Source organism: Streptomyces sp. NPDC001832, from assembly GCF_040297265.1.
Taxonomy (GTDB): domain Bacteria; phylum Actinomycetota; class Actinomycetes; order Streptomycetales; family Streptomycetaceae; genus Streptomyces.
The window spans coordinates 49,618-107,288 of the sequence record NZ_JBEOYU010000011.1 but is presented as its reverse complement, the minus strand read 5'-3'; the positions used below and the strand labels follow the sequence as shown (position 1 = coordinate 107,288).

General features: G+C 69.8%; 42 protein-coding genes, 1 tRNA gene and 2 pseudogenes (1 of these 45 running past the window's edge). 13 read left to right on the top strand and 32 right to left on the bottom strand.

The annotated features are described in order from the left end of the window. Both ABT115_RS12175 and ABT115_RS12170 read left to right on the top strand, forming a co-directional pair. Window positions 1-906: the 3' portion of a cytochrome P450 gene (locus ABT115_RS12175; RefSeq protein WP_351787346.1), read on the top strand. 300 nt of this gene lie to the left of the window's left edge; the window shows 906 of its 1,206 coding nt (coding positions 301-1,206); the start codon falls outside the window, past its left edge; the stop codon is at window positions 904-906. 419 nt (window positions 907-1,325) lie between these two features. Continuing rightward, window positions 1,326-2,381 (top strand): type III polyketide synthase, encoded by a 1,056-nt coding sequence (locus ABT115_RS12170; RefSeq protein WP_351787344.1) that lies wholly within the window; start codon window positions 1,326-1,328, stop codon window positions 2,379-2,381. A 184-nt stretch (window positions 2,382-2,565) separates the two neighbouring features. Here the strand turns inward: ABT115_RS12170 and ABT115_RS12165 are convergent, their stop codons facing one another. The 4 genes from ABT115_RS12165 to ABT115_RS12150 form a co-directional block, all read right to left on the bottom strand. Then, a complete protein-coding gene (locus tag ABT115_RS12165; protein ID WP_351787341.1) occupies window positions 2,566-2,814 on the bottom strand; it encodes a hypothetical protein in 249 nt (82 codons plus the stop codon). Between the two features lie 205 nt (window positions 2,815-3,019). Further along, complete coding sequence (locus ABT115_RS12160; RefSeq protein WP_351787338.1) at window positions 3,020-5,953, bottom strand: hypothetical protein; 2,934 nt, start codon at window positions 5,951-5,953, stop codon at window positions 3,020-3,022. A 2-nt stretch (window positions 5,954-5,955) separates the two neighbouring features. After that, window positions 5,956-7,839, bottom strand: a complete 1,884-nt coding sequence (locus tag ABT115_RS12155) for an HSP90 family protein (protein WP_351787335.1) — start codon at window positions 7,837-7,839, stop codon at window positions 5,956-5,958. Window positions 7,840-7,898: 59 nt separating this feature from the next. Next, window positions 7,899-8,885, bottom strand: coding sequence for a hypothetical protein (locus ABT115_RS12150; protein ID WP_351787332.1), 987 nt, complete (start codon window positions 8,883-8,885; stop codon window positions 7,899-7,901). A gap of 485 nt (window positions 8,886-9,370) precedes the next feature. Here ABT115_RS12150 and ABT115_RS12145 point away from each other — a divergent pair, with 485 nt between their 5' ends. Next, window positions 9,371-10,066 carry a response regulator transcription factor gene (locus ABT115_RS12145; protein ID WP_351787329.1) on the top strand — a complete coding sequence of 232 codons (696 nt, stop codon included), beginning with the start codon at window positions 9,371-9,373 and terminating at the stop codon, window positions 10,064-10,066. 53 nt (window positions 10,067-10,119) lie between these two features. Here ABT115_RS12145 and ABT115_RS12140 read toward each other — a convergent pair whose 3' ends face one another. Beyond that, on the bottom strand, window positions 10,120-11,748 hold the full coding sequence (locus ABT115_RS12140; RefSeq protein ID WP_351787326.1) for an ATP-binding protein: 1,629 nt from the start codon (window positions 11,746-11,748) through the stop codon (window positions 10,120-10,122). A gap of 345 nt (window positions 11,749-12,093) precedes the next feature. Here ABT115_RS12140 and ABT115_RS12135 point away from each other — a divergent pair, with 345 nt between their 5' ends. After that, window positions 12,094-12,444: an SH3 domain-containing protein gene (locus tag ABT115_RS12135; protein WP_351787323.1), complete on the top strand. Its 351-nt coding sequence runs from the start codon at window positions 12,094-12,096 to the stop codon at window positions 12,442-12,444. A 294-nt stretch (window positions 12,445-12,738) separates the two neighbouring features. Here ABT115_RS12135 and ABT115_RS12130 read toward each other — a convergent pair whose 3' ends face one another. The 15 genes from ABT115_RS12130 to ABT115_RS12060 form a co-directional block, all read right to left on the bottom strand. Further along, window positions 12,739-13,977, bottom strand: a complete 1,239-nt coding sequence (locus ABT115_RS12130; RefSeq protein WP_351787545.1) for an ABC transporter permease — start codon at window positions 13,975-13,977, stop codon at window positions 12,739-12,741. A gap of 71 nt (window positions 13,978-14,048) precedes the next feature. After that, window positions 14,049-14,759: an ABC transporter ATP-binding protein gene (locus ABT115_RS12125; protein WP_351787320.1), complete on the bottom strand. Its 711-nt coding sequence runs from the start codon at window positions 14,757-14,759 to the stop codon at window positions 14,049-14,051. After that, complete coding sequence (locus ABT115_RS12120; RefSeq protein ID WP_351787317.1) at window positions 14,756-16,045, bottom strand: peptidoglycan-binding protein; 1,290 nt, start codon at window positions 16,043-16,045, stop codon at window positions 14,756-14,758. Before ABT115_RS12120 ends, ABT115_RS12125 begins: the two co-directional genes overlap by 4 nt. A gap of 2 nt (window positions 16,046-16,047) precedes the next feature. Beyond that, window positions 16,048-16,650: a hypothetical protein gene (locus ABT115_RS12115; protein WP_351787314.1), complete on the bottom strand. Its 603-nt coding sequence runs from the start codon at window positions 16,648-16,650 to the stop codon at window positions 16,048-16,050. Window positions 16,651-17,200: 550 nt separating this feature from the next. Beyond that, window positions 17,201-17,274 (bottom strand) — tRNA-Thr (locus ABT115_RS12110). 119 nt (window positions 17,275-17,393) lie between these two features. After that, a complete protein-coding gene (locus tag ABT115_RS12105) occupies window positions 17,394-18,920 on the bottom strand; it encodes an alpha/beta hydrolase (protein WP_351787312.1) in 1,527 nt (508 codons plus the stop codon). A 164-nt stretch (window positions 18,921-19,084) separates the two neighbouring features. Continuing rightward, window positions 19,085-20,290, bottom strand: a complete 1,206-nt coding sequence (locus ABT115_RS12100; RefSeq protein ID WP_351787310.1) for a DNA polymerase III subunit delta' — start codon at window positions 20,288-20,290, stop codon at window positions 19,085-19,087. Between the two features lie 177 nt (window positions 20,291-20,467). Beyond that, window positions 20,468-23,629: a dTMP kinase gene (gene tmk, locus ABT115_RS12095; protein WP_351787308.1), complete on the bottom strand. Its 3,162-nt coding sequence runs from the start codon at window positions 23,627-23,629 to the stop codon at window positions 20,468-20,470. Window positions 23,630-23,784: 155 nt separating this feature from the next. After that, the gene (topA, locus tag ABT115_RS12090; RefSeq protein WP_351787305.1) at window positions 23,785-26,703 is read right to left on the bottom strand and encodes a type I DNA topoisomerase; all 2,919 of its coding nucleotides are present in this window, start codon (window positions 26,701-26,703) and stop codon (window positions 23,785-23,787) included. Between the two features lie 330 nt (window positions 26,704-27,033). Continuing rightward, window positions 27,034-27,231 carry a hypothetical protein gene (locus ABT115_RS12085; RefSeq protein ID WP_351787302.1) on the bottom strand — a complete coding sequence of 66 codons (198 nt, stop codon included), beginning with the start codon at window positions 27,229-27,231 and terminating at the stop codon, window positions 27,034-27,036. 357 nt (window positions 27,232-27,588) lie between these two features. Beyond that, window positions 27,589-29,103, bottom strand: a complete 1,515-nt coding sequence (locus ABT115_RS12080) for a DUF7059 domain-containing protein (RefSeq protein WP_351787299.1) — start codon at window positions 29,101-29,103, stop codon at window positions 27,589-27,591. Window positions 29,104-29,195: 92 nt separating this feature from the next. After that, window positions 29,196-29,810, bottom strand: a complete 615-nt coding sequence (locus tag ABT115_RS12075) for a small secreted protein (protein ID WP_351787296.1) — start codon at window positions 29,808-29,810, stop codon at window positions 29,196-29,198. Window positions 29,811-30,114: 304 nt separating this feature from the next. Further along, on the bottom strand, window positions 30,115-32,556 hold the full coding sequence (locus ABT115_RS12070; RefSeq protein WP_351787293.1) for a sodium-translocating pyrophosphatase: 2,442 nt from the start codon (window positions 32,554-32,556) through the stop codon (window positions 30,115-30,117). Between the two features lie 296 nt (window positions 32,557-32,852). Beyond that, a complete protein-coding gene (locus ABT115_RS12065; RefSeq protein ID WP_351787290.1) occupies window positions 32,853-33,335 on the bottom strand; it encodes an ATP-binding protein in 483 nt (160 codons plus the stop codon). Window positions 33,336-33,760: 425 nt separating this feature from the next. Beyond that, window positions 33,761-34,114: an STAS domain-containing protein gene (locus tag ABT115_RS12060; RefSeq protein WP_003967428.1), complete on the bottom strand. Its 354-nt coding sequence runs from the start codon at window positions 34,112-34,114 to the stop codon at window positions 33,761-33,763. Between the two features lie 78 nt (window positions 34,115-34,192). On the opposite strand from ABT115_RS12060, the gene ABT115_RS12055 reads away from it, so the two are divergent. Further along, window positions 34,193-36,730 (top strand): DEAD/DEAH box helicase, encoded by a 2,538-nt coding sequence (locus ABT115_RS12055; protein ID WP_351787287.1) that lies wholly within the window; start codon window positions 34,193-34,195, stop codon window positions 36,728-36,730. Here the strand turns inward: ABT115_RS12055 and ABT115_RS12050 are convergent. The 7 genes from ABT115_RS12050 to ssd all read right to left on the bottom strand — a co-directional run bounded on the left by ABT115_RS12050 (window position 36,612) and on the right by ssd (window position 41,644). Next, window positions 36,612-37,004: an Rv3654c family TadE-like protein gene (locus ABT115_RS12050; protein ID WP_351787284.1), complete on the bottom strand. Its 393-nt coding sequence runs from the start codon at window positions 37,002-37,004 to the stop codon at window positions 36,612-36,614. The two genes, ABT115_RS12055 and ABT115_RS12050, sit on opposite strands and share 119 nt — an antisense overlap. A 110-nt stretch (window positions 37,005-37,114) precedes the next feature. Then, complete coding sequence (locus tag ABT115_RS12045; RefSeq protein WP_502969077.1) at window positions 37,115-37,525, bottom strand: TadE family type IV pilus minor pilin; 411 nt, start codon at window positions 37,523-37,525, stop codon at window positions 37,115-37,117. After that, the gene (locus ABT115_RS12040) at window positions 37,512-37,712 is read right to left on the bottom strand and encodes a DUF4244 domain-containing protein (protein WP_351787278.1); all 201 of its coding nucleotides are present in this window, start codon (window positions 37,710-37,712) and stop codon (window positions 37,512-37,514) included. Before ABT115_RS12040 ends, ABT115_RS12045 begins: the two co-directional genes overlap by 14 nt. Before the next feature lie 59 nt (window positions 37,713-37,771). Further along, on the bottom strand, window positions 37,772-38,563 hold the full coding sequence (locus ABT115_RS12035) for a type II secretion system F family protein (protein ID WP_351787275.1): 792 nt from the start codon (window positions 38,561-38,563) through the stop codon (window positions 37,772-37,774). Then, the gene (locus ABT115_RS12030; protein ID WP_502969076.1) at window positions 38,560-39,387 is read right to left on the bottom strand and encodes a type II secretion system F family protein; all 828 of its coding nucleotides are present in this window, start codon (window positions 39,385-39,387) and stop codon (window positions 38,560-38,562) included. Before ABT115_RS12030 ends, ABT115_RS12035 begins: the two co-directional genes overlap by 4 nt. Before the next feature lie 50 nt (window positions 39,388-39,437). Next, window positions 39,438-40,586 (bottom strand): TadA family conjugal transfer-associated ATPase, encoded by a 1,149-nt coding sequence (locus ABT115_RS12025; RefSeq protein ID WP_351787272.1) that lies wholly within the window; start codon window positions 40,584-40,586, stop codon window positions 39,438-39,440. Next, window positions 40,583-41,644 (bottom strand): septum site-determining protein Ssd, encoded by a 1,062-nt coding sequence (gene ssd, locus ABT115_RS12020; RefSeq protein WP_351787539.1) that lies wholly within the window; start codon window positions 41,642-41,644, stop codon window positions 40,583-40,585. Before ssd ends, ABT115_RS12025 begins: the two co-directional genes overlap by 4 nt. Window positions 41,645-42,208: 564 nt before the next feature. On the opposite strand from ssd, the gene ABT115_RS12015 reads away from it, so the two are divergent. Then, window positions 42,209-43,048, top strand: a complete 840-nt coding sequence (locus ABT115_RS12015; RefSeq protein ID WP_351787270.1) for an HAD family hydrolase — start codon at window positions 42,209-42,211, stop codon at window positions 43,046-43,048. Window positions 43,049-43,551: 503 nt separating this feature from the next. On the opposite strand, the gene ABT115_RS12010 is transcribed toward ABT115_RS12015, so the two are convergent. Then, a complete protein-coding gene (locus tag ABT115_RS12010) occupies window positions 43,552-44,376 on the bottom strand; it encodes a Fic family protein (RefSeq protein WP_351787267.1) in 825 nt (274 codons plus the stop codon). A 102-nt stretch (window positions 44,377-44,478) separates the two neighbouring features. On the opposite strand from ABT115_RS12010, the gene ABT115_RS12005 reads away from it, so the two are divergent. Beyond that, a complete protein-coding gene (locus ABT115_RS12005; protein ID WP_351787264.1) occupies window positions 44,479-45,474 on the top strand; it encodes an ATP-binding protein in 996 nt (331 codons plus the stop codon). A 119-nt stretch (window positions 45,475-45,593) separates the two neighbouring features. Here ABT115_RS12005 and ABT115_RS12000 read toward each other — a convergent pair. Then, window positions 45,594-45,776 (bottom strand): annotated as a pseudogene (locus ABT115_RS12000) (hypothetical protein); the annotation flags it as partial. A gap of 249 nt (window positions 45,777-46,025) precedes the next feature. Here ABT115_RS12000 and ABT115_RS11995 point away from each other — a divergent pair. From ABT115_RS11995 to ABT115_RS11970, 6 genes and pseudogenes are all read left to right on the top strand, one after another. After that, window positions 46,026-48,737 carry a bifunctional SulP family inorganic anion transporter/carbonic anhydrase gene (locus tag ABT115_RS11995; RefSeq protein ID WP_351787261.1) on the top strand — a complete coding sequence of 904 codons (2,712 nt, stop codon included), beginning with the start codon at window positions 46,026-46,028 and terminating at the stop codon, window positions 48,735-48,737. Window positions 48,738-48,924: 187 nt separating this feature from the next. Continuing rightward, window positions 48,925-50,919, top strand: a complete 1,995-nt coding sequence (gene acs, locus ABT115_RS11990; RefSeq protein ID WP_351787258.1) for an acetate--CoA ligase — start codon at window positions 48,925-48,927, stop codon at window positions 50,917-50,919. A gap of 222 nt (window positions 50,920-51,141) precedes the next feature. Further along, window positions 51,142-52,549 (top strand): annotated as a pseudogene (gene nhaA / locus ABT115_RS11985) (Na+/H+ antiporter NhaA). 47 nt (window positions 52,550-52,596) lie between these two features. Next, window positions 52,597-53,130, top strand: coding sequence for a phage holin family protein (locus ABT115_RS11980; RefSeq protein WP_351787255.1), 534 nt, complete (start codon window positions 52,597-52,599; stop codon window positions 53,128-53,130). Further along, on the top strand, window positions 53,127-54,200 hold the full coding sequence (locus tag ABT115_RS11975; protein ID WP_351787252.1) for an alpha/beta fold hydrolase: 1,074 nt from the start codon (window positions 53,127-53,129) through the stop codon (window positions 54,198-54,200). Before ABT115_RS11980 ends, ABT115_RS11975 begins: the two co-directional genes overlap by 4 nt. Window positions 54,201-54,306: 106 nt before the next feature. Then, window positions 54,307-54,510, top strand: a complete 204-nt coding sequence (locus ABT115_RS11970; protein WP_351787249.1) for a hypothetical protein — start codon at window positions 54,307-54,309, stop codon at window positions 54,508-54,510. 64 nt (window positions 54,511-54,574) lie between these two features. On the opposite strand, the gene ABT115_RS11965 is transcribed toward ABT115_RS11970, so the two are convergent. The 3 genes from ABT115_RS11965 to nth form a co-directional block, all read right to left on the bottom strand. Continuing rightward, complete coding sequence (locus ABT115_RS11965) at window positions 54,575-55,780, bottom strand: MarP family serine protease (RefSeq protein WP_351787247.1); 1,206 nt, start codon at window positions 55,778-55,780, stop codon at window positions 54,575-54,577. An 88-nt stretch (window positions 55,781-55,868) separates the two neighbouring features. After that, complete coding sequence (locus ABT115_RS11960; RefSeq protein ID WP_351787244.1) at window positions 55,869-56,657, bottom strand: NUDIX hydrolase; 789 nt, start codon at window positions 56,655-56,657, stop codon at window positions 55,869-55,871. 62 nt (window positions 56,658-56,719) lie between these two features. Further along, window positions 56,720-57,523: an endonuclease III gene (gene nth, locus ABT115_RS11955; RefSeq protein ID WP_351787536.1), complete on the bottom strand. Its 804-nt coding sequence runs from the start codon at window positions 57,521-57,523 to the stop codon at window positions 56,720-56,722. Window positions 57,524-57,671 lie beyond the last annotated feature (148 nt).

The window sequence follows — 57,671 nt, the reverse complement described above, 5'->3', positions numbered from 1 at the left end:
CTGATCTCGAAGGGTTTCGCACCTCATCACATGGAACGCATGCGGGTGCGTACCCAGCACGTCGTGGACGAGCTGCTGGACCGGATGGAGGAGCACGGCGCCCCCGCCGACCTCTTCGAGCATCTGGCGGCCCCGCTGCCGCTGACCACCATCTGCGAGGTCCTCGACATCCCCGAGGCCGACCGCGCGCAGCTGCGCGCGCACGCCCGGACCATGATGGACACCACCGTCGAGAACAAGGACAACGCGGTACGCTCCAAGGCCGATCTGCGCGCCTATTTCCAGAAGTTGACGGCCGAACGACGCGCGAACCCGGGCGACGACCTGATCAGCGCGCTGGCCACGGCGCGCGACGGGGACGAGATCCTCAACGACCAGGAACTGACCGTGATGGCCATGGTCCTGCTCATCACCGGCCAGGACACCACCACGTACGAGATCGGGAACATCTCCTACGCGCTGCTCACCAGGCCCGACGAACTCGCCATGCTGCGCGGGCGCCCCGACATGCTCCCGCAGGCCATCGACGAGCTGCTGCGCTTCATCCCCTTCCGCAAGGGGGTCGGCATCCCTCGTGTCGCCACCGAGGACGTGGAACTGAGCGGAGTGGCGATCCGGGCAGGGGACATCGTCCATGTCTCCTATCTCACGGCCAACCGCGACGGCCGGAAGTTCGACCGCCCCGACGAACTGGATCTGGAGCGCAACGGCCCGGCCCACATGACCTTCGGCTGGGGCGGACATCACTGTCTCGGCTTCCCACTCGCCACCACCGAACTCCAGGTCGCCATCGGGACCCTGCTGGAACGCTTCCCGGCCCTGAAGCTGGCGACACAGGCCGAGGAGGTGCGCTGGAACAAGACATCGATCTGGCGCTATCCCCTCGAACTGCCTGTCACCTGGTGACAGGGGGTCCGGCAACACACTGGGATGCTGTACACGGCCAGTGACGGTCATTGAGAACGCATCGCACCAGGGCGCCCGGCAGCCCGGAACAATCCCGGGGCGCCGGGCGTCTCGCTACGCCCCGCTGCACGCGGCGTCGGCTCGACATGCGGCTCTGATCCGCCTGCCGTAGCGTAATCCCGACGGCCACCCACCCAAGCCGTGGCGGATCAGTATCCGCCCACAAACGGCTAGAACTCAGTCTTCGACGGTCGGCCCGTCCGCACCCGTACGCAGGGGTAACGAACCCGGCGCAGGATCCACCAAAGCTCTGTTTCGCGCGGCACCGCGCGGAGCCGCGGTGACCACTCCCGCGTCGGCTGATGCCCCGTTGTTCCGGGCCCGGCGGTGTGGACCAAAAGTCCGCTAGGAGGAGTTCCATGGCGGTTCTCTGCAAGCCGGCAATCGAGGTTCCCGAGTACATCATCACCAACGAGGAAACCCTGGAGCTGGCTCAACGGTTGCACGGCGACCATCCGCAGCTCGACCTGGTCCTTCGTCTGATCGAACACACCGGTGTGCGGAAACGGCACCTGATCCAACCGATCGAGAAGGTGCTGCAGCACCCGGGTTTCGACGCCCGCAGTATCACCTACGAGCAACAGACCAAGGCCCGGGTGCCGGCAGTGGTACGCAGGGCACTCGACCAGGCCGGACTGGAGCCGCGGCAGATCGACTTGATCATCTACGTCTCCTGCACCGGCTTCATGATGCCTCCGCCGACGGCGTGGCTCATCGACAAGATGGACTTCCGCCCGGAGACACGGCAGCTGCCTATCGCCCAACTCGGCTGTGCCGCGGGCGGCGCAGCCATCAACCGGGCCCATGACTTCTGCACGGCGTACCCCGACGCCAATGCGCTGATCGTCGCCTGCGAGTTCTGCTCGCTGTGCTACCAGCCCACCGATCTGGGTGTCGGTTCGCTGCTGTCCAACGGCCTGTTCGGCGACGGCATTGCCGCCGTCGTGGTCCGCGGCAACGGTGGCACCGGAGTCCGCCTGGAGCGCAACGGCTCGTACATCATTCCGGACACCGAGGACTGGATCTCCTACGCGGTCCGGTCCACCGGATTCCACTTCCAGCTCGACAAGCGTGTGCCCGGAACCATGGAGCCCCTCGCCCCGGCCCTGAACGCCGTCGCGGAGGAGCACCAGTGGAATGCCGGCAAGTTGGACTTCTACATCATCCACGCGGGCGGCCCGCGCATCCTGGACGACCTGAGCCTCTTCCTCGACGTGCCGCCGGAAGCGTTCCGCTTCAGCCGCGCCACGCTCACGGAGTACGGCAACATTGCCAGCGCGGTGGTGCTCGACGCCCTTGGCCGCATGTTCGACGAGGCTTCGGCGCTTGACGGCCACCGCGGCCTGATGGCCGGCTTCGGCCCCGGCATCACCGCCGAGATCTCCCTGGGCTCCTGGACGACGGACTCCAATTGACGCCGCCAGGACCGGGGGGCGGGGGCCGGAGCCACCGGCTTCGGGAAGGGGCCGCGCAACGGCGGCTCACCCCGCACCGGCCGCACCGGCCTCCCGCTGCCCGGACGTCACACGCGCTGGGTCTGGCGCTCCGCCGCCCCCGCCGGAGCGCTACTCGGACGCGAAGTAGCCCGCCACCTGCGGATCACCCACCGGAGCCTGGCGTAGTCGGCCCTCCGGGCTCTCCGCTTTCCCGCTGTTCACCCGTATGCGGCCCCGGCGCAGGTCCCGGAGCAGGTCGCGCGCGCGATCCCTCCCCGAACCCGGCCAGCCCGTGGTCGTAGTGCGCGGGACGCAGATGCTGATGCCGGTGCCGGGCATTGAGCAGATGAATGACGAACGCTGCGATCGCAATCATCGCGAGGACGACCACGACGGTGACCAGGGTCTCCATGCGGTACCGGCCCCCTTCGATGCGCAGGCCGACATAAGGCGGCTCACCGGGAGCCGTACATATCCAGGCTACTCCGCAGACCGGCGCCCGCCCGGGCAGCGGACCTGACCGCCCGGATGCGGAAAGGTCCGGGAAACGTTCCGGCCCGGGCCGAGCGCGGCGCGCACCCGCGAGAAAAACCCCGGGGCACGCCGCGCCCGCCGCGTCACACGTCGTCGCGCAGCCGGACCGCCAAGGAGGTCAGCGGCTCGATCTCCTCGGTGTGGCCCAGGGCGGTCAAACGGGTGACCGCCGCGTCGAGGCGGGCGAGGGCGGGGGCGGGGCGTTCCAGGTAAATACCCTCCACGGCACCCGCGAGACGGACGCACTCAGCCCACTCGTCGGCGCGGTCCCCCTCCGGCCCCGGCTCGCCGAACAGGGCGAGGGCCTTCTCCAGGGCGGCCAGGGCGTCCTCGTACGCACCGGCGTAGGCATTGACCCGCCCGTGTTCGTAGGCCAGGGCGGTGTCCAGGGAGCGGCCGCGGGCCTCGTACTCAGCAGCGCGGGCCTCGTCGGCGATCCGGCCGGCGTCGGCGAGGAAGGCGAGGGCATCGGCCAGGCCGTCGGGGCCCTGCTGCTGGGCCTGAAGGCGGGCGACTTCGCGCAGGCAGTTGCTGAGCTGCTCATAGCGCGGGGCCCTGGCGTGGGCGGCGAGTGCCTGGTCCGCGGCCTCACGAGCCCGGCCGAACTCGCCGGACTCGCCAAGAAGTACGGCCGTCTCCGCGGCGATCATGGCGTGGCTTCCCAGGTCGTCGTCCCAGCCTGCCGACTCGGCCGCGAGGGCGACGAACTCCGCCGCGGCGGCCTTGAGGTCCTCCCCCGCGTGCAGTGCGCGGGCGCGGGTCAGACGAAGCTGGGCGACAAGCCGGTCGTCCAGCTCTCCGGCGGCAACGTCCGGTTCGGCCAGGAGGGAGTCGAGCAAAGCGATGCAGTCCTCGACGCGGCCCAGGTCGAGGCAGAGCTGAGTCGCGTTGCTGTAGGTGCAGAACGCCTCCGTCCGGCTGCCGCGGCGCAGGTCCAGCTCCGCCGAGCGCGTCAGGTGCCGCAGGGCCTCGTCGGGGCGACCGAGGTGCATGCAGGCCTCGGCCAGATCAGCGTGGAGGCGGGCGGTGTCGACCACGTCGGCCGGCCAGTCGGCGGCCAGTCGCAGGCCCTCGGCCAGGTCCGTGTGCGCGGCCTGTGCGTCCTGGAGGCCGAGCTGGAGCCGGCCACGCAGTCCGAGCGTGCGGGGCAGGTGCCAGGCGGGGCCGTGCGCCTTCAGCCGATCGAGGAGGCCGTCGACCTCGGTGACCGCGGCGGGCAGGTCGCCGGAGACGGCGTAGGTGCTGGCCCGCAGCAGCAGGGCGCCGGAGATCTGCCCCACGACGTCGTGCCGGGTGGCGAACGCGTGCAGCAGGTCCATTTCGGCAAAGGCCGACGTGACGTGCTCCTCGCTCCTCGACGCCTGCAGGCGCATGCCGAGTGCGGTCGCCCGCAGCCGCAGCAGGCGGGCCTCATGGTACGGGGCGAGGCCGGGTGTCTCCTCGTGCAGGCGGACCACGGACGCGTGGGCGGCGGTCAGCGCGGCGGCCTTCGCCTCGGCTCCGTCAGCACCCTCCGCGGGGATCTCGGCGGCGGCGAGCAGGGCGCAGGCGCGGGCGAGCGCCGCGTCACCCGGCGCTCCGGCGTCGTCGTACAGGCCCGCCGCCTCCTCGTGGAGAGCGACGGCGACGGCGAACTCGTCCTTCTCGCCGGCCCGGCTCGCCTCGTCGGTCAGCAGGTCCGCGCGCAGCTGTATGAGCGGGCCCACGGACGGGTCGTCGGGGTGGGTGTAGTCGCGGGCGGCGACAAGCGTGCGCAGCTGCGCCCAGCAGGCCTGTGCGCCCGGGTGACCCTGCTCACGCAACGCCCGTGCCTGGCGGATGAGTTCGGGCAGCGAGGCCGGGACAGCAGCGGTCGTACGGGGGGCGGGCGCGGCAACCGGGGCGGCCGGGGTCACGTCGTCGAGGCTGCGGGTGCGCAGGGTCAGTTCCAGCGCGTCCAGGAGCGGGGCACGGTCGAGGCGGGCCCTGCGGCGGTCGGTGTGGGCCGTGGTTCCGTTGCGGGTGTCGAAGCGGGCGGCGAGGTCGTCGGCGCGCCCCCGCACCTCGGCGCGCAGGCCGGCCACCGTCCAGGTGCGGCCCGCGTATCCGGCGGCGGGCAGCTCGCCATGGCCGAGGAGCTCGACTCGCTGGAGGAGGACCTCCACGCTGGTGAGGAAGTCGAACAGGTCCAGCGGCGACTCCACATCGTCGAACAGGTTTCGGTTCTCGGCGAGCAGTTCCAGGCCGCGTGCCTCGTTGCCGGTCAGCGCGCAGAACTCCAGGTGCCGGCCGACCTCTCCGGACATCGAGGGGTTGCGGCGGCAGCCGCGGTAACCGGCGAGGTGCAGTTCGCGGGCCCGGTCGATGCGGCCGGTGCGCAGCAGGGGCAACAGCGCGTACGAGACGGAGCGGGCCGGCTCCTCCTGGCAGGATTCCTTCCCGGCCAGGACGGGCTCCCAGGCGCCCAGCGCCCGCTCGTCGTCGCCCGCCGCGAGGTGGTACAGGGCGAGCTCGCAGATCTCGCAGGCCTCGCAGTCGCTGAGCCGGGTCCGGGGGCGGCCCGCCCACAACTCGTAGGCGAGGGTGGTGTCCTCGCCGACGTGGGCGGCGAGCTGGTACGCCTGTCCGTAGTAGGGCTGGAGGCCCAGGCCGGCCTTCTCGTACCGGTCGCGCATCTCCGTCAGCCACTGGCGCAGGCTGGCCAGCGGCATCTCGGGCAGCGCGCGCAGGGCGTTGGCCACCCACTTGAACCGCCAGAACAGCATGTGGCGCCGGTGCTCGTCGAAGACGTCGGGCTGCTCGTCGAACAAGGTGAGCAGGCGGGCGAAGACGACAGGCGACTTCCGGGGCTCGGAGCCGTAGGTGTACGCCTCCTGGAGTTCGAGGAGCGCGTCGACGAGCGGGACGGGCTGCGCGAACTGCTCGGCGGCGTCCACAAGTTCCTCGGCGGTGACGGTGCGGGTGCGGCCGTAGGGGCGCCGGTCGTTCTCCTGGAGCGCCTGGTACAGCTCGTCGGTGGTCTGGGGTGCGGTCGGCATCGTCAGCTGTCCTTGCGCAGGGCGTGGGCGAGAAGGTCGAGGAAGGAGCGGTTGATGACGCTCGATTCGGCAGGCCGGAGCGGGCGCCGGGACAGCAGCGCGGCCTGCCCGTAGAGGGCTTCGACGCTGGTGCGGGCCAGCTCGGGCTCGTCGATGGCAACGGCGGCGCGGACCAGCGGGTTGAGCTGGTTGAGGATCAGTTGGGCCCGCGGGGCCTCCTGGCGCAGGGCGCCGAGGATGTCACCCCACACGCCGCCCTCCTGCTCACGGGCGAGCTGGGAGCGAGTGCGCTCGTGCCGGGCCTCGCGGCTGTCGACGAGAAGGGCGGGGGCGGAGGCGGGCTGGAAGGTGCGCAGCGCGACGTCGCAGTCGAAGAAAGCGAGGGCGTCGCGGGCCAGGGCGAGGTAGGCCACGGCGGCCAGTTCCGTCTCACGGTCGACGGGGTCGAGGTGGGCGGTGAGAGTCGCCGGGTCGAGGTCGGCGACGCTGACCTCGGACCTGATCTCGGGCAGCCGGTGGACCAGTTCACGGTCGTATGTGTAGCCGCCGTTGACGACGCCGAGCCCGGCGGCCGAGGCGATCGCCGCGACCTGCCGGAACTCCTCCACGCTCGACGTCACGAGCACGGTGCGGTGGGTGCGCGCGAACTCGTCGAGGGTGGTGTGCCCGTCGGTGGTCTCGAACGGCAGCCAGGGCAGCAGCATCCGCAGGATCTCGTCGTCGTGCACCGCGAGCGACTTCACGGCCAGGTGGTGGGCCTGGAGGAAGCGGGCGAGCAGGTCCGGGTCGCTGGCGGCGGCCCGGGCAATCCACGCGCGCAGCCGCTCGGCGAGGGCGTCGCGAACGGCGGCGAGTGTGTCGTCCTCGTACAGGGCTTCGCGGGACGCCGTCGGCCGCAGGCTCTCGGCGTCGACGACGCAGCGGACGAAGAACGCCCACTCGGGCAGGATTTCCGCGGCCTGCTCGGACAGCAGCATGCCCTTGACGTGCACGCGGTGGCCGTGGCGGCGCCCGGCCGGCACCGCCTCGGGCAGCACGCACGCGATGCCCTTCAGGCCTACGGCCGGCAGGTCCAGCTCGATGGCGTCCAGCGGCGCGAACCCGAAAACCTCCTCGCCGTACGCGGCCAGCGCGCGGGAACGGGCTCCCGGGGTGGGGTACGTACGTGCCCAGGGTGCGGGCTCAGGGTTGATGGATGCGCCCGTGCCTCCCGTGCCGTCGTCAAAGGTCACCGGGTGGCGCAGCAGGGAGCCGAAGTGCCGGGCCAGCGTGTGCACCTGCACCGGCCGGGTCCACTCGCCCGTGTCGGCGCGGGGCGTCAGCGTGACGGTGGTACCGGGCCGGGGGCGGGCGGATGCGGGCAGGGTGCGGACGGTGTAGCTGCCGTCGCCGCGTCCCCGCCACTCCACGGCGGGCGCGTCGGGGGTGCGGGCGGAGCGGCTCAGGACGTGGATCTCGTCCGCGACCAGAAAGCAGGAAAGCAGGCCGATTCCGAACTGGCCTATGAAGTCGGCACGTTGCTCGTCGATCCTCCCCCAGCCTCGAACGAGCTCGGCCGAGGGGACCCCCACGGCACGCTTGCTGCTACGGCCGATCGTGGCGAGGAAGGTGTGCACGTCGGCCTCGGTGAGACCGACGCCGTCGTCCTCGACGCTTACTACCGAACCGTCGGCGTACAGGCGGATGCCGAAGGCGTCGGCGGGGGCGTCCGGTTCGAGGCCGTGCCGGGCGGTCAGCGCGTCCACCGCGTTCTGCAGGAGTTCGCGCAGGTAGACGCGAGGGCTGGAGTAGAGGTGGTGGGAAAGGAGATCGACGAGGCCGCGCAGATCCACCTGGAAGGTGCGATCGTCGCCGGCCGGGGTCGCTGTGGTGTCGGGCAAAGTCATCGGGCAGTCCGAACTGGGAGGGGCGGCAGGTGGCGGGAGGGACCGGGATCGGCGTGCGCTCAGACGCGGCGGTGGCGGCGGGCGAACTGTTTCTCGGGCTCCGCGAAATAGGCCCAGGGCCAGCGGGTGTAGGCGCCGTCGAGCGCCTGGAAGACGCGCCGGACCGTGTGGCGCTCACCAGCCAGCGACAGCGCCATGGCGAACATGTTGAAGTCGTGCTGCCATCCCGGACGCGACGCATAAGCGGGGTGGAGGATGCTGTGGTCGGCCGCGTCCCGCAACTCTGCCTGGATCTCGGGAGTTTTGAGGCAGTCCGCATGGTCCGACTCGACCCAGTCCTCGATGTGCGCCATGGCGATCACGCAGCCGAGCCGGTGCCCCTGCGGGGCACGGGCGAGCGCGTCGCGGGCGAACGCCATGGCCTGGCCCGGATCGCCGCCCCAACGGGGCTGCAACTGCGACAGCCATTCGAGGTGGGGCGCCAGGTCCAACGGTTCGCGGCGCAGGGCGGCATCAAACCGGGTCTCGTTGATGGCAGGGCCCAGCGACATGCCGCGGCCGGAGGTGAGGAGGCGGCACCAGGGCGTGACCCACTCCGGCCGCAACTCGGCAGCCTCGAACAGCTGCTCCTCGGCGATGTCGAGCCGCTCGTGGAAGACCCGCCACTGCTCCTGCGTGACGTTCACGGCGCGCGCGGCAGTACGCGCCTCCCAGCCCCAATTGATGTAGCGCGCCCCGGATATCAGCAGGGCCGTCGCCCGGTGCTCCTTGTCCTCCTCGACGGCCCGGCCTATCCAGTCCTGCACACCGTCCAAGTCGGCCAGCTGACCAAGAACTTGGTGGTCGCGACCAAGATCGAAGGGGGCCAGCGCCGCCTTGACCGCCTCCCAGTCACCCGCGTCGGCCGCCTCCACCAGCGCGAGCACCCGCTGATCCCCGAGCGCGCGCAGCGTGTACATCCCGTTTTTCTGCCTGCGCGGAACAGGCAGGGCGTGCGGATCCGCCGCCGGTCTCTCCCCACGCCCGCCGAACAGCTTGCCGAACATACCGCGCCCTCCCCTGGTCCCGCATGATCGTCCGGTGCAGCATAAGCTGCCCCACCGACATCGCTCCCACAGGGCGTTCACGAGTGCTTCACGAATCCGGTGACGAGGTAGATCCCGGTGACGATCTCGAGGTCGTCGTACTTCCAACGCGGTCTCCGCCTGATCATCCGGGTCATTGTCGTGGCCACCGGGTTGCGCGCCCATCGAACCGCGATCGGCGTCGATGATCTTGTGCTCGACGAGCCAGTGGACGCCCCCGGTAATCAGGAACTCCTTCAGGACCTCGTCGCGACGATCATGCAACGGCCCCTGCCACCTGGGCAGCACCGCGTATTCGCCGTGTTGCCGCCGCGAGGCGCGGCGGCCGGTCCCGGTGGGATGGGGAAGGGGCGGTTTTCGGCCGGGCGGCCGAAGGGCGACGTAAGTTCTCGGCCGGTTCTGTATTACGGTGCTGGAATTCACAGGATCTCGCTGGGGGAGGAGCGTTGAGCGCTCGGATTCTGGTCGCCGAGGATGACGAAAAACAGTCTCGGCTGATCCGGATTTATCTGGAACGGGAGGGCAATGCGGTGCAGGTCGTGGCCGACGGTCGCGCCGCATTGGAGAAGGCGCGGTCGATCCGGCCCGATCTGATCGTGCTCGACGTGATGCTGCCGTACGTCGACGGACTCGACGTGTGCCGCATCCTGAGAACCGAGCCGGGCACCGAGGACGTCCCCATCCTGCTGCTGACCGCCCGCACGACCGAGGAGGACATGCTCCTCGGGCTCGACCTCGGCGCGGACGACTACCTCACCAAGCCCTACAGCCCGCGCGAACTGACCGCGCGGGTACGGGCGCTGCTGCGGCGGGCCAAGAAGTCAGCGTCGGCCGGGACGACGCTGCTGCGGGTCGGCGAGGTGGAGCTGGACACCGCGCGGTTCGAGGTCCGGGTCGCGGGCCGGCCGGTGGCGCTGACCTCGAAGGAGTTCTCCATCCTGGAGTCGCTGGCCCGCGAGCCCGGGCGGGTCTTCACCCGGGCCCAGATCATCGAGCGGGTCTTCGGCTTCGACCAGGACGTGCTGGAGCGGACTGTCGACGCGCACGTGATGAACCTGCGGCGGAAGCTGGAGGCACCGGGGCGCCCACGGCTGCTGGAAACGGTGTACGGACGGGGCTACCGGCTCGCGGATGAAACCTGAGCGGCTCCGGGGTGCCGGCGTTCGCGGCTTCGAAGCGCCGGGACCTGAGCGGTTCAGAGGGCCGGGACCGGGCGCGCGCCCAGGACGATGGTGAACGTCGTGCCCACCCCGACCGTGCTTGCCACGTCGATGGTGCCCTGGTGGTCGGTCACGATCTGCCGGGCGATCGACAGGCCAAGACCGCTGCCGCCGGTTGCCCGGCCCCGTGACGCGTCCGCCCGCCAGAAGCGGTCGAAGAGGTGCGGCAGGTGCTCCGCCGGTATCCCCTTGCCGGTGTCCCGCACCTCGACGACGGCCAACTCGCCGCGCGGGACGAGAGCCAGCGTCACGCGCCCGCCGGACGGCGTGGCGCGCAGCGCGTTGCCGACGAGGTTGCCGACGACCTGGCGGAGCCGGTCCGCGTCAGCGGTCACGTACACCGGGTGCGGGGCCTCCACCTCCAGCGCCACGCCCGCCGTCCCGGCGTGGGCGCGGTGCGCGGTGCGGGCGGCTTCGAGGAGGTCCCGCAGATTGACCTCGGAGCGGTGGTAGGTGAGCGCGCCGACCTCGGCGAGCGCGAGGTCCTGGAGGTCGTCCACGATCCGTTGCTGGAGCAGCGCCTCCTCGTGGAGCGAGTCGAGCAGTTCGGGCGTCGGCTCGACGACCCCGTCCCGCAGGGCCTCCAAGTAGCCGCGCAGGTTGGCGAGCGGGGTGCGCAGCTCGTGCGCGATGTCGCCGGTGAGGCGGCGCTGGCGATCCTCGCCGGCCTGGATGGAGTCGGCCATGCGGTTGAACGCCCTGCCGAGCTGGGTGATCTCGTCCTGCCCGGAGACCGGCACGCGCCGCTCCAGATCCCCCTCGCCGAGCCCCTCGGCGGCGAGCGTCATGGCCCGCACGGGCCGCAGCACGGCCCGGCTCAGCAGCAGCGCCCCGAGGATCGCGGCGAGCGCGACCCCGACAGCGACGGCGACGGTGGGGGCGGCGGCGATCGTGGGCGGGGACTCGTCCTGGTACCCGAGGCGCACTTCGAGGCGGGGTGGGGCGACGGAGGCGGTGCGATCGTTGAAAACGCGCTGGAGGCAGGGGACGAGCGGCTGGACGGTCTCGCATGCCTTAGCCGCGGCCAAATCCCGGGCTCGCTGCGGATCGCGGGCGGGCTGCGGCTCCTTGCACTGGGCTGGCCGGCTCTCGACGGCGACCACGGGGATGCCCATGCGGTCGGTGCGGGCCGTCACCTCCGCCCCTGCCCGGGTCAGGCACGCCGCGTCGGCCGCTGCCGCGCGATATCCGACGATCGCCACCACGGTCAGCTTCTCGACGGTGCTCGGCACCAGGCCCTGGTCGAACCGCAGCACCGGGCGCGGGTCGACCAGAACCGGGGGCTGGCTGCCCAGCGGGCGCGGCTCGCGGCCCGCGAGGGTGTCAGAGTCGGCGAGCAGGACGCCGGTCTCCGTGGCGACCCGGACGCGCTGCCCGGTGTCCCTCGACAGCGCGCCCACTGCCGGTGCGAACCCGTCCCAGGTGCCGTGCGCGAAGCCGTACGCGCGCAGCTCGCCGATGACCCGGGAGACCTCCTCCTGGTCGGCCGCGACGGCCTCCTGCACCTGCCGGTTGGCCTGCCGCAGGGTGAGCCAGGCGGTGGCGGCCGTGGCAGTCACGGCGATCAGCATCAGCACACCGAGCACCCGAAGTCGGAAGCTCATCGCGTGCTTCCCACCCCGGACTTCAGGACGTGTGCGCTCAACGGGACTCCTTCGGTCGGGTTTCCCAAACTACGGGACGGTCGCTGAGCTGCGGGGATGTGATCCACAAGAGCGTGGAATCAGCCAATGCGCCTCAGGAATGACGGATTTTCATTCAATTCACTTTAGGTCACTCAGATACGGAAAGTGGCCACTCGACAGCGGAACGATTTCTTCAGGCCCGTCGGCGGGCGATCGTACTTACGCCACTCGCACTCCGGTTGGTGCGAAGGCCGCTGCATTTCCCCTGGGTTCCGTCAGGTTCCTGGGTGCAGCGCTGACGAACGACACTATTGGGGGTTCCAAATGAAGCGTCGACTCGCAGCAATTCTTCCCGCCGTCGCCATGGCCGCCCTGGCCGTCCCGATGGTCGCCGCCACCCCGGCCGCTGCGCACGCCAACTGCGGCACCGGCGCCTCGGACAAGGACGGCGGTTCGTGGGGCAAGTGGGCCAACGGCGCCAACGAGCGCAGCGGCTCCAGCACCAGCTGTGGCATCAACGGTGTGGCCTACTCGACCCAGACGCTGGACTACCACTGCTACACGGTGGGCAACGACGGCTACAGCTGGACGTACCTGCGCAACGACTCGACCGGCGTCTACGGCTGGGTCCGTGACGACCTGCTCAGCAACGGTGGCAGCTACACCCCGTGCTGATGCCGCGCGAGCGCTGAACACCTCGCGGTAAGAGCACATCAGGGGCGGTCTCGTACGAGGCCGCCCCTGCCTCGTACGGCAATGGCATCGCGAAGGAGCTCCTGAAGTTCCGACTTGCAGCCCTCATTCCGGCGGTCGCGGCGATGGGCCCTGACCGTCCCGTTCACCCTCACCACTGCCACACCGGCCGCCGCGCACACCGGGCAACCGGGCTGGATCCATGACGACGTACTGCCCGACGGCGGCTCGTACGTGTACTGCGGCTTCCGACCCCGCTCCAGGCGCTGTCCGGGCTCATGTGCCGGACAGCGCCTCTGTCGGTGACAGCCTGCTCGCCCGGACCGCCGGGTACAGACCGGCGATCATGCCGATGAGCAGCGTCGAGCCGATGCCGGCCGCGCTCGCCCAGGCCGGGACGACCGTCGGCCAGTCCCGGCTGAAGGCGTACCCGGCCGTGATCAGCGTCCCGAGCACGGTTCCGCCGAGGCCGCCGATCAGCGACAGCAGCAGGGACTCCGTCACGAACTGGGTGCGGATCTGGCCCTTCGTGGCCCCCAGGGCCCGGCGCAGACCGATCTCCGGCCGGCGTTCCAGGACCGAGATGACCATGGTGTTGCCGACGCCGACCCCGCCGACCAGGAGCGCGACGCCGCCGAGGCCGAGCAGCAGGCCGGTGAGCGCTGACTGGGTCGCCTCGCGGGCCGCGAGCGCGTCGGAGGGCCGGGAGATCTGCACCTCGCCGGGCTTCGCGGGATTGGCCGTGGCCGGGAGCACCGCCCGTACCGACGTGACCTGGCTGTCCTCCGCCCGGACGTAGATCGTCGACGGATGCCCGTCGAAGCGGAGGTACGTCCTGGCCGCAGGCCAGCCGACCAGCGCGGCGCTGTCGAGTTCCGGCGCGAGCGGCACCTGATAGAGGACGCCCACCAGCGAGAACCAACGGCCGCCGAGCCAGACCCGGGTACCCGGGGTGTACACGTCGAGCCGCTGCGCGGCGGTCGCGCCGAGCACGACGGCCGGGTACTTCTCCGTCGCGGAGTCCAGCCAGCGGCCCTTGCGGACGTGGCCGCCGACGGCCGGGAGCAGGTCGGAGCCGGCCGCCAGGACGTCGAGGGAGCCGGTGCGGCCGATGGCGATGCGGTCATTGCGGTAAATGTGCGCCCCCGTCGACCCGGTGGCGGCGACCTGCTGCACGGGCGGGACCCGCCCGATCATCGCCACGGACTCCACGGGGAGCTTGGCCTTGGCGCCGTCGAGAGTCTCTCCCGGGGCGACCCGCAGCAGGTTCGTGCCGAGTGCGTCGAGCCGGCGGTCCACCTCCGCCTGTCCGGAGCCTGAGATGCCGACCACCGCGATCATGGCGGCGACGCCGATGGCGATGCCGAAAGCGGACAGGAAGACCCGCAGCGGGCGGGTCCGCAGACCGGTGCCGCCGAGCCGGACGACGTCCGCGGGACCGAGCCGGGCGGCGCGCAGCCTGGCCTGCGGCCGTGACGGTTCCCGAGCCCCGACGGCCGGGGACTCGGGCGTCAGTGCACGGATCTGGACGGTCTCGGGGTCCGCCTTCCGGCTGTCCTGCCTGGAGGAGTCGGTCGTGTGGTCCGTCACCGGGGCGCCCCGATCGTCGTGCTCTGTGCGATGTCGGCGACCAGACGGCCGTCGCGCATCTCGATGCGTCGTGGCAGCTCGGCGGCGATCTCACGGTCGTGGGTGATGACGACGACGGTCGTGCCTGCGGCGTTCAGCTCGCGCAGCAGGGTCAGCACCGCCGCGCCCGACGTCGAGTCGAGGTTGCCGGTCGGCTCATCCGCCAGCAGCACCGACGGTTCGCCGACCACGGCGCGGGCCACGGCGACGCGCTGGCGCTCGCCACCGGAGAGCTGATGCGGGAGGTGGTGGACGCGGTGGCTGAGCCCGACCCGTTCCAGGGCGGCCGACGCTTTGGCCCGGCGCCGGCGCATGGGCACGCCCGCGTAAAGCAGTCCGTCCGCGACCGAGTCCAGTACAGGGACGCCCACGGCCAGGTGGAACTGCTGGAAGACGAAGCCGATCCGGGTGGCCCGCAGCGCGGAGACCTCCCGGTCCGACAGGCTCGCGACGTCGTGGCCGTCGACGAGGACCCGGCCCGCGGACGGGCGATCGAGGCTGCCCATGAGGTTGAGCATGCTCGACTTGCCTGAGCCCGACGGGCCGACGATCGCGACCAGTTCGCCCCGCTCGATGTGCAGGCTCACGTCGCGTACGGCGGCCACGCCGCCCGGATAGGTCTTGGAGACCGCGTCGAACTCCACGACAGTCGTCGCATCGCCGCTCACTCGGGGATCCTCACCTTCATGCCCTCGCGGACCGCGGCACCGCTGACCTCGACGTTGCCGTCGGCGAACAGCCCGGTCTTCACAGCGACGAATCGGCCGTCCGCGGTCTCCAAACCGTGTCCGCCCTCGGCGAGGGCGACGAGCGCGGAGACGGGGACGGTCAGCGCGTCCTTGACCTCCTTGCCCACGTACTCGACCGTGACAGGTCCGCTCTCCAACTGACCGACGGCCTTCTGGTTTTCGATGGTGACGGTCACCGGGATCGTGGCGGGCCGGTCCAACCCGCCGCCCTCGCCTCCGCCGCCGCCCCCCTCGGGCGCGGTCGCCTGCTTGCCGATCGCCGCCACCTCGCCCTGCACAGGGTTGCCGTTGGGCAGCTTGACCGCGACGCGCGCGCCGCGGACAGCCCAAGCGGCGTCTGCGGCGGAGGCGTTGACGGTCACCTTACGGGCCGTTCCGGTGTACGTGAGGGTGTTCTCCCCGACGGCGGAGCCGAGCCGGGTGCCGGGCTGGCCGATCCGTACCTTGCCCGCGGAGTAGATGACGTCGCCCACATCGACCGTGCCTGTCTGGGCCACACCGAGCGACTTCTGCCAGCGCTTGACGGCGTCGGCCGTGCCGCTCGTGAACTTCTCGTCCACGGTGAAGCCGGTGTAGCCCAGGGCGGCGAGATTCGTCTCGAACTGCATGACATCCATGCCCTTGAGCTCGCGCGGCGCCCGGGAGGAGCCGGGGTCCCCCCCGGTTCCGGTGCCCCCCGGCGCCGTTGATCCAGAGGGATTCGGGGACTTGCCGTCCCCGCCTCCGTCACTCTGCTGCTGCTCGTCCGAGTTCCGATCGTCGGAGCCCTGCTCGTTCTCCTGGGCTGTCAGCCCCAGGGACCGGTACATCGGCAGGCTTCCGTACATCAGGACCACCGGCCGGTCGTCGACCCGGAGCAGCTCGTCGCCGCGCTCGACCGTGGCGCCTGTCTCGGGCAGCCAGGTTACGGTTCCCTGTGCCTTGATGGGCAGCGGAAGCTCCGTACCGTATCCCAACTGGCCGTCTACCGTGGTGCGTTCGGTCAGCGTCACCCGGGTCACCGAGACGAGGGAGCCGGACCGGGGTGGGGCGCTCGGTTCCTCGTCCTCCCCGCCGCCGAGTCCGAGCGCGCCGACCACGGCGACCGCCGCCACGACGACCACGGTGGAGGCGATCAGCGCCGTACGCCGACCCCGCCTGCCGCGCGGCGGCGGCGTGGAAGCCGTTCCGGGCTCGTCATCGATATGCGTCACCGTCTCGGCCATCGTCAGCCCTTGCCCGCCGGCGGGTTGGTCGGGGCGCCGATGATGGGTGCGCAGGTGCGCGTCGCGCGCTGCGCACCGGCCGAGCTCTGGTTCCACTCCGGCGCACCGGAGTTGTTATCGCCGCCGTAGCCGTCGGGGCCCGGGTCAGGGAAGTCCGGGGCGCCGTTCTTCTGCATGCACTCGGCGTATTCGCGCTTGGCCTTGATCTGCTCGGGAGTGAGCTTGGGCCGGTTGGCCGCCTCGACGCTCTCGGGGACGGCGGGCTTCTTCGCGGAGCACTTCTTCGCCGCATCAATGAACTTCGGGTCTTTTTTGAGGGCGAGACCCTGACCGGAGAGGTCGACCTGCCCGGTCTCGTCCGGGTCGGGGACGTCGACGCCGTTGTCGCGCATGCACTTCACCCACTCGCGCTGGCCCTTCACGTACGCGGCCAGTTCGTCCCCGCCGCCACCCCCGCTGCCGCCACCGGTTGCCCCCGCCGAGGCGGACTTGTCGGCACCGCCCGCCGAAGGAACCTTCGCACCGTCGTCGTCGTTGCCGCAACCGGTCAGCGCGAAGGCCAGGACCGACGCCGTCGCGGCCAGTAGTACCCGGTTCATCCTCATCGGTTCTCCCGCTCCTCCTGTCGCACCCGGCCGCGGGTGCGGCAGGCAGGGTGACCGTAGGCCGGAGGTCATGAAGAACTTTTGAAGAACCTGTCACGCGATCATGCGATCCTCTCGTCTCCGCCCGTCGCCCAACTGGCCCCGCACTGTCGCCGCGAACCGCAAGGGGCACGCGACCATCGGCGCCCTGGCGCCGTCTCCATTCCTGCCACAGGTGGGCAGGAGCGCCGCCGAGGCGACCGCGAAACTGGTCCCCCTTCAGCGCAAGGCCGAGGCCGAGAAGGCGGCACGTAAGGCCGCGAAGAAGGAGAAGGCTAAGAAGGCCGCAGCCGAGAACCTGGCAGGGCCAAGGGCGGCAAGCCGAAGAACAAGGCGAAAGCCCAGGCCAAGGCGGACAAGAAGGTCGCGCGCCGAACACCCAAGAAGTAGGTCTCTGAGCGGCTCCGCTCACGCATCGCTCACGCAAGCAAAGTCACAGCGTCTGTGACGCGTCATGCCCCGAGCAACAGAAAACCCCAGGTCACAGGTTATGTGACCTGGGGTTTCTCTGAGCCGCCTTCGGGATTCGAACCCGAGACCTACGCATTACGAGTGCGTTGCTCTGGCCAACTGAGCTAAGGCGGCACACCCTGTCGCACCATGGTGCGATCAGCAGCGTCGCCAAGTCTACACAGTTTCCGGGGGTGCTCCGTACCAGCCCTGCCCTGCCCCGTTTCCGCAGGTCAGTGGCGGGCCGGACGGACTCAGGAGCACTGCTTGCCCTCGCTCGGCGGGGTGCCGTCAAGGAGGTAGGTGTTGATCGCCGTGTCGATGCAGTCGCTGCTGCGGCCGTACGCCGTGTGGCCGTCGCCGCGGTAGGTGAGGAGGATGCCGGAGGAAAGCTGGCCGGCCAGGGACTCAGCCCACTTGTACGGGGTGGCCGGGTCGCGGGTGGTGCCGACCACGAGGATCGGGTCGGCGCCCTTGGCCTCGATGCGGTGGGGGGTTCCGGTGGGGCGGACCGGCCAATAGGCGCAGTTCAGGGCGGACCAGGTGACGGTCCTGCCGAAGACCGGGGACGCCTTCTCGAAGCTGGGAAGCGCCTGGGCGGCGGCATCGGCGTCGGCGAAGGCGGGCGGCAGATCCAGGCAGTTCACCGCGGTGTTGGCGAACATCAGGTTCGTGTACCTGCCGTTCGACCCGCGTTCGTAGTAGCTGTCCGCCAGTGAGAGCAGGCCGGAGCCGTCGCCCTTCTTGGCGGCGGTGAGGGCATCGCGGAGCTGGGGCCAGGCCGACTCGTCGTACATGGCGGCGATGACTCCCATGGTGGCGAGGGATTCGGTGAGCTCGCGGGAGGTGCCGGTGGGAATCGGCCTGGTATCGAGGCCGGCGAAGAGCTGCTTCAGGCGGGCGGCCGCGTCGGCGGTGGAGGTGGTGCCGAGCGGGCAGTCCGCCTTCTTCACGCAGTCGGCGGCGAAGGACTGGAACGCCGTCTCGAAACCCGCGGTCTGGTCGCGGTTCGCGTCGACCGCCGGGAGCGACGGGTCCATCGCCCCGTCCAGGACCATGCGGCCGACCCGGGCGGGGAAGAGTTCGGCGTACGTCGCACCGAGGTAGGTGCCGTATGACGCCCCGACATAGTGCAGCTTCTCGTCACCGAGCAGGGAACGCAACATGTCCATGTCGCGGGCCGTCTCGACGGTGGAGACATGCGGAAGGATCTCGCCCGAGCGCCGCTCGCAGCCGCTTGCGAACTCCTTGTAGGCGTCGCTCAGCCTGTCGACCTCGGCTGCGTCGTCCGGGGTCTGGTCGACCTGGGTGTAGGCATCCATCTGCGGACCGGTGAGGCATTCGACGGGCTCACTGCGGGCCACTCCGCGCGGGTCGATGGCGACCATGTCGTAACGTGCCCGGACCTGGGCGGGGTAGCTGATGGCGGCATAGCTCTGGAGATAGCCGATGGCCGAACCGCCGGGGCCGCCCGGATTCACCAGGAGGGAGCCGATCCGCTTGCCCGGTCCGGTGGCCTTCGCACGGGCGACGGCCAGCTTGATGTCGCCGCCGTCCGGCTTCGCGTAGTCCAGGGGCGCCCTCATCGTCGTGCACTGGAACCCCTCGACGCCGCAGTCCCGCCAGTTCAGCTGCTGCGCGTAATACGGCGCGAGCGCGGCGGGGCTGGATGGGAAGGACGGCGAGGCGTTCGTCGAACTGCCGCTGCTGCACCCGGAGATGAGGAGGCCGGCGGTGCCGAGCACGGTGGCAAGTATGCGGAGCGGGCGCCTGGTGTCCATCCCCGGAGCGTAGTCGCCGCGTGACGGCTCGCCCGCTTCTCTGCTCGTACGGGTGAAAATGCAATCTAAGCAGTAACGGCCTGGTGCACGATAGAGAGTGGATCAGGCCGTAATAGGCAGCGGTGACGGGCTTTCTGACAGGCAACGGCGACGAGCGAGTGGCATCAGCCCGCGCGCAGCGCCATCGTCATCGCCTCCACCGCGAGCAGCGGCGCCACGTTGCGGTCCAGCGCGCGACGGCACGCGATCACCGCCTCTATCCGGCGCAGGGTGCGCTCGGGCGTGGAGGATCGGGCGATGCGGTCGAGGGCGTCCTGTGCGTCCGCATTGGCGATGGCGATGCGCGAGCCCAGCTGGATGGCCAGAACATCGCGGTAGAAACCGGTCAGATCGGTGAGCGCCAGATCGAGGCTGTCTCGCTGGGTGCGGGTCTTGCGGCGCTTCTGTCTGTCCTCCAGTTCCTTGATCACCCCTGCCGTGCCACGCGGCATCCGCCCCCCGGCGGCGGCGCCGAGGGCGGCCTTCATTTCTTCCGTCTCCTTGGCGTCGACCTCCTCCGAGACCTGCTTGGCATCATCGGTGGCGGTGTCGATCAGCTCCTGGGCGGCCTTGAGGCAGCCTCCGATGTCCTCGACCCGCAGCGGGAGCTTGAGCACGGCGGCGCGACGCGAGCGGGCCTTCTCGTCGGTGGCGAGGCGGCGGGCCCTGCCGATGTGGCCCTGGGTGGCGCGGGCGGCGGACGCGGCCCGCTCCGGATCGATGCCGTCGCGCCGGATCAGGACATCGACGACCGCGTCGACCGGGGGCGTGCGCAGCGTGAGGTGACGGCAGCGGGAACGGATGGTGGGCAGCACGTCTTCGAGGGAGGGTGCGCAAAGCAGCCACACCGTGCGCGGCGCGGGCTCCTCGACCGCCTTCAGCAGGACGTTCCCCGCGCCTTCGGTGAGCCGGTCGGCGTCCTCCAGGACGATGACCTGCCAGCGGCCGACGGCCGGGGAGAGCTGGGCGCGGCGGACCAGCTCTCGGGTCTCCTTCACACCGATGGAGAGCAGATCCGTACGGACCACCTCGACGTCGGCGTGTGTACCGATGAGGCTGGTGTGGCAGCCGTCGCAGAAGCCGCAGCCCGGTGCGCCGCCCAGGGCGCGGTCGGGGCTGGTGCACTGGAGGGCGGCGGCGAATGCGCGGGCGGCGGTGGAACGGCCGGCACCCGGCGGGCCTGTGAACAGCCAGGCGTGGGTCATCTTCGACCCCGAAGGCACTGGTTCCCCCGCAGAGTGGGCGGTGACCAGCGCATCGGCGTCCCGGGCGGCGGCACCGAGCTGTTCCTGCACCCGGTCCTGGCCGACCAGGTCGTCCCATACGGTCATGGGTCACTGCCCTTCCGGTGGTGCGCGGCTGCGCGGTGGTCGTGCGATGCGGCCGCGCGGCTGTGATGTCGCTGCTTGTCGATCCGGCTTCCCCGATCCGACTCCCATTGTGGGGGACGGGTCTGACAATCCCGGCGGTCCGGCTGCTGGGCGGGCCCGCCCAGCAGCCGTCGCGGATCAGCGGCGCGGGCGGCGTCCCCGGCCCGAGGTTCCCGAGCCCTCGTCGTCGCGATGGTCGCCCAGCAGCTCGTCCGCCAGTGTCGGCAGATCGTCCAGCGGGGTCTCCTCGGCCCAGTCAGGACGGCGCCGGCCTCGGCGCTCCTGCTGTTCCGAGCGCTCCTGACCGTCCCAGTGGTCCTGAACCGGCTGCGGGGCGACCGCGGGCGAGTCGCTGAACTGCGGTAGCTCGCGCGTGCGCTCGTTCTCGCTCTCCCGGGCGGAGTCCGCCGGGCGCTCGTCGCGGAAGATGCCCCTCGGAACCCGGTCCGCCGGATTCGCGTCCCGAGCATCCCGGGCGTTGCGTTCGTCGCGTTCGTCGCGTACCGGAGGAAGAACCGCCGTCTCATCCGCGGCGCCCTCCGCGCCAGGGCGCCCGGACCGGTCGGAGGGCCGGTCGTGGACCTTCGGAAGCATTGCCGTCTCGGCCTCGTCGAAGGGCGAGGGCGGGCTGACCGGCGAAGGCACCGGCTGCGTCACATCGTTCGGGTTGACGATCGGTGTCGACACCGTGATCTCGCTGTCCGGTACGGACTCCGCCGCAGCAGCCGCCTCGGCCTCGGCCTGCCGACGGGCTTCCTCGGCCCGCAGCAACGCCTCCTCGGCCTTGCGCTGCTTCTCCAGCCGCCGCGCCTCGGCCTCCTTGCGCAGCCGGGCCTCCTCCTCGGCCTGCCTGCGCAGCCGGGCCTGCTCTGCCTCGCGGGCCGCTTCCTCGGCCGCCAGCCTGGCCCTCTCCTCCTCGGCCAGACGCCGGGCTTCCTCGGCTCGCTGCCGGGCCTCCTCCGCCTGGCGTTCCGCCTCGCGCCGGTGTGCCTCCTCCAGCTCTCGGCGCTTACGCTCCTCCTCCTCGGCGCGGAGCCTGGCGAGCTGTTCCTGCCGCTCGCGCTCCAGCCGCTCCTCCTCGGCCTTGCGGGCCGCCTCTTCCTCGGCCTTGCGCCTGGCCTCCTCCTCGGCGGCCTTGCGCGCTTCCTCCTGGGCCTTGATCTCGGCCTCGGAGAGCGGAAGGAGCTGGTCGAGCCGGTGGCGTACGACCGTGGTGATCGATTCCGGATCCTGGCCCGCGTCCACCACCAGGTAGCGGGTCGGGGCGGCCGCGGCCAGTGTCAGGAAACCGGACCGTACCCGGGCATGGAACTCGGGCGGCTCGGACTCCAGCCGGTCGGGCGCCTCGGTGAACCGTTCCCGCGCGGTCTCCGGGTCGACATCCAGCAGCACCGTCAGATGCGGCACGAGTCCACTCGTCGCCCAGCGCGAGATCCGGGCGATCTCGGTCGGAGAGAGATCACGGCCGGCGCCCTGGTAGGCGACGGACGAGTCGATGTAGCGGTCGGAGATGACGATCGCGCCGCGCTCCAGCGCCGGACGCACGACCGAGTCGACGTGCTCGGCACGGTCGGCGGCGTACAGGAGTGCCTCGGCCCGGTTGGAGAGCCCGGCCGACGACACGTCGAGCAGGATCGAACGCAGCCGCTTGCCGACCGGGGTCGCGCCCGGCTCGCGGGTGACGACGACTTCGTGGCCCTTGGCGCGGATCCACTCAGCGAGCGCCTCGACCTGAGTGGACTTGCCGGCGCCGTCGCCGCCCTCCAGGACGAGGAAGAAACCGGTCGCGGCGGGGGCGACGGCCGGGTCGCCACCGCGCAGTGCCTCGCGCAGATCGCGGCGCAGCGGCACTCCGGAGCGGTCGTCCGTCTTGGCGAGGACGATCGCGGCGACGGGCAGCAGCAGTGCGCCCATCAGCATCAGCGCGAAAGCCGCTCCGCCGTGGGCGAAGACGAAGTCGCCGGAGGCCAGCCGGTGCTTGCCGATCGCGGCGGCCAGCAGCGGGCCCGCGAGTGCGCCGAGCGCGATGAGGACCCGTACAACGGCCTGGAGGTGTTCGGTGGTCCTGGCCCGGCGGGACTCCTCGGTCTCCTGGTCGACCAGGACATGACCGGTGCCGGCGGCGACACCCGCCGCGTATCCGGCGAGCACCGCGATCATCAGCACGGTCGCCGTGTCCGGCACGAGCCCCATGGCAAGGAGCGCGATGCCCGTGACTGCGGTGGCCAGCGCGAGCATGCGGCGCCGCGACAGTGCGGGCAGCACCTTCCCCGCGGTTCGGATGCCGACGCCCGTGGCGCCGGTCAGGCCGAGGATCAGCAGGGCGAAGGTGGCGGGGCCGCCGCCCAGGTCGGCGGCGTGCAGCACGGCGACGGCGGCAGCGCCGGCAATGGCTCCGGCGACTGCGGCCGAGGCCCCGACGATCAGCGGTACGGATCCGGTGCGGCCCTTGTCGGGTCCGCTACCGACCGACGGCCGGCGCAGCCCCTCCAGCGGCGAGCGCGGGCGAGGTGTCTGCGTACCGGGCAGTTCCAGGAAATACACGGTGGAGATCGAGGCCGAGAAGAGCCCGGCCGCGACGTACGAGCCGAGGGCCGCCTGGTGGAACGAGAACCACTCCAGGCCCGAGCCCAGCAGGTTGCTGATGAGCGTGGCGGTCAGCAGGACGACCGCGGCGACCGGAATGGCGGCGAAGTCGGTACGGATGGAGAGCCGGCGCAGTGCGTCGAGGTGGTCGGGCAGCGGGCGCACCACGGCGCCTTCGGGGGGCGAAGCGGGCAGCAGCGCGGGGGCGGCACCGTCCTTCGCGACCGTCCACAGGCGTTCAGCTGCGCCGACGACGAAGACGGTGATGAGGATCATCATGAGCGCCTGGTCGGGCATCCAGTCGATCCACAGCGGTGCGACGACCAGCAGCGCGAGCCGCAGCCCGTCCGTCCCGATCATCAGCCACCGCCGGTCCAGCGGTCCTCCTGGCGCGGTGAGCGTCGTCAGCGGCCCCAGAAGTACGGCTCCGAAGAGCAGGGTGGCAAGGACCCGGGCGCCGAACACCGCGGCGACGGCAAACGCCACCCCTCGGTACCCAGCTCCGAATGAGCCCTCAAGGACCGCCGCTTGCAACGACATCAGCACCAGCACGAGAAGGGCGAGTGCATCGCCGATACTGCCGACGAGCTGGGCACTCCACAACCGCTTCAGCGGGGGAACACGCAACAAGGCTCGTACGGCACGCTCGCGTGAGTCTGCGGCAAGTGTGTCGGAGGTGGGGCTCACGACCGTTGACTGCTCGGCTCGCGTCATCCGCCCAGCCTATCCGGAGCGATGGGGTCCCCGGAGGCCCCGCCCGAACATATGGGCGTCCGGGGGGTGGGGTGCGCAGGCACTTCCAGCCCCCTGAGACGCGCAAACGCCGGAAAGGCTGGAAAGTCCAGCCTCTCCGGCGATCGGTCGTACGGTCAGTCCTCCACAGACGCCGCGGTCGTCTTCTTCGCCGCAGTCGCCTTCTTGGCGGTCGTCGTCTTCTTCGCGGTGGTCGTCTTCTTCGCCGCGGTCTTCTTGGCTGCCGCGGTCGTCTTCTTGGCCGCCGTCTTCTTCGCCGTCGTCTTCTTCGCGGTCGCCTTCTTGGCAGGCGCCTTCTTCGCCGTCTTCTTCTTGGCGGGCCCCTTGGCGCGCTTCTCGGCGAGCAGCTCGTAGCCGCGCTCCGGCGTGATGGTCTCGACGCTGTCGCCGGTCCGCAGCGTCGCGTTGGTCTCGCCGTCGGTGACGTACGCACCGAAGCGCCCGTCCTTGACCACGACCGGAGCCCCGCTCACCGGGTCGGTGCCCAGTTCCTTCAGCGGCGGCTTGGCGGCGGCGCGGCCGCGCTGCTTGGGCTGGGCATAGATCGCGAGGGCCTCTTCGACGGTGATGTCGAAGAGCTGTTCCTCGGAGGTCAGCGAGCGCGAGTCCGTGCCCTTCTTCAGATACGGGCCGTAGCGGCCGTTCTGCGCGGTGATCTCGACGCCGTCGGCGTCCTCACCGACGACACGCGGCAGCGACATCAGCCTGAGCGCGTCGGCCAGCGTCACCGTGTCCAGCGACATGGACTTGAAGAGCGAGGCGGTCCGCGGCTTCACCGCGTTCTTGCCGGTCTTCGGGGTGCCCTCGGGCAGCACCTCGGTGACGTACGGGCCGTAACGCCCGTCCTTGGCGATGATCTGGTGCCCGGTGACCGGGTCCGCGCCGAGCTCGTAGTCGCCGCTCGGCTTGGCCAGCAGCTCCTCCGCGTAGTCGACGGACAGCTCGTCGGGCGCCAGGTCCTCCGGCACATCCGCGCGCTGGTGGCCCTCGGCCTCCTTCTCGCCGCGCTCGATGTACGGGCCGTACCGCCCAACACGCAGCTTGATGCCGTTGCCGACCGGGAAGGAGGAGATCTCCCGGGCGTCGATCGCGCCGAGGTCGGTGACGAGGTCCTTCAGGCCACCGAGGTGGTCGCCGTCGCCGTTGCCCGCGGCGGAGGCCTCGCCACTGACGGCGTCGTCGCCCTCGCCGAAGTAGAAACGCCTCAGCCACGGCACGGCCTGGGCCTCGCCCCGCGCGATGCGGTCGAGGTCGTCCTCCATCTTCGCGGTGAAGTCGTAGTCGACGAGCCGCCCGAAGTGCTTCTCCAGCAGGTTGACCACGGCGAAGGAAAGGAAGGACGGGACGAGCGCCGTGCCCTTCTTGAAGACGTAGCCGCGGTCCAGGATCGTGCCGATGATCGAGGCGTATGTCGACGGGCGGCCGATCTCGCGTTCCTCGAGCTCCTTGACCAGCGAGGCCTCGGTGTAGCGGGCCGGCGGCTTGGTGGCGTGGCCGTCGACCGAGATCTCCTCGGCGGACAGCGCGTCGCCCTCGGCGACCTGCGGAAGGCGCCGCTCACGGTCGTCGAGCTCGGCGTTCGGGTCGTCGGCGCCTTCGACGTACGCCTTCATGAAGCCGTGGAAGGTGATCGTCTTACCGGACGTGGAGAACTCGGCGTCGCGGCCGTCGCTCGCCCGGCCGCCGATCTTGACGGTGACGGAGTTACCGACCGCGTCCTTCATCTGGGAGGCGACGGTCCGCTTCCAGATCAGCTCGTAGAGCCGGAACTGATCGCCGGTGAGGCCGGTCTCGGCAGGGGTGCGGAAGCGGTCGCCGGAGGGGCGGATCGCCTCGTGCGCCTCCTGCGCGTTCTTGACCTTCCCGGCGTACGTGCGCGGCTTGTCCGGCAGGTAGTCGGCGCCGTACAGCTGCGTGACCTGCGCCCGGGCAGCGGAAACCGCAGTGTCCGAGAGGGTCGTGGAGTCGGTACGCATATAGGTGATGAAGCCGTTCTCGTACAGCTTCTGCGCGACCTGCATGGTGGCCTTGGCCCCGAAGCCCAGCTTCCGGCTCGCCTCCTGCTGGAGGGTCGTCGTGCGGAACGGGGCGTACGGGGAGCGGCGGTACGGCTTCGACTCGACGGACCGTACGGCGAACGTGGCGTCGGCGAGCGCGGCGGCCAAGGCGCGAGAGTTCGTCTCGTCCAGGTGCAGCACCTGGCCGGAGCCAGACTTCAGCTGCCCGTCCGGACCGAAGTCACGGCCCTGGGCGATGCGGCGACCGTCGACCGCGCTGAGGCGGGCGGCGAGGGCTGACGGGTCAAAGGCGCCCTCCCGTCGCCCGCCACCGCCCTCGGTCGAAGTCGCTCCGCTCCCCCCGATCCCGGTGCGGCCGGTGGCGAAAGTGCCGGTCAGGTCCCAGTACTCGGCGGAACGGAAGGCGATGCGCTCGCGCTCCCGCTCGACGACGAGACGGGTCGCCACGGACTGGACGCGGCCGGCCGACAGGCGCGGCATGACCTTCTTCCAGAGGACCGGCGAGACCTCGTAGCCGTAGAGACGGTCGAGGATACGGCGTGTCTCCTGGGCGTCGACCATGCGCTGATTGAGCTCGCGCGGGTTGGCGACGGCCTCCTGGATCGCGTCCTTGGTGATCTCGTGGAAGACCATCCGGTGAACCGGGACCTTGGGCTTGAGTACTTCCTGCAAGTGCCACGCGATGGCTTCGCCCTCGCGGTCCTCATCGGTGGCGAGGAAGAGTTCGTCGGACTCGGCAAGGAGCTGCTTGAGCTTCCTGACCTGCGCTTTCTTGTCCGCATTGACTACGTAGACGGGCTGGAAGTCATGCTCGACGTCGACGCCGAGCCGACGGACCTCGCCGGTGTACTCGTCGGGGACCTCTGCGGCGCCGTTCGGCAGGTCGCGGATGTGCCCGACGCTCGCCTCGACGACGTATCCGGGGCCGAGGTAGCCCTTGATCGTCTTCGCCTTGGCAGGCGACTCGACGATGACGAGTCGGCGGCCGCCCTGTGCGGTCTCGCTGGTCGGGGACAACTTCGCTCTTCTCTCCGGTCGGCACTCAGTGGGCATCGGGTCAGCGCGATGACGCTACCGATGGTGCTGTCGCTGCGGAGTGTGACGGTACAACCCGCCCCCGTGTCAAACGGCAAAAGCCCGCAACGGCCACTCGAACGGTAACCCGACTTCCGCCATTCCTGCCGCCCGGACTGCCCGGTCCGAGCGGCACACGGCCGCTGCCTGCGGGTTTCTGGTCGCCGTGGCGGCACTGCGGGCATCGGCGGTGAGAGGCGGACGGTCCGGGCGTGTTCCCTGCCACTGCCCGCCGTGCCCTGCGGTTCCCTGCCGGGTCCGGCAGGGAGTGGATCAGATGCGGGTGAAGCACCACACGCCGAGGACGAGAAAAAGTACGCCGAACACAGTGGCGAGAGCGGCGGAGGCGACGGGGCTCACACCGTGCGCCACCGGCGCGCGGTGCAGCACGCGCACCCCCGTCCACAGCAGCAGCGCGGCGCCGAACAGCGCGAATGCTGCCCCGGCGAAGACCGCGGGTCCGCTCTCCACGTCCGTACGCCTCCCTGTCCCTGCTCGGCCGGGGCCCGCGCCATCCGGTCTCAGGGGGAGGCTGCCACCTCAGGGCGTCGCGCACGCGAAGCCCGAGTGAATGGCCGGATTCACGCAGCTGGGGAGCGCGGGACCGAGGTTCCGGGGCAGCGCCTGGCCATGAGCCAACCGGAATCCAGGTCCCCCGCCGCGGACCGTCGGCGGTGAGCGTGAAGACGGTGGTGGCGAGCTCGTTCATTACATACGGCAGCACGCGCCCGAACCGGAACGGAGCCGGTGACGAAGGCAGCCGTGATAGCGGGGCCGGCAGCCTCCCCACCACCGGGCCAAGACGGTGGTGGGGACAGAGCCAAGCCATCAGCTCGCCGGCGGCACCGGCTCCAGGAAGCCCTCCTCCACCAGCAGGCGGATCGCCTGCGGGGTGCGGTCACGCAGCAGCACGGCGTCCTCGTTCATCAACTGAGCGATCGCGTCCAGGATCCGGCCCGCGGGCAGCGTCCCGTCGCACACGCCCGCGAAGCCGGCGCCGACGGCGTCGACCTTCGTCGCACGGCGCATGCCGCGGTTCTGGCGCAGCACCACATGCTCAGGGTCCTCCGCGCCCGGCAGCCCGACCTGCTCCTGCACGACCTCGGCGGCAAGGGTGAAATGCCCGGCCAGGAGCGCCGCGTCATCCTGTTCACGAAGGTAGTCCTGGCGGGCGAAGTGGGCCTGGACGGCCGGTCCGAGCGGCTGCTCCACCGCGTGCGGCCACTCCTCGATCACGACGGACGGGTTCCCGGCGGCAGCCGCGGCGGACTTCCGCAGGGTGATCCAGCCGAAGCCGATGCCCTTGGTCTTGCGGGCCTCGAACTCGTCCAGCCAGGCGTCATACCGCGCGGCGTACTCGGCGGGGTCCGTGCGGTGGTCGCCGCTGTCGCGCAGCCACAGCTCCGCGTACTGCGTGACGTCCTGGACCTCGCGCTGCACGATCCAGGCGTCGCAGCCGTGGGGCACCCAGGAACTCAGCCGGTTCTGCCACTCCTCACCCTCGATGTGCTGCCAGTTGGCGAGGAAGTGGGCGTATCCGCCTTCGTTCAGCCGGTCGCCCGACTGCTGCACCAGGGTCCGGCACAGGTCGTCGCCGCCCATGCCGCCGTCGCGGTAGGTGAGGCGGGCGCCGGGTGAGATGACGAACGGCGGGTTGGAGACGATCAGGTCGTACGTCCCGGTTCCGACCGGCTCGTACAGGGAACCCTGGCGCAGCTCGGCCGGGGCGGCGCCGGACAGGGCGAGCGTCAGCCGGGTGAAGTCCAGCGCACGCGGGTTGAGGTCGGTGGCCGTGACCCGGGTGGCGTGCTGCGAGGCGTGCAGCGCCTGAATGCCAGAGCCCGTACCGACATCGAGCGCGGAGACGACAGGCGTGCGGACGGTGATCCCGGCAAGCGTGGTGGACGCCCCGCCGACTCCGAGGACCACACCCTCCTCGCGCGAACCGATGCCGCCCGCGCCACCGACCGCGCAGCCCAGGTCGGAGACGATGTACCAGTCCTGCCCCTCGGGTCCGCTGTACGGGCGTACGTCGACCGTGGCCCGCACCTCGTCGCCGGTTTGGATAACCCAGCCGTCCTCAAGGCACTCGGCCAGTGGGAGCGCGGCACGGGCCCGCTCGTACGGGACGGGGTGCTGGAGCAGGAAGAGCCGCACCAGTATCTCGAGCGAGGAGTCGCCCCGGGTGGCACGCAGCGCCGGAACGGTCTCGCTGCGGGCGAGCGCGGCGTAGGCCGGCGCACCGAGCAGGTCGAGGAGCCCGTCGGCGGTGAAGGCAGCGGCGAGCAGGGCTTCGCGGAGCCGGGGCGAACGGTCGGGCGCGGGAAGACTGGTCGTACTCACCCGCCCATTGTGGCCGCTCCCACCGACAACGGCAGCGGCCCGGCGCCCACCGGGGCCGCCGGGCCGTCCGTACAACCGCTGCCTCCGCGCGGTTACGACTTCTGGCCGGGCGAGGCGGAAGGGGAGGCCGGTTTCGGGGAGGCGGTATTCGGCGGCACCGAGGCCGTCGGCTTCTGGCAGCCCTTCTGCTGCGCCATCGCGGTGCCGACCTCTCCGGACTGGAGCTTCCTCAGCGCATCGTCACCATTGGTGCTGATCTTGTTCAGCTCGTCCGCGATGCCCTTGAGACCGTCGGCGAACTTCGCCTGGTCCTTCGTGTCGAGGGCGTCGACCTTCTTCTGCAGGTTCGCGTACGCCGCGGAGGATGCGTTGAGCTCCTTCACGGCCTCTTTATGCGTGGTCTCGCCACCTTCGACCGGCGGCGCGCCCGCCGAATCGACAGCTGAGCCCAGCGCCTTGTACGCCTGCGAGATCTGCTGGAAGGCGGCCGAGTCGGTCTTCTGGACATCGGCGGGCTTGCTGTTGTCTGCGGTCTGCTGCTGGATGGCGGCGTTGGCGTTCGCGATCTTCTGCAGTTGGGGCTGGACCTGGTCGCAGACCGTCTTGGCCCAGGCGTTCACCTTCTCGCTGTTGTCGCTGCTGCAGGCCGACAGCGTAAGTACCAGTACCGCACCACCGGACAGCGCGGCCGCAAGCTTCTTGTTCACCGGATCGGTCCCTTCCAAGGCTCTCGGCCCCGGAACTTACACGTCGAGCGCCCTCCATCCGGATGCCGGACGTCCGATGAGTGACCTTTTGTAGCCATTTGCACCAAGAGAAGTGAGGGAGATACAACTCACCCACACGGCCCTCCGGACGTTGGGACACCTGCACGAGCAAATCCACGGACGGGCTGCCGACCGACGTTACGGACGCCAGCGCACGACCGGGCGGACGGCATGAGAATGCGTCGCCCGCCCGGTCGTCGAGCCGAGGCCGACTACGTGCCGTCGGCCCCATCTCGCCGCCGAATCATGAAACAGCGGCCTGGTCGGCCGATTTGGCGGGTCCCCCGCCACTGTCAGCGGGGTTCCTCTCGTCCCCCACGGCGATCCGGCGCCGTTTGGAGGCGTAGACCGCGCCGATGATGACGGCGACAGCGAGCACCGCAACCACTGCCCGTACGCCGACGCTCGCGTCCTGCCCGTAGCTGAACTGCACCACCGCCGGGGCGATGAGCAGCGCGACCAGGTTCATCACCTTGAGCAGGGGGTTGATCGCCGGTCCCGCCGTGTCCTTGAACGGGTCGCCGACCGTGTCGCCGATGACGGTCGCGGCATGGGCCTCGCTGCCCTTGCCGCCGTAGTGACCATCCTCGACGAGCTTCTTGGCGTTGTCCCACGCGCCACCGGAGTTGGCGAGGAAGACCGCCATCAGTGTGCCGGTACCGATGGCGCCCGCAAGATACGAACCGAGCGCCCCGACGCCGAGCGTGAACCCGACGGCGATCGGAGCCAGGACGGCAAGCAGGCCGGGCGTGGCAAGCTCACGCAGGGCGTCCTTGGTGCAGATGTCGACGACGCGCCCGTACTCCGGCTTCTCGCTGTAGCCCATGATCCCGGGATGCTCGCGGAACTGCCGCCGTACCTCGTAGACCACGGACCCGGCGGACCGGGACACCGCGTTGATCGCCAGCCCGGAGAAGAGGAAGACGACCGCGGCACCGAGGATCAGGCCCACCAGGTTGTTGGGCTGCGAGATGTCCAGGCTGAGTGTCATCTCCCCGGCCTTGGCCCCCACGCCCTCGACCGCCGTGGCGATCGCGTCGCGGTACGAGCCGAAGAGTGCCGACGCCGCCAGGACGGCGGTGGCGATGGCGATGCCCTTGGTGATGGCCTTTGTGGTGTTGCCCACGGCGTCCAGGTCGGTGAGGACCTGAGCACCGGCGCCCGTGACGTCACCGGACATCTCCGCGATGCCCTGCGCGTTGTCGGAGACCGGTCCGAAGGTGTCCATGGCAACGATGACACCGACGGTGGTGAGCAGCCCGGTCCCCGCCAGGGCCACCGCGAAGAGCGCCAGCATGATCGACGTACCGCCGAGCAGGAATGCCCCGTACACGCCGAGGCCGATCAGCAGCGCCGTGTACACGGCGGACTCCAGACCGATGGAGATACCGGCGAGTACGACGGTGGCCGGACCGGTCAGCGAGGACTTGCCGATGTCCCTGACGGGCCGCCGGTTGGTCTCGGTGAAGTACCCGGTCAGCTGCTGGATCAGGGCGGCCAGCACGATGCCGATGGCGACAGCGACGAGGGCGAGGACCCGTGGGTCGCCGCCGTGCGAGGTGATGGCGCGGTCGGTGACGCCGTCCAGATCCGCGTACGAGGACGGCAAATAGACGAAGACGCTCACGGCCACCAGGACGAGCGAGATCACCGCGGAGATGAAGAATCCGCGGTTGATGGCGGTCATTCCGCTGCGGTCGGCACGCCGCGGGGCGACAGCGAAGATTCCGATCATCGCCGTGACCACTCCGATAGCCGGGACGATCAGCGGGAAGGCCAGTCCGGAGTCACCGAAGGCAGCCTTGCCGAGAATGAGCGCGGCGACGAGCGTCACGGCGTACGACTCGAAGAGGTCGGCCGCCATGCCCGCGCAGTCACCGACGTTGTCGCCGACATTGTCGGCGATGGTGGCGGCGTTGCGTGGGTCGTCCTCCGGGATGCCCTGCTCCACCTTGCCGACGAGGTCGGCGCCGACGTCCGCGGCCTTGGTGAAGATGCCGCCTCCGACCCTCATGAACATGGCGATCAGCGCGGCGCCGAGTCCGAAGCCCTCCAGCACCTTGGGCGCGTCTGCGGCATAGACGAGGACGACACAGGAAGCGCCGAACAGCCCGAGGCCCACGGTGATCATGCCGACCACGCCACCGGTACGAAAGGCGATCTTCATCGCCCTGTGCGAAACAGCGGTGAGATCTTTTTCGGGTTCACCTTCCGCGGGAGTCGCCTCACGCGCAGCAGCAGCCACACGGACATTACTGCGTACGGCCAGCCGCATCCCGATGTATCCGGTGGCCGCCGAGAAAAACGCACCCACCAGGAAGAACAACGAACGGCCCGCGCGCTGCGACCAGTTATCGGCCGGAAGCAGCAGAAGCAGGAAGAAGACCACGACGGCAAAGACGCCGACAGTACGCAACTGCCGAGCCAGATAGGCATTCGCGCCTTCCTGGACTGCGGCCGCGATCTCCTTCATACGGTCGGTACCCTCGCCGGCCGCCAGCACCTGGCGCACCAGCAGTCGGGCGACGACCAGCGCGGCGATGGCAACGGCTGCGACGGCGACCACGATGACGCGATTGTCATCAGTGAGTACCGCGGCCGCGAGAGATGCGGGCCGGCCGGAAGGTGCGGAAAGTGCGGAATCGTGTGTCAGTCCTGCCAGTGGGATGTTGAAGAACTCCGCCATACGTCCTCCTTGACGCTCAGCGCTCAAGACGTGGACGGATTGTAGGGAGCGGGAGCTGATCAAAACAGTGCGCGGTAAATGTAATTGACCTTCATGGACGGATCGGCAAACGATCACGGCCGCGGATCGACTCGAATGCAGTAATGGGGCAGGAGCATTTTCTGTAGATCAATGATCACACAGAAATGAAAAAAGGCCCTGCTCAGCAGGACCTCATAAGACGGATCAAGAAATGGATCGAGAAATGGATTCGAAGGAATCGGAACGGCCAGACCGCCCGTGACGCCTGCGGCGCCTCAGGGAAGCACTGTCACAGGCGTCTTCGGCCAGCTCATGCGGATCACTCCGCCATGGGCCCCCGATCTTACTTCCACATCATCGACGAGGCCGCTGATGACCGCGAGACCCATCTCGTCCTCGCCGTCGGCGGCGGCCTCGGAATCCGGCCCACCGAGTCCCACGCCGGGCGTGGCGCCGCGTGTCGCGGAGGCTCCGGCGGATCCACCGGGAGTGGGTTCGGCACCCGCTCCGGGCACCTCGTCGCCGACCTCGACGGAGAAGGACTTCTCCTCCTCGGTCAGAACGACGGAGACGGGAGCGGTAATGCCATGGCTGCGGTGCAGCCCGACTGCACGGCTGCAGGCTTCACCGACGGCGAGTCTGACCTCGTCGAGCGCGGCCTCATCGACCCCTGCCCGGCGCGCCACGGCGGCTGCCACGAGGCGGGCCGTCCTGACGTGTTCGGGCTGGGCGCTGAAGCGGAGTTCAACGGTGGCCATGCGATCCCCCTCAGACGTACGGGCGTGCATCCCAGGGGCCCGGGCGGGCCGCCCGACACCCCTGCTCTTCCAGTCCTCTTCCGGTTTTCATTTGGCCCACTTCCAGCCTTCTTCCGGAACCGGCGAAGCCGTCGGCTGACCGGCTGGGTCGCCGACTATCGGCCCACTGGCGGACAGCTGTCGGCTGACCGACAGGCACCGGCCGACAGGCGGCTCACTCCCAAGCGACCGAATGCCAAACAGTCGACCGACAAGCGGCCGGCCGACAGACGACCGACCGGACGCCGACCGACCGGACGCCGACCCGTTGCCCAACGATCGGGGCATTGGCTACCCGGCTCCGGGCCACTGACTGCCCGACCGGCCGACTGCCTGAGACAACCGGCGGTCAGGCCGCTTGCATCACACCGGCCGCGGACCGATCGTCAGTCGGTGGCCGCAACCGCCTCGTCGACCGTGGTGTGAATCGGGAACACCTTGGTCAGACCAGTGATCCGAAAAATCTTGAGAATGCGCTCCTGGTTGCAGACCAGGCGCAACGAGCCCTCATGGGCCCGGACACGCTTCAGGCCGCCCACGAGCACGCCGAGGCCGGTGGAGTCGAGGAAGTCGACGCCTTCCATGTCGACAACCAGGTGGTAGCTGCCGTCATTCACCAACTCGACCAACTGCTCGCGCAGCTTGGGCGCGGTATACACATCAATCTCGCCACCGACCTCGACGACCGTACGGTCGCCACCAGGGCCGGACACATTGCGAGTCGACAAGGACAGGTCCACGGATCCTCCAGCACCTTGCTATCGAGCGGTCGCCCCTCAGTCTCCCCGGCGGAGCCAGGGGACGGATCGCCAGCCGCGATGGCATTCAATCACTTACCAGCAGCCATGCACGACGCCTTGGGACCATTGTCCGTCACGCCAGTGACACACTCGGTGTCGATGGCCAAGAATCACCGCCCCAGTCGACCACCCGGGAACAGGGACTACCGCCCCTCTCCCGCCATGGTCCTCGACCGACTCGCCGCAGCGGCGGGCCGGTCCGCGCGCATCACTCATACGGAGCACTTGCCCCCGCGTACGGGATCCCATGCCATCTGGCCCGATCGCATCCGGCCAGAAGTGATCGCCGCGATCCAGAAGGCCGGAATCGACCACCTCTGGGCGCACCAGGCGGCCGCCGCCGAGCACGCTCTGGACGGCGAATCCGTGGTCATCGCCACCGGCACGGCGTCCGGCAAGTCGCTGGCCTACCTCGCCCCGGTGCTCACCGCCCTGCTCGATGGCTCAGAGGCCCCGAACGGCCGTGGCGCGACCGCCCTGTATCTCGCCCCCACCAAGGCCCTGGCCGCTGATCAGAGGCGTGCCGTGAAGGAACTCGCGGCACCGCTCGGCAACACCATCAGGCCGGCGGTCTACGATGGCGACACCCCGGTCGAGGAACGCGAGTGGGTGCGCCAGTACGCCAACTACGTCCTGACCAACCCCGACATGCTGCACCGTGGGATACTCCCGTCCCACCCCCGCTGGTCCTCCTTCCTGCGCGCCCTGCGCTTCGTCGTCATCGACGAGTGCCATACCTACCGGGGTGTCTTCGGCTCCCACGTCGCCCAGGTAGTGCGCCGGCTACGCCGCCTGTGCGCCCGCTACGGAGCGAATCCGACCTTCCTCCTCGCCTCGGCCACTGCGGCGGAACCCTCCGTCGCGGCGGGCCGCCTCACCGGTCTCCCGGTCAAGGAGGTCTCCGACGACGCATCGCCGCGCGGCGAAATGGTCTTCGCCCTGTGGGAGCCGCCCCTGACCGAGCTGCACGGCGAGAAGGGGGCGCCCGTCCGCCGCACCGCCACTGCCGAGACCGCCGACCTCCTCACCGACCTGACCATCCAGGGCGTCCGCTCGGTCGCCTTCGTACGCTCGCGGCGCGGCGCTGAGCTGATCTCCGTCATCGCCAAGGAACGCCTCGCCGAGGTGGACCGCTCCCTGCCCGCCCGGGTCGCCGCCTACCGCGGGGGTTATCTTCCCGAAGAACGCCGCGCCCTGGAGCGCGCCCTGCACTCCGGCCGACTGCTCGGCCTGGCCGCCACCACCGCCCTCGAACTCGGCGTCGACGTTTCCGGCCTGGACGCCGTCGTCATCGCGGGCTATCCCGGCACCAGGGCGTCGCTGTGGCAGCAGGCAGGCCGCGCCGGACGCTCCGGCCAGGGCTCCCTGGCCATCCTGGTGGCCCGCGACGACCCGCTGGACACCTTCCTCGTCCACCATCCCGAGGCACTGTTCCAGCAGCCCGTGGAGTCGACCGTCCTCGACCCGGACAACCCGTACGTTCTCGCTCCGCACCTGTGCGCCGCCGCTGCGGAGCTCCCGCTCACCGAGCCCGACCTGGAGCTCTTCGGCCCCGCCGTGGCCGAACTGCTGCCGCAGCTGGAGGCCGCGAAGCTGCTGCGCAATCGGGCATCGGGCTGGCACTGGACCCGCCGTGAGCGCGCCGCCGATCTCACCGATATCCGCGGCGAGGGCGGCCGCCCCGTCCAGATCGTCGAGGAGGGCACCGGCCGACTGCTGGGCACCGTCGACGAATCGGCCGCGCACACGGCCGTCCACGAAGGCGCAGTCCACCTCCACCAAGGCCGCACCTATCTGATCCGGAAGCTGGATCTGGAGGATTCGGTGGCCCTGGTCGAGGAGGCCGACCCGCCGTACTCGACGACCGCACGCGACACCACCGCCGTCGCCGTCCTGGGAACCGATACCGAGATCCCGTGGGGAGACGGCCGGCTCTGCTACGGCTCCGTGGAAGTCACCAACCAGGTCGTCTCCTTCCTGCGTCGCAAACTGATCACCGGCGAGGTCCTCGGCGAGACCAAGCTGGATCTGCCGCCCCGCACTCTGCGCACGCGCGCCGTGTGGTGGACAGTCACGCAGGACCAGCTCGACGCCGCCCGCATCAACCCGGAGATCCTCGGCGGCGCCCTGCATGCCGCGGAGCACGCGTCGATCGGGATGCTGCCGCTCTTCGCCACCTGCGACCGATGGGACATCGGTGGCGTCTCCGTGCCGTTGCACCCGGACACCCTGCTGCCCACGGTCTTCGTGTACGACGGTCATCCGGGGGGTGCCGGATTCGCCGAGCGGGCCTTCCACACCGCCCGTACGTGGCTGACCGCGACCCGCCAGGCCATCGCGTCCTGCGAATGCGAGGCGGGCTGCCCGTCCTGCATCCAGTCCCCCAAGTGCGGCAACGGCAACGATCCGCTGCACAAGCGGGGCGCCGTGCGTCTTCTCAGCGAACTCCTCCGGTCCGCGCCGCCGGACCCCGGGGAGCCGAGCTCTCCGGAACCGTCGGAGGCGGTGGCTCCAGAGAGCCGCGAGCAGCCGCCGGAGGACCGGCCCGGGACCTGACCTCCGGTTCGTACGGCCCGGAACTCACCCGGGCCGTCACATCGGCGGTCTCCCCACGCACCGTGCACCGCACCACCACCGCCCCCTGTGCCGCAGCCACCTCCTCGGCCGCCTCGCACGCCTCCTCGGGCCCTTGCAGGGCCCGGTCGGCGGCGGCCAGGGCTGCCAGGTCCGCCGCACCGCCGGCCCGGTGCCGCACGACCACCACCTGTCCGAGCGCCAGCACGACCGCGAACACCACGCACAACGTGGCCGTGGTCATCGCCACCCACACGGTCGCCAGGCCTCTGTCCCGGTGCGGGGCCCGACCTCGATTTCGAGCACGATCCCCGCTGCTGTGCAGCCACCCGAATACGGCCCTCCGGGCTCCCCCTCCCGTGCCGGTCACGGCGTCACCCCCACCGTGTCCTCGGCCAGCGCTGCCGCCTCCGCATGGAGCTTGAGGGCCAATGGGCCGGGTCCGGGCATCGGCGCCGCCACTCGTACCCGCCACAGATCCCCGGCCCGCTCCATCGCGACTTCGGCCCCGCCGGGTGCCGCCGAACGAGTGACTTCCATTACCTGCGCCTCGGGTTCCGAGCGGGCCGCCGCCCTCGCCCCGGCTCTGGCCGCGTCCACGCACCGGATCTGGGCGGAGGCGGCCATCAGCGCCCAGACCAGCACCAGGGCGAACACCACCAGCACCGAAATCGCCATGGCCGCTTCCGCCGTCACCGCACCCCGGTCCCCGCCCCGGCGCACGGTCCCGGAACTACCTCCGGCGCACTCCCCGGAAACGCTCCTAGAACTTCGCATCGAGCGCGTCCTTGAGCAGTGACTGCAGTGCGGACATGACCGGCTGGCTGGTGACCACCTTGTAGAGCACCGCCGCGAACGCACAGGCCGCGATAGTCCCCACCGCATATTCGGATGTCGTCATTCCGTTGTCCGACCGGACTCGGCGCATCATGCTCCGCACCCAGCCCTTGATTCGCTGCACCATTTCAACCCCCGCGAAATGCGTAGTTCATATCGAATGGATGCTTACTGGTATTTTTTTCGTCATCCGGCGCGAAGCAGGCCGGTCGCCAGACCGATCACCACCGGCGCCACTCCGACCGCCAGGAAAGCGGGCAGAAAGCAGAGCCCGACCGGTGCGGTGATCAGCACGCCTGCCCGCTGGGCGCGCGCCACGGCCGCGCTGGCCCGCTCCGCCCGCATCGCCTCGGCCAGCCGCGCCACCGGCTCCGCCGCCGGAGCCCCGGTCGATCCCGCCCGGTCCAGGCAGCGGGACAGCGCAGCCGCGCCCGGTATCGCCCCGAAGCGCCCCCAGGCCACCGCAGGTTCACCACCGAGCCGGATCTCCGCCGCCGTCTGCGCCAGACGCACGCCGACCGATCCGCCCAGCGACTCCCCCACTGCCTCCGCTGCTTCTCGGGGCCCGGCTCCGGCCGAGATGCAGGCCGCCAAGAGATCTGCCGCCAAAGGGAGTTGACGGACGACCTGTGCCGCTTCAACAGCGTCGACGCCCGGTTCGCGGCTGCGCCGCGCCCGCTGCCACCTCCAGACTCCGTACGCCCCTGCCAGCCCGGCCGCGAACCCCGGCAGGCCGCCGATCAGGGCGCATCCCATCGCCACAGCGCCCAGCGGCGCGATCCATTCCTTCACCCGGACGCCGTGCCCTGTCCGCCCGCGACGACGCTCCTCCGGGCCGATGGCCAGCAGCACCGCACCCCGACGGCGTACCGTCCGCCTCCGCCGCCGTCCCGCCAGGGCGAGAGCCAGATACGCGACCGTGCTCAGAGCCGCCCATACCGCCACCGCCCGGTGGATACCTTCGGTGACATCGTTCATGCCGCCTCCCCCGCCCGTACGATCCGGCCGGCCCAATAGAGCCCAGCCGCCTCCAGCACCCCACCCGCCACCAGACAGACCAGCCCGGCCGGCGTGTGCAGCAGCACCCTCAGTGGATCGGCTCCGAGCGCCGCCCCCAGCCCCAGGCCCCGCACCGGCAGCAGCGCCAGCACGGCCACCGTCGACCAGGCACCGGCCAGTTGGGCCCGTAACTCCTCCCGCCTGCGCCGCTCTGCCCGCAGCGCGCCCTCCAGGCGGTCCAGGCCCGCTGCTAGCCCGGCCCCGCTGTCCACAGCCACCCGCCAGCAGGCCGCCACCCCGGCAAGCCCGTCCAGACCCGGCTCCTGAGCCGCCTGCCTGAGCGCCCCCGGCACATCGCCACCGAACCGCGCCGCAGCGGACACACCGGCCTCCGCCGTTCCCAGCACCCCGGTCCCACGGACAGCAAAGAGCAACGCCTGCCCGGGCTCGTGCCCGGCCCGCAGCTCACCCACGACGGCACCGCACAGCGCCACCACCCCATCGGCTCGGCGTTCCCGCTCCTGCGTCAGGGCCCGTTTCCGTAGCCACCGCCGCACCAGCGGTACCGCCGCCACCGCCGCCAGCACTGGCAGCACAGATTCCCCCAGCAATGCGATGGCCAGCGCTACCGGCAGACAGAGCCACTCCCGCCGCGCCCGCAACAGCTCCTGAAGCCAAGCCCGAATCCGCTCCCAGCGCTCACGCAGCGGCGACTCCACCACCCCGTCGACGAACAACGCCCGCGCTCGCCGACGCCCCTGGTCCTGCATCATCACCAGCCAGACCGCCGCACCGACACACACGACAGCCGCACAGTTCGCGCCAGCCGACGGACCCACCGTCGCGCCACCGCTCACAGGGCACCCCCGATCAGCGAGCGCAGCCGTTCCCAGCCCCGCTCCTGCACAAATCCGTCAACACTCCAGCGCAGCGCCGGCACGGTCACCACCAGCCCAGCTGCATCCCGCTCCAGGACCTGCACCTCGGCAATCCGCCGCTGCCCGGCCCGGTCCCGTACAAGATGGACCACCACCGACAGCGCGGCCGCCAACTGGCTGTGAAGTGCCGCCCGGTCCAGTCCTGCCGCCGTTCCCAATGCCTCAAGGCGGGCCGGGACGTGCTCGGCAGCATTGGCGTGAACCGTCCCGCAGCCGCCCTCATGGCCAGTGTTCAGCGCGGCCAGCAGTTCGGTGACCTCGGCGCCCCGCACCTCCCCGACCACCAGCCGGTCGGGCCGCATCCGCAGCGCCTGCCGCACGAGGTCCCTCAGGGTCACTCGCCCCGCCCCCTCCTGGTTGGCAGGGCGCGACTCCAGACGCACCACATGCGGGTGGTCCGGCCGCAGCTCCGCCGAGTCCTCGGCGAGCACGATTCGCTCACGCTCCCCGACCGCACCCAGCAGGCTCGACAAGAGGGTCGTCTTCCCAGCCCCCGTCCCCCCACTGATCAAATACGAGACCCGGGCTTCCACCAACGCCCTCAGTACCCGGTCACCGCCCGGCGGCACGGTCCCCGCCGCGACCAGTTCCGTCAGCGAGAAGGCCCTGGGCCGCACCACCCGCAGCGACAGACAGGGCGAGCCGACGGACACCGGCGACAGCACGGCATGCATACGGGTCCCGTCCGGCAGCCGCGCGTCCGCCCAGGGCCGGGCGTCGTCCAGCCGCCGCCCTGCCACGGCCGCCAGCCGCTGCGCCAGCCTGCGCACCGCGGTGGCGTCCGGAAAGGTCACCCCGGTGAGTTCGAGCCCGCCGCCCCGGTCCACCCACACCCGGTCCGGCGCGGAGACCAAGACATCCGTCACGGCCGGGTCGGCGAGCAGCGGTTCCAGCACCCCGGTCCCGACCAGCTCGCCGCGCAACTCATCGGCGGCACCGAGCACTTCGGCATCGCCGAGCAGCCGCCCCTGGGCCCGAAGAGCTGCCGCGACCCCGGCCGGGGTCGGCGCCGCACCGCTCTGCGCCAGCCGCTGCCGTACGGCGTCGAGCAGCGTCTCGGTCATGACGCACCCCCACCGGCGCGTCCCCATGCATCCTCAGGGGCGAGTGCCCGCTCCCAGAACGCCGTGCAGAACCTGGCCAGTGGCCCGCGCGCACTGCCGCCGGGCGGTTCGCCGCCGTTCTGGCCAGCCAGCAGCCCTGAGTCGAGCGGGAGTTCACCGGCAAGCGGCAGACCCAGCGCCTGAGCCACCCACCGTTCGTCGAGGCCCGCCGCGTACGGGCCGCGGGCCACCACCCGCAGGTCGTCCAGGACCATCCCGGCCATCGACGCCACCCGCTTCGCCGCCGCAACTGCACGAAGCTCTCCGGGGACCACCAACAGCCCGAGGTCCAGCTGTGCGAGCGCCTCGGCAACCGACTCGTCGACCCGGCGCGGCAGGTCGACGACCACCACCCCACCGAGCCTTCGCGCTGCGGCCAGCACAGCTTGTATGGCCTGTGGCGGGATGACCACCCAGTCGTCGCGGCCCCAGCTGAGGACCCGCAGACCGTGCAGTGCGGGCAAGGACTCCTCCAGTGCGCCTGCGCCGACCCGCCCTTTGGAATGGGCGAAATCCGGCCACCTCATTCCCTCGGCCCGTTCGCCGCCGAGCAGCACATCGATACCCCCGCCGAGTGGGTCGCCGTCGATCAGCATGGTCCGCCGTCCGGCCCTGGCCGCGGTCACCGCGAGGGCGCAAGCCAGTGTGGATGCGCCGGATCCACCCCGTCCGCCGATCACCCCGACGGTGACTGCCGGCCTGCCCACGCCTTCCGCCGCATTGGCGATCTGATCGACGAGCCAGCCCTCCGAATCGGGCAGCCTCAGCACATATTCGGCCCCGATCTCCACAGCGCGGCGCCAGACATCCGGGGCGTCCTGGTCCCGGCCGACGAGCATCACACCGTGCCTGCGCGCCGCTCCGCGGCACCGCTGGGCGGCATCGTCCCCCACGAGAATCATCGGGGCCTGCTCCCAGCTGCCTCTGCGTTCGGGCAACGAGTGGTGAACTTCTGGTTCCGCTCCGGCGGCCGCACACAGCCGCAGCAGATCGTCGAGGAGTTCCACATCCTCGGTCACGATCAGCGGTCCGCCCCGCCGCTCTCCGGCGGTCGGCAGACGGTCCCGTGCGATGGATTCAGCCACGATCTCCGCCCCCTTCTCACTGCACCTTCATCGCGGTTCGCAGTGATCTCGGAGCGTTCCGAGATCGGCGATTCCACAACCCGCGTACTTCGCGGCTGGAATCACCGTGCAGCGCCTCGGAAAATCGTGTGGATCTTGCTCAAAAACTGTGGACAACTCCACCGTTGTGAATATCCCTGTCACTCATACCGGCGACTTCCGGAGAGCAGCACTTCCGCTACACACCGTGACGAGCCAAGATGGCGAAAGGAACCAGAAGCGGGCCGTCGCGGCCGAAATGGAGGCAGAATGCCTGATTCCGGGCGACAGAAACGCGTCCGGACATGCGACGACCCCCGCCGGGGGGGAGAGCGGGGGTCGTCCCCACGGCCGACTCGGGGGGGGGAGGAGCCGGACCGGGTTAGCACGGTCGCGAACGATCCGTGACTTCCATGGTGTACCCGAGAGCCTTCTCAGGCAAACCCACGCGCCAGAGTTTACGCCGAATGGTGGGCCCCTATGCTCTGCCTTGTGGAAAACCGCTTCTTGCCGCGCACAGCAGCCTTCTTCGACCTGGACAAGACGGTCATTGCGAAGTCTTCGGCACTGACCTTCAGCAAGTCCTTCTACCATGGCGGGCTGATCAACCGCCGCGCTGTACTGCGCACTGCGTACGCACAGTTCGTGTTCCTTGCCGGAGGCGCAGATCACGACCAGATGGAGCGGATGCGGGAATATCTCTCCGCGCTCTGCAAGGGCTGGAACGTCCAGCAAGTGAAGGAAATCGTCGCCGAGACCCTGCACGATCTGATCGACCCGATCATCTACGACGAAGCGGCGACGCTCATCGAGGAGCACCACACCGCCGGACGCGATGTGGTGATCGTCTCGACCTCGGGTGCCGAGGTCGTCGAGCCGATCGGCGAGCTGCTCGGCGCCGACCGAGTCGTCGCCACCCGGATGGTCGTCGGTGATGACGGCTGCTTCACCGGCGAAGTGGAGTACTACGCGTACGGACCCACGAAGGCCGAGGCGGTCAAGGCACTCGCAGTGTCGGAGGGATACGACCTCTCGCGCTGCTACGCCTACAGCGATTCCGCGACCGATGTGCCGATGCTGGAGTCGGTCGGCCACCCGCACGCAGTGAATCCGGACCGCGCTCTCCGGCGCGAAGCGACCCTCCGCAAGTGGCCGATTCTCGCCTTCGACCGACCGGTCCGGCTCAAGCAGCGACTGCCCACGTTCTCGCTGCCGCCGCGCCCGGCGTTGGTCGCGGCGGCAGCGCTGGGTGCAGCCGCCGTCACAGCAGGGCTGGTCTGGTACACCTCACGCCGCCGCACCCCCACGACCTCCGCCTGACTGTACGAGCCTGGCGGCAACCCGCCGCCTCCTGGGCCCGCCCCCAGCCCGATCGATGGGATCAAGCAGGTCGACCGATCGACCCCGTTCACCCGATTGAATCGAGTTGCCCAACTCTCCCGTAATTGAACCTAAAAGTAAAGAAGTATGGCCAGCACTACCGCTCACCCCGGCTCTGGAGTACAAAGGAGTCGACGGCCCGCGAGACCAAGGACGTCCGAGAGGATTACCTGATAACGCAGAGAAGGCCCCACGGACCGAGCATGAAAACCGAGCACCCACGCGACGTCGACCCGTCGATTACGGGCCAGCCGCACCAGGGAGCGGGCAAAGTCCCCGACCTGATGGGCACATACCGAGGACGCATGGTAACTGGGTAGACATGCCAGCGGCGGTACCGATGACGGTACCGCCGCAACCCATTCACCGGGCAGCGGAGCCACCGCGGTGAAGTTTTCGCGCACCCAATTGGCCCGCCCAGCTTCCGCGGACCGGTCGCCCGGTTACGCGGCGCCGCGCTGCAGCGCCTCGCACACCGCCGTCGATTCTCTGACGCCGAGTTCCACGGCGCGCCCGCAGTGCGCGATCCAGGCTGCCATCCCTTCCGGCGCCCCCGACAGGTAACCCTCGAACGCAGCGATGTATGCCGCCCTCCCCTGCTCGGCGTGGCCCACCTCGGCGGGGCAGATCGATTTGGGATCGAGACCGCTCCCGATCAGCACGATCCGCTCTGCGGTACGCGCGACGAGACCGTTGTACGAACCAAAGGGACGCAGGGCCAGCAGTTCACCGTGCACGACAGCCGCCGTCACCAGGGCGGGCGCCGCAGTACCCGAAAGGATCAACCCGGAGAGCCCTTCCAGCCGCCCGGCCACCTCCTCGGCGTCCGGCAGCGGCGCTTCGATCAGCGGCTCGTCCACGGGTTCGCCCGCAAGCCGCGGCCGACCGACAGCATCCTCGGGCGCCGTGCCGCCGGCCGCAACCAGATGCAGCCGCGCCAGGACACGCAGTGGCGACTGTCGCCAAATGGAGAGCAGTTGTCCCGCTTCGGCGGTGAGCCTCAGAGCCGCTCCGATCACATGCGCCTCACTGCCGCCGCTGAAGTCGGTGCGCCGGCGCACCTCCTCCAGACTCCAGTCGGCACCGGACAGCGCCGCCGAGCCGCGGGCGCCGCGCAGCGCCGCTTCGGCCGTGACCTCGTTGCTGCGGCGCCGCATGACGCGGTGACCGTAGACCCGGTCGACGGCCTTGCGTACGGAGTCCACCGCGTCGGCGACCCCCTGCAGGGTCCCCAGCGTGGCGAGCGGATCAGAGGCAGTCGTACTCATAAGGAGCGAGGCTACGCGCCCCCTACACCGGTACCGCCCGGGAGTGGCCTTCTTCACGAAGTTTGACAGCGGAACGCAATTACAGCGCTACCCTAGGTGAACATGAAGATCGCTTTCGTAGGGAAGGGCGGCAGCGGCAAGACCACGCTGTCCTCTCTATTCATCCGCCACCTTGCCGCCAATGAAGCCCATGTCGTCGCGGTGGACGCCGACATCAACCAGCACCTCGGGGCCGCGCTCGGCCTCGACGACCACGAGGCTGCGGCACTGCCCGCCATGGGAGCCCAGCTGCCTCTGATCAAGGAGTATCTGCGCGGCAACAATCCCCGTATCGCCTCCGCCGAGACGATGATCAAGACGACTCCGCCGGGCGAAGGCTCGCGGCTACTGCGGGTCCGCGAGGACAACCCCGTCTACGACGCGTGCGCCCGCACGGTCCGGCTCGACGACGGGGAGATCCGGCTGATGGTCACTGGGCCGTTCACCGAGTCGGATCTGGGTGTGGCTTGCTACCACTCCAAGGTCGGTGCGGTCGAGCTATGCCTCAACCATCTCATCGACGGCCCCGACGACTATGTCGTCGTTGACATGACAGCGGGTTCGGACTCCTTCGCTTCCGGGATGTTCACCCGCTTCGACATGACGTTTCTGGTCGCCGAGCCGACCCGCAAGGGCGTCTCGGTCTACCGCCAGTACAAGGAGTACGCGCGGGACTTCGGGGTCGCGCTGAAGGTCATCGGCAACAAGGTGCAAGGCGAGGACGATCTGGACTTCCTGCACGCCGAGGTGGGCGACGATCTACTGGTCAGCTTCGGGCACTCCGACTGGGTACGGGCCATGGAGAAGGGCAGGCCGACCCGCTTCGAGCTGCTGGAGGCGGACAACCGCATGGCCCTACAGGCGCTGCAGAACGCCGCGGAGGATTCGTACGAGCAGCGAGACTGGGAGCGGTACACACGACAGATGGTGCACTTCCATCTGAAGAATGCGGAGAGCTGGGGCAATGAGAAGACAGGCACCGACCTCGCGGCCCAGGTCGACCCGGCCTTCGTACTAGACGAGCGGTACGCGCAGGAGGGCGCCGCTCAGCCTGCCTGATCCGCCGAAGCCCCGGCCGGGAGGATGCCCTCCTTCCGGCCGGGGTTCCGTTGTACCCGCAAGGCAGTCGCAGCCGAAGGGCGTGCAGCCGGTGGCCGTACGTGGCCACCGAACGCCGTCACCTCACGGAAGTGCGAGAACAGCTTCCGGCTCTTCTCTCCGGCGCCGTCCCACGAGAACACCACGAACTGCGGGCGCTTCTGACCGGGCGCCAGGCGCCGTGCCGCGGACTGCTTCAGCTGGCTGCCGGTGAAGACGGTGGAGCCGTCACCGATGAGCCGGAACATGCTTTTGGGTGCGGCTCGGTGGGAGGTGGCACCGTCAAGATCGCATGCAGCTCTGCTGAATTAATACGACAAGAAATACGAAAAGCTACTTATTAACTTCAATGGGTGAACGAGTGATCTATTTAACCTCAACCCTGGACACGAATCTTTACTCTCCATTACGATCTATTTACTGAGAGTTGAGAAATCCCGCCGCTGCATGCCGTGACCCACGGCCGCGTCCCCCACGTTCCGCGACCGCGCTACCCCGGAGGAGACGGGAACATGTCTGCTTGCGTCCCTACTCGTCATGACCGCACATCCCGCAGTTCGCGCCCACCCCGCGCCTCGGGAATCAAACGACCGCACAGCCCGCCGCTGCCGCCGCACGGCGGACAATCCCGAATCACGGGCGCCGACCTGTCCGCATCAATCACGGTCTTCCTGCTCGCCGTCCCCATGTCGCTCGGCCTCGCCGTCGCCATGGACGCCCCGCTGGAGGCAGGTCTCATTTCCGCCGCGATCGGCGGAATCGTCGCCGGACTGCTCGGCGGCACACCCCTCCAGGTCAGCGGCCCGTCGGCCGGCCTTACCGTGGTCACAGCCGAGCTGATCCAGATCTACGGCTGGCGCACCACCTGCGCAATCACCATCGGCGCAGGACTTCTGCAGATCCTGCTGGGCTCGTTGCGGGCGGCGCGCAGCGCCCTCGCAGTCAGCCCCGCCATCGTGCACGGCACCCTCGCCGGCATCGGCGTGGCCATCGCACTCGCCCAGCTGCACATCGTGCTCGGCGGTTCGCCTCAAAGTTCGGCCGTCGCCAACGCCGTCTCCCTCCCCGACCAACTGGGGAGGGCGGGCCCGGCCGCCCCGCTGATCGGCATGCTGACCATCACCGTCCTGATCCTGTGGCCGCGGATTCCGGGGCAAATCGGCCGGACGGTACGGCGGATTCCGGCTGCCCTCGCCGCAGTGGTGACTGCGACAGCGGTGGCTGCGATCACGGCACCCGGAATCGCCCGGGTTGATCTGCCGTCCTGGCGCTCGCACGCCCTGCCGGAGATGCCTCATGGCCCCTTACTCGCTCTGGCCACCGCTGTGTTCACAGTGATGCTGGTGGCCAGTCTGGAGTCGCTGCTCGCCGCGGTCGCCGTGGACAAGCTGACTGCCGACCGCGCTGGCGAGCAACCAGCCGCCCGGCCCAAGGCCGACTTGACGTCGGCCTTGGGCTCAGTTTCGGTTTCAGCCCCGGGCCCGGCCTCTTCGTCCGCACCGGACCCGCCCGTCAGACGCTCCGATCTCGACCGTGAGCTGCGCGCCCAGGGCATCGCCAACACCCTGTCCGGGCTGGTCGGCGGGCTGGCGGTGTCCGGCGGTGCGGTGCGCAGTTCGGCGAATGTGCGGGCCGGAGCGACGGGCCGCGCCTCTACCGTGCTGCACGGCGTCTGGGTGGTGCTCGCCGCCGGTCTGCTGGTCACCGTCCTGGAGCGGATCCCACTGGCCGCGCTCGGCGCGCTCGTCATGATGGTCGGGATCCGGATGGTGAGTTTCGCCCACATCCGCAATGTCCATAAGCACCGGGAATTCCTGGTGTACGGGGCGACGATCACTGGCGTGATCCTCTTCGGCGTGCTCAAGGGTGTGATGATCGGCATCGCGGTGGCGGTGGCCGTCTCCCTGCACCGGCTGGCCCAGACCAGGATCACCGTGACTGAACAGGACGGCCAGCATCTAGTGGTCGTACGGGGCCAGTTGACGTTTCTCGCGGTCCCCCGGCTCAGCCGAACGCTCGGCCAGCTGCCCCAGGACGGGGATGCCGTCGTCGAGCTTGACGGCTTCTTCATGGACCATGCGGCGTACGAGACGATCCGGGACTGGAGCACTGCCCAGACGACCCACGGCGGCCGGGTCGTCTTCACCGGCAGGTCCGGCGGCCGGATCGCCGAGCCCGCATCGGCGGCGCATTCCTGTTGCCGCCCCTGGACGCCGTGGCGCAACCATCACTGCCACGACCAGCCCGAGCAGACGCCTGAGACCCACCACAACCGCCTCGGCACGGGCCCAGCCCCCGGCCCCGGATCCAGTTCCATCGGCAACAGCGACCCTGACAACGACACGTCCTACGACGCCCCCGAAGCCCACAGCACCCCCGGCTCGGCCGACTCACCCACCGCCACCCCGCGCCTGACCGGCGGCAACCGCCTGGTCAGCGGCCTGAGTTCGTTCCAGCGGAACACCGCTCCGCTGGTGCGCGGGGAGCTGGCCCGGTTGGCCCGCGAGGGTCAACGCCCCTCCCAGCTTTTCATCACCTGCGCCGACTCCCGCCTGGTCACCAGCATGATCACAGCGAGCGGCCCGGGTGACCTGTTCACTGTGCGGAACATCGGCAACCTGGTGCCCCCACCGGGCGCCGAGTTGGGTGACGACTCGGTGGGCGCCGCGATCGAGTACGCGGTGGATGAGCTGAAGGTGGAGTCCATCACCGTCTGCGGGCACTCCGGCTGCGGTGCGATGCAGGCTCTGCTGGGCACCAAACCGGACCCGGACACTCCGCTGACGCCCCTGTGGCGCTGGTTGAGACACGGGCTGCCGAGCCTGGAGCGGATGGCGTCCCGGCATCATGCGTGGGCCCGGATCTCCGGCCGCCTTCCGGCCGATGCGGTGGAACAGCTCTGCCTCACCAATGTGGTCCAGCAGTTGGACCATCTGCGGGCCCATGAATCGGTGGCGCAGCGGCTCGCCGAGGGCACGCTCCAACTGCACGGGATGTACTTTCATGTGGGCGAGGCGCAGGCCTATCTGCTGACCGAGGGTGCGAGCGCCGGGCTCGCGCTCGACGAGGTCTTCGACCGCGTGGGCCCTGGCGATGCCCACGCCTCGGCCGCCTCCCATGCCTTGGCCAATTCCCGCTCCTCCGGCGACACCGACACCCCCAGGCCCACCGACACACCAGGCGATCCATCCGGTTCCGGCGTGTTGGAACGTAGCGGCGTCTGAACCTCGTTCGCCTCCGGTCCGTGAGACCTTGTGGTCCCGCCTCCGTACCGCTCCGTGCCGCTGTGCTCCGCACTGCGTCCACTACGCCGTACCGCCCTGGAGGCGGGACCGTGTCTCCATACCCGAGACACAGGTCTAAACCAATTTCGAGCAGACACTTGTCACCCGGCCTTTGGCCTGATGAGCTATGCCCCGGGACACAACGGACACCCTGGGAATGGGAGATGTCGTGAGCAACGAAAGCCTGGCCAATCTGCTCAAGGAGGAGCGGCGGTTTGCACCGCCTGCCGATCTGGCCGCCAATGCCAACGTCAAAGCGGAGGCGTATGAGCAGGCCGAGGCGGACCGGCTGGGCTTCTGGACCGAGCAGGCCCGTCGCCTGACCTGGGCCACGGAGCCGACCGAGACGCTCGACTGGAGCAACCCGCCCTTCGCGAAGTGGTTCGCGGACGGCAAGCTCAACGTCGCGTACAACTGCGTGGACCGTCATGTCGAGGCCGGCCATGGTGACCGGGTCGCCATCCACTTCGAGGGCGAGCCCGGCGACAGCCGTGCCATCACCTACGCCGACCTCAAGGAGGAGGTCTCCCGCGCCGCGAACGCCCTCACCGAGCTCGGTGTCGGCAAGGGCGACCGGGTCGCCGTCTATCTGCCGATGATCCCCGAGGCCGCCATCGCGATGCTGGCCTGCGCCCGCATCGGTGCCACGCACTCGGTGGTCTTCGGCGGCTTCTCCGCCGACGCCATCGCCGCCCGTATCCAGGACGCGGACGCCAAGGTCGTCATCACCGCCGACGGTGGCTATCGCCGCGGCAAGCCGTCCGCGCTCAAGCCCGCCGTGGACGACGCCGTCTCCCGTTTCGACAGCGTCGAGCATGTCATCGTGGTGCGGCGCACCGGCCAGGACACCGCATGGACCGAGGGCCGCGACATCTGGTGGCACGAGATCACCGGCCGGCAGTCCCCCGAGCACACCCCCGAGGCCTTCGAGGCTGAGCAGCCGCTCTTCATCCTCTACACCTCCGGCACGACGGGTAAGCCGAAGGGCATCCTGCACACCTCCGGTGGCTACCTCACCCAGGCTGCGTACACCCACAACGCGGTCTTCGACCTCAAGCCGGAGACTGATGTCTTCTGGTGCACCGCCGACATCGGCTGGGTGACCGGCCACTCGTACATCGTCTACGGCCCGCTGGCCAACGGCGCGACGCAGATCATGTACGAGGGCACGCCCGACTCCCCGCACCAGGGGCGTTACTGGGAGATCGTGCAGAAGTACGGCGTCACGATCCTCTACACCGCGCCGACCGCGATCCGCACGTTCATGAAGTGGGGCGACGACATCCCGGCCAAGTTCGACCTGAGCAGTCTTCGGGTCCTCGGTTCGGTCGGTGAGCCGATCAACCCCGAGGCGTGGATGTGGTACCGCAAGCACATCGGCGCCGACAAGTGCCCGATCGTGGACACCTGGTGGCAGACCGAGACCGGGGCGATGATGATCGCGCCGCTGCCGGGCGTCACGGAGACCAAGCCGGGAAGCGCCCAGCGTGCTCTGCCCGGTATCTCCGCCACGGTCGTCGACGACGAGGCCAACGAGGTTCCGAACGGCGGGGGCGGCTACCTCGTCCTCACCGAGCCGTGGCCGTCGATGCTCCGCACCATCTGGGGCGACGACCAACGCTTCATCGACACCTACTGGTCGCGCTTCGAGGGCAAGTACTTCGCGGGCGACGGCGCCAAGAAGGACGAGGACGGCGACATCTGGCTGCTCGGCCGGGTCGACGACGTGATGCTCGTGTCCGGGCACAACATCTCGACCACCGAGGTCGAGTCGGCGCTCGTGTCGCACCCCTCGGTTGCCGAGGCCGCCGTGGTCGGCGCCGCCGACGAAACGACCGGCCAGGCCATCGTCGCCTTCGTGATACTGCGCGGTACGGCTGCCGCCTCGGACGAGCTCGTCGCGGAGCTGCGCAACCACGTCGGCGCCACGCTCGGCCCGATCGCCAAGCCGAAGCGGATCCTGCCGGTCGCCGAGCTGCCGAAGACCCGCTCCGGCAAGATCATGCGGCGTCTACTGCGTGACGTCGCCGAGAACCGCGAGCTGGGCGACGTCACGACGCTCACCGACTCCTCCGTGATGGACCTCATCCAGACCCAGCTGCCGTCCTCCTCCGAGGACTGACATCCGCGGCGGGTACCTGCCCGAGGAGCATCCGGCAACGCGCTGGATGCCCCTCGGGCATTTAAGGTGAAGATCACCGGATACAGCCCCCGCGCACCCCAGGTACAGTGGCAGCCGCGTCAACAAAGCAATAAGAAATCTCCACAGGGTGTGCCGGGAAGTCTGGTCGGCAAGTGCATCAGCCATCTCATCGCTGCCGTACCGACCCGGAGGTCCTCACTCGTGGCTGCGCCCACCCGCACACCCCCTTCCTCCCGACGCGTCTTTCTCGGGCGCCTGTCCCTCCCCGAGCGGAACTACCTCGCGGACGCCCTGCGTACCGAGACCGTCGGCGGAGCCATCGTGCTGGTCGCCGCGATAGCTGCCCTGGTGTGGGCGAACACCTTCGGTTCCAGTTACGCGGCCGTCAGCGACTTCCACCTCGGACCTGAGTCGCTGGGCCTCAACCTCTCCGTGGAGCACTGGGCGGCGGACGGGCTGCTCGCAATCTTCTTCTTCGTCGCGGGCGTCGAACTCAAGCGGGAACTGGTCGCGGGTGAACTGCGCGACCCCAAGGCGGCCGCCCTCCCGGTCGTCGCCGCGCTGTGCGGGATGGCGGTTCCGGCCGTCGTCTACACGCTCGTGACCGTGACCGGCGGAGGCTCCACGGCCGGCTGGGCCGTACCCACCGCCACCGATATCGCCTTCGCGCTCGCCGTCCTCGCGGTCATCGGCACCTCACTGCCGAACGCGCTGCGCGCCTTCCTGCTGACCCTCGCCGTCGTCGACGACCTCTTCGCGATCCTGATCATCGCGGTCTTCTTCACCGAGAAGATCAACTTCATGGCACTGATCGGCGCCTTCATCGGCCTCGCCGTGTTCTATCTGCTACTGCACAGGAATGTGCACGGCTGGTACATCTACGTACCGCTCGCCCTGGTCATCTGGGGCCTGATGTACAACAGCGGCATCCACGCCACCATCGCCGGTGTCGCCATGGGGCTGATGCTCCGCTGTACCCGGCGGGACGGCGAGACCCACTCCCCCGGCGAGCACATCGAGCACCTGGTCCGCCCGCTGTCGGCCGGAATCGCCGTGCCGCTGTTCGCCCTTTTCTCGGCCGGTGTCCCCCTCTCCGGCGGCACACTGGCGGACGTCTTCAACCGGCCCGAGACGCTCGGTGTCGTCCTGGGGCTCGTCGTCGGCAAGACGATAGGCATCTTCGGCGGTGCGTGGCTGGCCGCCCGCTTCACGAAGGCGGAGCTGAACAAGGACCTGGCTTGGGCGGACGTCTTCGCGGTCGCTTCGCTCGCCGGGATCGGCTTCACCGTCTCGCTGCTCATCGGTGAACTGGCCTTCGTCGGCGACGAGAACATGATCAACGAGATCAAGGCCGCCGTGCTGCTCGGCTCCCTGACAGCCGCCGTGTTCTCCGGTGTACTGCTCAGACTCCGGGTACGCAAATACCGGACGCTGTACGAGGAGGAGGAACTCGACGAGGACGAGGACGGGGTACCCGACGTCTACGAGCAGGACGACCCGGAGTACCACAGGCGAATGGCCGCGATCTACGAGAAGAAGGCTGCCGAGCACCGCCGCCTTGCCCAACTGGCAGGGGGCAGCGAGCAGCAAGCCGGACAGTCCGGCATGATCTGACACCAGATGTGTCGAGCAGGAGAGCAGGAGAGGGAGTCAGGGATGAGCGACCCCGGCAACAACGCGGGCAGTACCGAACGCAGTCTCGGGCAGCTGGTCGCCGCGGCGACAGCCGAGATGTCCGCACTGGTGCACGACGAGATCGCCCTGGCCAAGGCCGAAGTGCGGCAGGACGTCAAGCGCGGCGTCGCCGGGAGTGTGGCGTTCATCATCGCGGGGGTGCTGATTCTGTTCGCGATCCCGGTGCTGAGCTTCGCAGCGGCATACGGACTCCACTACCTGGGGCTCGGACTCGCCGTGTCGTTCACGATCGTGGGCGCAGCGTTCATCGTGCTGGCGGCGTTGCTCGCGCTGTTCGCCTTCTCCAAGCTCAAGAAGGTGAAGCCGCCGGAGAAGTCCATCGCTTCAGCCAAGCAGACGGCGGCCATGCTGCAGGGCGTCAAGCCGCACCCGCGCCCCGCAGTCACGGCGGGGACGAGCCGTCCGGTCACCGTGGGCAGCACGCCGGCGGACAAGTCCCTGGAAAAGTCTCCGGTCCACGACGAGGCATCCACTGTGGCACGCTCGTCCACATGAAGGTCCCCGATTCCAGCGCATCCGACCCAGTAGGCCCGGAAGGTCTGACAAGCCCGGAAGGTCAGGTAGGCCCGGACGGCTCCTCGGGCTCGACCGGCCGCTCAGGCCCCTCGAGCCACTCCGACCTGCCGAGTTCACCCGGCCCGGTCGGCTCCGGTGGGCCCGTGCGGCTCGACGGGCCGTGGACCCACCGGGACGTGGCGGCCAATGGCGCCCGCTTCCACATCGCCGAGCTCGGCGAGGGGCCGCTGGTGCTGCTGCTGCACGGCTTCCCGCAGTTCTGGTGGACCTGGCGCCGTCAGCTCACCGCACTGGCCGACGCCGGATTCCGCGCCGTGGCAATGGATCTGCGCGGGGTCGGCGGCAGCGACCGTACGCCCCGGGGTTACGACCCCGCCAACCTGGCGCTCGACATCACCGGCGTGATCCGCTCGCTCGGCGAACCGGATGCCGCCCTGGTCGGCCACGACATGGGCGGCTACCTCGCCTGGACAGCCGCGGTGATGCGGCCGAAGCTGGTGCGCCGCCTCGCGGTCTCCTCGATGCCGCATCCACGCCGCTGGCGTTCCTCGATGCTCTCCGACTTCGCGCAGTCCCGCGCGGGATCGTACATCTGGGGCTTCCAGCGCCCGTGGGTGCCGGAGCGTCAGCTCGTCGCGGACGATGCGGCGCTGGTTGGCCGACTGCTCCATGACTGGGCGGCCCCCCGGATCCCGAAGTTCCCCAACGATGCGGTGGTCGACGTCTACCGGCGCGCAATGTGCATCCCGTCGACGGCGCACTGCTCGATCGAGCCGTACCGCTGGATGGTGCGCTCCCTGGCACGTCCGGACGGAATCCAGTTCAACCGGCGCATGAAGCGGCCGGTGCTGGTACCCACACTGCATCTGCACGGTTCACTCGATCCAGCGATTCGTACGCGAAGCGCGGCGGGGTCCGGCGAATACGTCGAAGCCCCGTACCGTTGGCGACTTTTCGACGGTCTGGGGCACTTCCCCCACGAGGAGGATCCGGGCGGGTTCTCGGCCGAACTCATCAGCTGGCTCAAGGATCCCGAGCCCGACCGGTAGTCGTACGGGCATAGTTGTCCGACGAACAGCCAATTGCCCGGCGCATAGGCCAATTGGCTGACGGATGGGCGGTTACCGACCATGAGGCACGGGCAGACGTCGAGGTATGGGCTGGACGCACGACTTCGGTGACACAGCACGCAACCGTCGCTCGACCGCCACGGCGAGTCCGAGCACTCATGAGGGGGGCGGCCCCCAGGGCCGGGTGCACGATATGCATGTTCTGCATGATCCCCGGCTCGGAATTCCGCGCATTCTGCGCCGTCGGGCCCGCTGGGTCTCGGCGCGGCTGCGCCATCCACGCGGATGACGTCCGTCCCTGCCGACCGGTGAGCGTTCACCAGCCGCGTCCCTAACCTCACGGGTCAGTACAACTAGAGGGCGCACCCCTGGCTGTCGACCTGCTGGTTGGCGGTGCGGCCGTGCGCGATGTCCTGGCGGATCTCGTCGGCCGTCAGCGCATAGCCGGTGTCGGGGTCGTCGAGCGACTTCGCGAAGACAACTCCGTACACCTTGCCGTCGGGGGTCAGCAGCGGTCCGCCGGAGTTGCCCTGACGGACAGTCGCGAAGAGCGAGTACACATCGCGGCGGACGGTGCCTCGGTGGTAGATGTCCGGTCCGTTGGCGTCGATGCGGCCCCGGACGCGCGCGGCCCGTACGTCGTATGAGCCGTTCTCCGGGAAGCCCGCGACGATGGCACTGTTCCCGGTGTCGGCGTCGTGATCCGTGTCGGTGAACTTCAGCGGCTTCGCGTCGAGGTCCGGTACGTCGAGTACGGCGATGTCGCGCTCCCAGTCGTAGAGGACGACCTTGGCGTCGTACAGCCGCCCCTGGCCGCCGATCTGGACGGTCGGCTCGTCGACGCCGCCGACGACGTGGGCGTTGGTCATCACCCGGCGGTCGGAGAAGACGAAGCCGGTGCCTTCGAGGACCTTGCCGCAGCTCGGGGCCGTGCCGACAACCTTGACGATGGACTTCTTGGCGCTTGCCGCCACGGGGCTGCCGGCCAGCGCCGGGTCCGGGGCTTGGACCTCGGTGATCGGCTCGTTGGCGAAGGGGCTGAAGACCTGCGGGAAGCCGTTCTGCGCAAGGACCGAGGAGAAGTCCGTGAACCAGGTGGAGGCCCGGGCCGGCATCACCCGGGAGATGCCGAGCAGGATCGAGGAGCTACGGACCTCCTTGCCCAGCGTGGGCAGCGAGGTGCCGGCCAGCGCGGAGCCGATCAGCCAGGCGACCAGCAGCATCGCGACCACATTGACCAGAGCGCCGCCGGTGGCATCGAGGGCGCGCGCGGGCGACCACGTGATGTGCCGGCGGAGCTTGTTTCCGAGGTGGGTGGTGAACGCCTGGCCCACCGAGGCACAGACGATCACGATGACGACGGCGACGACAGCTGCCGCCGATGAGACCTCGGAGCCGTTCGTCAGCTGGTCCCACAGGACCGGCAGCAGATAGACGGCGACGAGACCGCCGCCCAGGAACCCGATCACCGACAGGATGCCGACGACGAACCCCTGGCGGTAGCCGATGACTGCGAACCACACGGCGCCGGCCAGCAGCAGGATGTCCAGCACGTTCACCGTCTATAGCCTCGCAGATTCGTCACCGGGCCTATTTCTTCAACTGGGTCCGGGCAGGGCCGGACAGCGCAGCACGGGAGTCAGCGTGTCACGCACGCCAGTCGAGCGGCACCTGCTTGGCGGTGTCCCACGGGCGCTCCCAGCCCGCGAAGTGCAGGATCCGGTCGATCACTCCGGCCGTGAAACCCCAGACCAGGGCGGATTCGACCAGAAATGCCGGGCCGCGGTGACCGCTCGGGTGGACCGTCGTCGCACGGTTGGCCGGGTCCGTGAGATCCGCCACTGGGACGGTGAAGACCCGGGCTGTCTCACCCGGATCGACGACGCCGACCGGGCTCGGCGACCGCCACCAGCCGAGGACCGGCGTCACGACGAAGCCACTCACGGGGATGTAGAGCCGGGGCAGCACTCCGAAGAGCTGCACTCCGCGCGGATCGAGGCCGGTCTCTTCCTGGGCCTCCCGCAGAGCGGCCCTGAGCGGGCCTGTGGTGGCCTGATCGCCGTCCTCCGGATCCAGGGCGCCGCCGGGGAAGGAAGGCTGCCCAGCGTGGGAACGCAGGCTTCCGGATCGCTCCATGAGGAGCAGCTCGGGGCCGCGCTCACCCTCCCCGAACAGCACGAGTACGGCGGACTGCCGCCCGGCGCCGCTCTCCGGCGGCAGAAAGCGGCTGAGCTGGTCCGGCTCGATCGTCCGCGCGGCCCGGGCCACGGGGTCGAGCCATTCGGGCAGGCCCTCGGTCGTGACGGTGATGGCTCCGTCGTGACCTGCGCCTGCCGCGGCGGCGGCCGCTGCCACCGCCGCTGCGGGGCTGACGGCCGCGGGGTTGATCGCCGCGGGTGCGGCTGCCGCTTCCGTGCTCTGTTCGTGCGTCTTCATAGGCACCCCTCGTCTCACAACGCCTGTCATCACTCATTTCGTTCCGGAGCGAGCGCCGTGCGTCAGTCGGCCCCCAGGGGCGGCGCGGGCTTGCCCGGGTAGTCCGCCGGCGGGCTCAGCCGCTGACCGGGCTGACCGCCCATCTCGTACTTCAGCAGCTTCCTGGCCTTCTCCGGGTCCGTCTCGCCCTCCCCGTACGCCGGGCAGAGAGGGGCGATCGGACAGGCGCCGCAGGCGGGCTTGCGGGCATGGCAGATGCGGCGGCCGTGGAAGACGACGCGGTGCGAGAGCATCGTCCACTCGCTCCTGGGGAAGATCGCGGCGATCTCGGCCTCGACCTTCTCCGGGTCCTCCTGCTCCGTCCACTTCCAGCGGCGAACCAGGCGCCCGAAATGGGTGTCGACCGTGATGCCCGGTACGCCAAAGGCATTCCCGAGCACGACATTGGCGGTCTTGCGGCCGACCCCCGGAAGCGTGACGAGGTCGGCGAGCCGACCCGGCACCTCGCCGCCGAACCTGTCCCTGAGCGCCGCGGAGAGGCCTATCAGCGCCTTGGCCTTGGCCCGGAAGAAGCCGGTCGGCCGAATGAGCTCTTCCATTTCCTCCGGAACGGCCGCGGCCATGTCCTCGGGGGTGGGGTAAGCGGCGAAGAGGGCGGGGGTCGTCTGGTTGACCCTCAGATCGGTGGTCTGGGCGGAGAGGACCGTGGCGACGAGAAGCTCGAAGGGGTTCCTGAAGTCCAGCTCGGTGTGGGCGTACGGGTAGAGCTCGGCGAGCTCACGGTTGATCCTGCGGGCACGGCGGACCATCGCCAGATGCGATTCCGGTTTCGCACCGGGTTCTGCACCGGATTTCGCGGGCTTCACGGTGGCCTTCGCGGCGGACTTCGACGCGGGCTTCGCGGTGGACTTGGCCCGTGCGGCGGACTTCGACGCGGGCTTCGCGGTGGACTTGGCCCGTGCGGCGGACTTCGACGCGGGCTTCGCGGTGGACTTGGCCCGTGCGGCGGACTTC

What these genes read in the sequence shown, in the direction of transcription:
- ABT115_RS12010 (WP_351787267.1), bottom strand. Translation starts at nt 44,376, where the DNA reads ATGAGTACGACTGCCTCTGATCCGCTCGCCACGCTGGGGACCCTGCAG.
- ABT115_RS12065 (WP_351787290.1), bottom strand. Translation starts at nt 33,335, where the DNA reads ATGGCCACCGTTGAACTCCGCTTCAGCGCCCAGCCCGAACACGTCAGG.
- ABT115_RS12150 (WP_351787332.1), bottom strand. Translation starts at nt 8,885, where the DNA reads ATGTTCGGCAAGCTGTTCGGCGGGCGTGGGGAGAGACCGGCGGCGGAT.
- ABT115_RS12045 (WP_502969077.1), bottom strand. Translation starts at nt 37,525, where the DNA reads ATGCGAAGTTCTAGGAGCGTTTCCGGGGAGTGCGCCGGAGGTAGTTCC.
- tmk (WP_351787308.1), bottom strand. Translation starts at nt 23,629, where the DNA reads ATGACGCGAGCCGAGCAGTCAACGGTCGTGAGCCCCACCTCCGACACA.
- ABT115_RS12115 (WP_351787314.1), bottom strand. Translation starts at nt 16,650, where the DNA reads ATGAGGATGAACCGGGTACTACTGGCCGCGACGGCGTCGGTCCTGGCC.
- ABT115_RS11980 (WP_351787255.1), top strand. Translation starts at nt 52,597, where the DNA reads ATGAGCGACCCCGGCAACAACGCGGGCAGTACCGAACGCAGTCTCGGG.
- ABT115_RS12005 (WP_351787264.1), top strand. Translation starts at nt 44,479, where the DNA reads ATGAAGATCGCTTTCGTAGGGAAGGGCGGCAGCGGCAAGACCACGCTG.
- ABT115_RS12040 (WP_351787278.1), bottom strand. Translation starts at nt 37,712, where the DNA reads ATGGTGCAGCGAATCAAGGGCTGGGTGCGGAGCATGATGCGCCGAGTC.
- ABT115_RS11960 (WP_351787244.1), bottom strand. Translation starts at nt 56,657, where the DNA reads ATGAAGACGCACGAACAGAGCACGGAAGCGGCAGCCGCACCCGCGGCG.
- ABT115_RS11975 (WP_351787252.1), top strand. Translation starts at nt 53,127, where the DNA reads ATGAAGGTCCCCGATTCCAGCGCATCCGACCCAGTAGGCCCGGAAGGT.
- ABT115_RS12100 (WP_351787310.1), bottom strand. Translation starts at nt 20,290, where the DNA reads ATGACCGTATGGGACGACCTGGTCGGCCAGGACCGGGTGCAGGAACAG.
- ABT115_RS12155 (WP_351787335.1), bottom strand. Translation starts at nt 7,839, where the DNA reads ATGACTTTGCCCGACACCACAGCGACCCCGGCCGGCGACGATCGCACC.
- ABT115_RS12070 (WP_351787293.1), bottom strand. Translation starts at nt 32,556, where the DNA reads ATGGCGGAGTTCTTCAACATCCCACTGGCAGGACTGACACACGATTCC.
- ABT115_RS11995 (WP_351787261.1), top strand. Translation starts at nt 46,026, where the DNA reads ATGTCTGCTTGCGTCCCTACTCGTCATGACCGCACATCCCGCAGTTCG.
- ABT115_RS12140 (WP_351787326.1), bottom strand. Translation starts at nt 11,748, where the DNA reads ATGAGCTTCCGACTTCGGGTGCTCGGTGTGCTGATGCTGATCGCCGTG.
- ABT115_RS12170 (WP_351787344.1), top strand. Translation starts at nt 1,326, where the DNA reads ATGGCGGTTCTCTGCAAGCCGGCAATCGAGGTTCCCGAGTACATCATC.
- ABT115_RS12035 (WP_351787275.1), bottom strand. Translation starts at nt 38,563, where the DNA reads ATGAACGATGTCACCGAAGGTATCCACCGGGCGGTGGCGGTATGGGCG.
- ABT115_RS12165 (WP_351787341.1), bottom strand. Translation starts at nt 2,814, where the DNA reads ATGGAGACCCTGGTCACCGTCGTGGTCGTCCTCGCGATGATTGCGATC.
- ABT115_RS12135 (WP_351787323.1), top strand. Translation starts at nt 12,094, where the DNA reads ATGAAGCGTCGACTCGCAGCAATTCTTCCCGCCGTCGCCATGGCCGCC.
- ABT115_RS11970 (WP_351787249.1), top strand. Translation starts at nt 54,307, where the DNA reads ATGGGCTGGACGCACGACTTCGGTGACACAGCACGCAACCGTCGCTCG.
- ABT115_RS12160 (WP_351787338.1), bottom strand. Translation starts at nt 5,953, where the DNA reads ATGCCGACCGCACCCCAGACCACCGACGAGCTGTACCAGGCGCTCCAG.
- ABT115_RS12025 (WP_351787272.1), bottom strand. Translation starts at nt 40,586, where the DNA reads ATGACCGAGACGCTGCTCGACGCCGTACGGCAGCGGCTGGCGCAGAGC.
- ABT115_RS12105 (WP_351787312.1), bottom strand. Translation starts at nt 18,920, where the DNA reads ATGGACACCAGGCGCCCGCTCCGCATACTTGCCACCGTGCTCGGCACC.
- acs (WP_351787258.1), top strand. Translation starts at nt 48,925, where the DNA reads ATGCCCCGGGACACAACGGACACCCTGGGAATGGGAGATGTCGTGAGC.
- ABT115_RS12120 (WP_351787317.1), bottom strand. Translation starts at nt 16,045, where the DNA reads ATGGCCGAGACGGTGACGCATATCGATGACGAGCCCGGAACGGCTTCC.
- ABT115_RS12055 (WP_351787287.1), top strand. Translation starts at nt 34,193, where the DNA reads ATGGCATTCAATCACTTACCAGCAGCCATGCACGACGCCTTGGGACCA.
- ABT115_RS12015 (WP_351787270.1), top strand. Translation starts at nt 42,209, where the DNA reads ATGCTCTGCCTTGTGGAAAACCGCTTCTTGCCGCGCACAGCAGCCTTC.